Genomic DNA, 49,086 nt, shown 5'->3' with positions numbered 1-49,086 from the left:
CAACCCGCCTCGCCCGGACAGCCCCGTCGTCACCCTCGTCAAGCCCACCAAAACAGCCCCAACCCCACGGACGAAGCCCTAAAACACCGGTATTGTGGCTAGCCCAGGGAGTTCGGCATAGGTGCGCAGGTGGCGCAGTTGCTCGGTATAGACGTCTTGCCCTCCGATGGGAAAGCGGAGTACTGGTTCCCAGATCACGTAGCTGATGGTCGGAGGAACCTTGCGGTGAAGGATCTCTTGACGGTCCATACGGGCAGCGGTTTTGATCTCGACTTCGTCCGTGTCGAACGTTGGTACACGGTTACGGAAGACTTCCCGCGCGTACTCTTTGGTCTGGAGCAGGCCAGGCAGCACCTGGTTCGCGTACAAGGACAGGGCGATGGCCTCGCGTTCGTGGTCCAGAAATTGTTCGGCCCACAGAGGGAACCGGTCGATCTCGGGCAAGTGGGCGAGACCTACTGACAACGCCCCCTTGGTATCGAGTAGTTCGTCCAAGATCCCGGCCAGATCTTCCTTCAGCGATCGTCGTCCCTGTTCGATCGACGCGATGGTCTCCTCATCCGCAACGATGCGGTCGGCGAGCGAGCGCTGTGTGTATCCCGCCGCCCTGCGGAAAGCCGCCACCTGGGCGCCCAGCATCTTCATCGCGGAGGCGTTCTTCCTGTTGGGACGTTTCCTGCTGTTCATGCCGATCCAACTCCCCATGCCGGCCCGAGCTTGACCCACGTGATCCCGTACAAACGATCCGTACGAGCTTGCTTACTGTGCCAGGGTAGTCACGCTGGGCGACATTCGGTTCGTGAATGCGACAACTCGCCATTTTGTGATGAGGGAGCGGTTCTTCCGCCGTGACCGGCGGTCCATCCCCGCAGCCAGGAAGTTCACCCACTGGGCCTTGGTCGACTGGGGCCTGACCGAAGGGTTCCGCTTCGAGGACGTATTGCTCTGCGTGAGCGAACTTTCAACCAACGCCCTGTTGCACGGCGTTCCGCCCGGCCGGGGGTTCCGGCTCTTCCTGCGGTACGACGGCGACGTACTCCGTGCCGAGGTGCACGACAGCGGGTCGGGCGTGCCGGAGATCGTGGACGCGGGGGACGGAGAGGGCGGGCGCGGTCTGCTGCTCGTGGCGGCGTTTGCGGACCAGTGGGGGGTGAGTGACAGGAAGCCCGGAAAGGTGGTGTGGTGCGAGTTCGCTGTACGGCGGAAAGCGGAACGCGCAGCGGTCGATGAGGCGCCGCCTCCCGCGCTGCTGCCCTCGGACTGAGGGCGGTCGGCGTCCCGTGATCCGGTGCGGGTTCGGGCGGTGGCCTGTCGGGGTGGGCCGGGGGTGTGTGGTGGCGGGCGGTCCGCCCCCTCCCTGATCCGATGGTCGCGGTTCCGGGCCGGGCGTCAAGGGCGCTCCTACCGTCGCGTCGGCTTCGCCGATGTCGCTGCGCTCCACCCTTGACTCCCGTCCCTGCACCGCTGGAAAGGCAGGGGGGAGGGGGCGGGGGGAAGGGTCCACTGGGGAACTGCTCTGTTCCGCAGGTGGGTTGCAGGCCGCCGGGTCGGTTCGCCCTGCGGGGCACGCGGCAGTGGAGTGGGGTGGCCCGGCTTTCGTCAAGCGGCTCCCCACCGCATGTGCGCCGGGGCTCATGCCCCGCTGGTCACTCGCCGTGGGTGGAGGGGCCAGGTGACTTTGGGGCGGGTGTGGCATGTGGGGCGGGGGTGGTGCTCGGAGGGGGGTGCGTGGACCGAGAGTCCCGGATAGGGGAGCTTTCGGTCCAGAGCAAGGGAACAGCAGGCAAGCGAATGCCCACAAAAGGGGTGGATAGGGCGCAGGGCGTGCTCTGGGGAGGGGGTGCCCCTGGCCTCGGCCCCCGGACACCGCACCGCACCCTGCTCCGCCGAGTCGGGCCCGCCCAGACAGGCACCGCCCGAACCCGCAGCCAACACCGGACAGTGACCAGCGGGGCATGAGCCTCAACCAACATCCGGTGGGCAGACGCTTGACGAAAGCCGTCACCGCCCCACTCCACTGCCGCGTGCCCCGCAGGGCGAACCGACCCGGCAGACTGCAACCCACCGACGGAACAGAGCAGTTCCCCAGTGGACCCTTCCCCCCGCCCCCTCCCGAAAAAGCTCTCCCAGCGGCGCAAGGGTGCGGGTCAAGGGTGGAGCGCAGCGACATCGGCGAAGCCGACGCGACGCAGGAGCGCCCTTGACGCGCACCCTGGAGCCGCGATCATCGGATCAGGGAGGGGGCGGCCCGCCCGACACCACACACCCCCGGCCCACCCCGACAGGCCACCGCCCGAACCCGCACCCACCACCCGACAGTGACCAGCGGGGCATGAAGCCCAACCCCCATCCGGTCGGCGGACGCTTGACGAAACGCGTCACCACCCCACTCCACTGCCGCGCGCCCCGCAGGGCCAACCGGCCCGCCACCCCGGAACCGCGACCATCGGACCAGGGAGGGGGCGGCCCGCCCGACACCACGCACCCCCGGCCCACCCCGACAGCATGGTCGGGGGTGTCGAGCCAGAGGTGCTGTCCGGTGGGGGTGACGGCGAGGCAGTAGCGCGTGCGGGCCGGCGATCCGGCGCGTTGCCACCAGGCGTACGCCGCCTCCACCTCGCTCCACACCGCGCGGGGCCCGTGCTGCTGGAGGGGACGGGTGTCCGCGCCGGGGGCGTGGTCGACGCTTGCCCAGGAGCGGGTGGAGCGGTCGGCCAGCCAGAGTGTGAACTCGCCGCCCGGGCCGTGGCCGACGCTGTAGCGGCAGTGCGGGACGAGGAGACCGGCGGCGGACGTGGCGTCCTCGTCGCCGAAGACGGAGCGCTGGTCGAGGCCGGTGGTCGTCGGCGTGGCGTGCCTGGGCCGTGCCCGTACGGTGGCCATCACGCCGCGGTGGGGCGTCTCGCCCCTGTTCCACATGAAGGCGGAGTCACCGATGACCGGGCCGCTCGCGGTGGCGCGTGCCCGGCGCTCTTCAGGTTCGCCCGTGCCGCGTCCGCGATACGGGGGTCCACCTCCACGGAGAACCTCCACGGAGACCACCCTGCGGTCGCCGAGCCGGTCGCAGAGGAGCGGCGCGTTGTAGCCGGTGCCGGTGCCGGTGCCTGTGCCGATCTCCAGTACGGCCATGCCGTCCGAGACGTCGAGCGCGTCGAGCATGAGCGCCACGATGCGCGGCATGCTCGCCGAGCTGCACGGGACGCGCGCCGTCCCGCCGCCGTCCGTCCCGCTACCGTCCGTCTCGTCCGCGTCGGCCTGGGCGTGGACGTCCTCGACGTGGGTGACGAGGGCCTGGTCGTCGTCGCCCGGGTCGACCGTGCGCGGTTCCTCCCCGACCGCGTCTGGATCCGAAGGTGTCACGCCACGGGGGCGTGAGGTGCCCCGCTCCGGCCAACCGGTCGGCGGGGGCCGCCGGAGAGCCTTCTCCGCTCACCGCTTCGGCGTCTCCGGATGCTTCGCCCTGTCGGGTTTGCCGCCGCGGGAATCGGCCATCAGGCTTCTCCTTCACGCAGGGGCTCGCTACCGGCCAGCGGTCGCGCACGGTAGCGAAGAAGGGGCGCTACAGGCGCTCAGGGGCCTTGATGCCCAGGAGCGCCAGGCCCTGCTTGAGGGTGCGGGCCGTGATCGCGCAGAGGAAGAGGCGGTTCTCCACCAGGTCGCGCGGGTTGTCGTCGCTCAGGACGTGGCACTGGTCGTAGAACGTCGTGAAGAGCGACGAGAGCTGGTACAGGTACGCGGCCAGCTTGTGCGGCTCGTACGACGACGCCACCTCCGCCAGGACCTCGCCGAACTGGTCCACGTGCAGGCCGAGCGCGCGCTCCGCCGGGGCCAGGGAGAGTTCCGGGTGGGCCAGGGGGGACGTGTCGCCCGCCTTGCGGAGGATGGAGCGGATGCGGGCGTGCGCGTACTGGATGTAGACGGACGTGTCGCCGTTGAGCGAGACCATCTGGTCCAGGTCGAACTTGTAGTCCCGGGCAGCCGAGGTCGACAGGTCGGCGTACTTCACCGCGCCGATGCCGACCTGCTTGCCGTTCGTGACGATCTCGTCCTCCGAGAGGCCGATCTTCTCGGACTTCTCCCGGACGACCGCCGTCGCCCGCTCGACCGCCTCGCCCAGCAGGTCCACCAGCCGTACCGTCTCGCCCTCACGGGTCTTGAACGGCTTGCCGTCCTTGCCCAGGACCGTACCGAAGGCGAGCTGGACCGCCTTGACCTCGTCGTTCAGCCAGCCGGCCCGGCGGGCCGTCTCGAAGACCATCTTGAAGTGCAGCGACTGGCGTGCGTCCACCACGTACAGCAGGGTCGACGCGTTCAGGTTCCCCACCCGGTCGCGGATCGCGGAGAGGTCGGTGGCCGCGTAGCCGTAGCCGCCGTTCGTCTTCTTGACGATCAGGGGGACCTGGTTGCCGTCCGGGCCCTTCACGTCGTCGAAGAAGACGCACAGCGCGCCCTCCGAGCGGACCGCGACCCCGGACTCCTCCAGGAGCCGGCAGGTCTCCTCCAGCATGTCGTTGTAACCGGACTCGCCGACGATGTCGGGGTCCCGGATCTCCATGTCGAGCTGGTCGAAGACCGAGTAGAAGTAGATCTTCGACTCGTCGACGAAGCGCTGCCAGAGGGCCAGCGTCTCCTTGTCCCCGGCCTGAAGGTCCACCACCCGGTCCCTGGAGCGCGCCTTGAACTCCTCGTCGGAGTCGAAGAGCGCCCGCGACGCCTTGTAGAGGCGGTTCAGGTTGGTCATCGCCGTCTCGCCGTCCTCGACGGAGACGACGGAGGTGTCGGAGGTGTCGGAGGTGTCGGAGACGACGGAGGTGCTGGAGGTGCCGGCGGCGACGGAGGTGTCGGCGTTGTGGTCCAGCTCGTGCGGGTGCTCGATCAAGTACTGGATGAGCATGCCGAACTGGGTGCCCCAGTCACCGATGTGGTGGCGCCGTACCACCCGCTCGCCCGTGAACTCCAGGATCTCGACCATCGCCGCGCCGATCACCGCCGAGCGCAGATGCCCGACGTGCATCTCCTTCGCCACGTTCGGCTGCGCGTAGTCGACCACCGTCGTACCGGTCCGCTCCGCGTACGGGACGCCGAGCCGGTCGTCCGCCGCGCGGGCGGCCAGGGTCTCGATGATCGCCCGGTCCGCGACGGTGATGTTGAGGAAGCCGGGGCCCGAGACTTCGATCTCCTCGATCAGGCCGGGCGCCGTGAGCGCCGAGACGACCCGCGTCGCCAGCTCTCTGGGGTTGCCCTTGAGCTTCTTCGCGAGCGCCAGGATGCCGTTGGCCTGGTAGTCGGCCCGGTCGCTCCGTCGCAGCAACGGATCCGCGGAACCGGCCTCCGGCAGGGCAGCCGAGAGGGCGTCCGCGATGCGCTGATCGACGGTCGAGGCGAGGGAGGTGACCGGGGCCATGGGCTGGGTGCCGTTCCTGTCGGGGATCGGGGGAGGCGTGCTTTCCGTAAGAAAGTCCTCCCAGTATCCCATGGGGCAACAAGCCATTTTCGCTCTGTCGGTGGTACCTGGGAGAATGGCGAACGCCAGGTTAGTGGCCGACGCCGGGTTCGCCGGGCGTACGAGATCGTTCGAGCGTATGAGGAAAGAAGAAGGACGTGCCGATCGTGGCTCAGAGCACCGAGACCGACTGGGTCTCCCGTTTCGCGGATGATGTCATCGCCGAGGCGGAGCGACGTGCGCCGGGCACGAAACCGGTCGTGGTCGTCGCGTCCGGCCTCTCCCCCTCGGGCCCGATCCACCTGGGGAACCTCCGCGAGGTCATGACCCCGCACTTCGTCGCGGACGAGATCCGCCGGCGGGGGTACGAGGTCAGGCACCTGATCTCCTGGGACGACTACGACCGCTACCGCAAGGTTCCGGCGGGCGTTCCCGGTACGGACGCGTCCTGGGCCGAGCACATCGGCAAGCCCCTGACCTCGGTGCCCGCCCCGGCCGGGTCGGCGTATCCGAACTGGGCCGAGCACTTCAAGGCCGCGATGACCGACGCGCTGGCCGAGCTGGGGGTCGCGTACGACGGGATCAGCCAGACCGAGCAGTACACCTCCGGGGTGTACCGCGAGCAGATCCTGCACGCGATGAAGCACCGCGCGGACATCGACGCGATCCTCGACCGGTATCGGACGAAGGACAAGGCGAAGACGCCGGGCGGAGGCAAGAAGCAGGGGCAGAAGAAGGCCGAGGAGGCCGAGCTGGAGGCCGCCGAGGGCTCCGGCGCCGCCGCCGAGGACGACGGCAGCGGCGGCTCGGCCGGGTACTTCCCGTACAAGCCCTACTGCGGCGGCTGCGGCAAGGACCTGACGACCGTCACCGCGTACGACGACGCGACGACGGAGCTGACGTACACCTGCGCGGAGTGCGGCTTCTCCGAGACGGTCGCGCTCAGCGAGTTCAACCGCGGCAAGCTGGTCTGGAAGGTCGACTGGCCGATGCGCTGGGCGTACGAGGGCGTGGTCTTCGAGCCGTCCGGTGTCGACCACTCCTCGCCCGGGTCCTCGTTCGTCGTCGGCGGTCAGATCGTGCGCGAGATCTTCGACGGGGTGCAGCCGATCGGCCCGATGTACGCCTTCGTGGGCATCTCCGGGATGGCGAAGATGTCGTCCAGCAAGGGCGGCGTGCCCACCCCGGCCGACGCGCTGAAGATCATGGAGGCGCCGCTGCTGCGCTGGCTGTACGCGCGCCGCCGGCCGAACCAGTCGTTCAAGATCGCCTTCGACCAGGAGATCCAGCGGCTGTACGACGAGTGGGACGCGCTGGAGCGCAAGGTCGCCGACGGCTCCGTCCTGCCGGCCGACGCCGCCGCGTACACCCGGGCGACGACCACGGCCGCCGGTGAGCTGCCGCGCACGCCGCGCCCGCTGCCGTACCGGACGCTCGCCTCGGTCGTGGACATCACGGCCGGTGCCGAGGAGCAGACCCTGCGGATCCTGAGCGAGCTGGACCCGGAGCACCCGCTGTCCACGCTGGCGGAGGCGCGCCCGCGCCTCGACCGCGCGGAGAACTGGATCACGAGCCAGGTGCCCGCCGAGGCGCGCACGATCGTGCGCGCCGAGCCGGACGAGGAGCTGCTGGGCTCCCTCGACGAGGAGGGGCGCGAGTCGCTGCGGCGGCTGCTCGAAGGGCTGGACAGCCACTGGTCGCTGGACGGGCTGACGACGCTCGTCTACGGCGTGCCGAAGGTGATGGCGGGCCTGGAGCCGGACGCCAAGCCCACGCCCGAGCTGAAGGTCGCCCAGCGGTCGTTCTTCGCGCTGCTGTACCGGCTGCTGGTGAGCCGGGAGACCGGGCCGCGGCTGCCCACGCTGCTGCTTGCCGTGGGGGCGGACCGGGTACGGAAGCTGCTCGGCGCCTGAGCGAGAGGCGGGAAGCGAGAGGCGGGAAGCCGGAAGCGGGATACGCGTGAGGGGGGTCTGCCTGTCCGGGACGGGCAGACCCCCCTCACGGGGTGATCAGCGGGGTGATCAGGCGATGTACTCGTTGTTGTCCAGCTCCGACTGGTAGCGGGAGCCGAAGTCCTTGAGATAGGGCTTGAGGGAGTTCTCGCTCAGCGGGTTGCCGCCGCGTCCCGTGATGCCGTACAGGTCCATCAAGTAGATGCCGAACTGGCGGGCGTTGGGGAAGCCGCCGTACTCGTTGACGTACTTGCGGAAGGCGCTGAAGTAGGCCTCCTCGCGGGTGATGTCGTCGGGCAGACCGGAGACGGGCTGGTCCTCGGCCGCCTCCTCGGGCCTGGCCTGGCTCTGGTCCTGCGGCTGGGGCTCGGCGTACTGCGACTGCGACGCCTGGCCCGGAATGCCGCCCAGGGGACGGCGGTTGCGGCCGGGCGCGGGGGTGGGGCCGCCGTCGGGGGTGCCTTCGGGGCCTGAGGGGACCATCACCGGGGTCGGCTCAAGTCCCTCGACGTACGTGGGGTTGTACGCGCCCTCGTACGCGCCCTCCGGCACCTGCGGCGCCGCGAACCAGGGGCTCACCTGTGTGGGCTCGGGAGTCTGCCGCTGGGGCTGCTGGGGGTTTTGAACTTGCTGTGTCTGCTGTGTCTGCTGTGTCTGCTGCGGGAGTTGCTGCTGAGGCTGCTGGTCGTGCTGCCCCTGCTGCCCCTCCTGCTCCTGCTGCTCCTGCTGTTCCGTCTGCGGTTGCTTCTGGAGGCGCGCCGGTTCGGCCGCCGGTATCTCCCGCTGCTCCTGGTCCGGCTCGTGCGGCTGGCCCTGGCCCTGGCCCTGCGGGAGTTCGGCCAGTGCGGGCTTCGGCGCGGGCTCGGGGGTGGGCGCCGGTGGCAGCAGTACCGGTTCGATGCCGGCCGCGGCCAGCCCCGAGGGGGCCGTGTCGGCGAGCGGTACGCCGTACTTCGCGAGCCGCAGCGGCATCAGCGCCTCGATCGGCGCCTTGCGCTTCCAGTTGCGGCCGAACCGGGCCTGGAGGCGCGACTGGTAGATGAGCCGGTCCTGTTCGAGCTTGATGACCTGCTCGTACGAGCGCAGCTCCCACAGCTTCATCCGGCGCCACAGCATGAACGTGGGGACCGGCGAGAGCAGCCAGCGCGTCAGCCGTACGCCCTCCATGTGCTTGTCGGCGGTGATGTCCGCGATCCGGCCCACAGCGTGGCGCGCCGCCTCGACCGAGACGATGAAGAGCAGCGGGATGACCGCGTGCATCCCGACGCCGAGCGGGTCCGGCCAGGCCGCCGCGCCGTTGAAGGCGATGGTCGCGGCCGTCAGCAGCCAGGCCGACTGGCGCAGCAGCGGGAAGGGGATCCGCATCCAGGTCAGGAGCAGGTCGAGCGCGAGCAGGACGCAGATGCCCGCGTCGATACCGATCGGGAAGACCAGCGAGAAATTCCCGAAGCCCTTCAGCTCGGCGAGTTCGCGTACGGCGGCGTAGGAGCCCGCGAAACCGATCGCGGCGATGATCACCGCTCCCGTGACCACGACCCCGATGAGTATCCGGTGCGTACGTGTCAGCTCCATCGCGGCCACCCGCGATCCCCTCCCGTTTTCGGCATCAGGTACATCAGGTACATGACGTCCTGACGTCATCTGGCGGGCACAGCCTGGCACATGTGTGCGGATGACGTGGCGCGGGGAGCCGGGAGCGGCCCTCCGAAGAGGGCCGCGTTCCGGGCAAAGAGGAAGAAAAGGGGCGGTCCGTGACCGGGATCGCGTTTACTCGGACTTTGCCTTGGAGTCGGAGTCCACGGGCGCGCCGGACGACTCGGGCTTGCCGGGAGACTTGCTCGGTGAGGAGTCGGCGCCGCCGGTGCCACCGGAGCTGTCGGACCCGCCGGCGCCGCCGGAGACGGCCGCCACGGCCTCCTTCGCGGCGCTGACCGCGTCCTTCGACAGATCGGCGGGGCTGGGAGACTTGGCGCCCGCGTAGCCCGTGCCGTTGTAGGTGAGGGTGATGACGACGTTCTCCGTACGGGCCACGACGGTCACGTACGAGAAGGTGGCGTCGGACTTCTTCAGCGTGTACGTGATTGTGCTCGCCTCGTTACCGATGCCGGTTCCGGGAGCCGTCTTGACGTCCTTGGCGGTCTCGGTGCCCTGGGCGCCCGCGAGTTCCTTCGTGTAGTACTCGCCGGCCCGCTTGGCGCCGCTGCCGAGCGTCGTGTCGGAGTCGTACCGCATGAGGGAGATGTCGAGCCAGCGGTACTGGGACCCCTTGACGCCCTTGTCGTCCAGGCCGTTCCAGGAGCAGCTCCCGCGCGTGGCGATGTCGCTGGACTTGCCCTCCGTGCCGCCCTTGACCTTGGCCTTCGGGACCAACGAGTCGACCGTCTTGCCGCTGACCGTCTTGCACGCGTCGGGCAGCGCGCTGAACTTCGCGGGCGCGACGGTGGGGGACTGGGCGCGGGTGGGGGTGGTGGAGCCGTCCGCGTCGCTCTTGCCGTCGGAGTCGGACGAGCACCCGGCGACGGCGAGCATCACCGGAACGGCTGCGCAGGCGAGTATGCGGGTGAGTCGCGAGGCTGATCGGTGCATGGTTCCTTCAGGATTCCTTGAGTCGGTCGCGTGCGGTCTCGGTCGCGTGGGGTCTCGTGATGTCTCGTACGTTTTCGTGCGGCTTCGCCGGCCCGTCGTACGCGTACGCCACGGAGGGCACGTACGCCACGGAGGTCCGAGCGGCCACGGTAACCGGCGAGCCCGCCCCGCGGGGCCCGGAGCCAGACTCCGGCCACCGGGCGGCGGGGCCCCGTACGGTCGTGCCCGGGGGCCGAGGCGGCCCCTATTCGTTGAGCTGGTCGACGAGCGTACGGGCCAGCCCCCGCGCCTTGTCCTGGAGTTCCTTGCTGTCGGGGACCTCGGTGGAGAGGGCCGGCTGCTCGGTGTACCGGACGGTCACGATCACGTTCGATGTGCGGAACACCACGCTCACCGTGCGGTGCTGGGCGGCCGAACCGGAGCGCGCGAGGACGTCGTCGAGGAAGGCGGCGTCGCCGAGATCGTCGAGGACGCGGGGTTCGAGGCCCTCGGTCGAGGACACGGACGAGGAGGGCGCCCCCGAGGACGTCGCGGAGGGGGAGACCGTCTGGGGCCCGGGCGCCGCGGCGGAGTCGGACGCGCCGGGGGAGCCGGGTGATCCCGACGCGCCGGAGGAAGAAGAGGAAGAAGAGGAGGAAGAGGAGGAGCCGGAGGTGGAGGGGGCGAGGTGCGCGCCTGTCTCCTTCGTCGCGTAGACCTCCTGCGCACGGGTGTCGTCGCTCACAGCCGGGTCGTACGACACGACGCGCTCGAAGTCGATCACGAGCTGGTTCGAGGCGGCGGGCGAGTCGGCCTTCCAGCTACAGCCCACCCGGCGGTCCGTGTCGTATGTCACGGCTGCCGTGCCCTGGTACGCCTTCTCCTGCTGGTCCTCGGGGAGCGAGGCGGTGCCCGGCAGCAGGTCCTTGAGCGTGGCGCGTGGCACGGCGCCGCACGCCTCGCGCAGCGTCCGGTACTTGCCGGGCTGCGCCGCGGTCGCGGTGGTGGTCTCGCCGGGCTTGGAGTCGCCGGCCGAGGCGTCGTCGCCGCTGCCGGCCGTACAGCCGGCGACGGCCGCCACGAGGAGCGCCGCCAGGCCGGGTACGTACGCGCGTCGCGCCTTGAGCTGCACGGTCCCGGGCTCCCTTCTCGCCAAAACTGCTTGCCGCCGGATGACGGTCGATGGACACAATGTCTATCGCACGCGATGCCGTCGACGCTGGTCGGCCGTCCTCTATGGCTGCCTTGGCTCCGGTTTTTGCGTTATCCAGACTTTCGGGGGAATTGAGGAAACATGTCGTACGTAGAAGTGCCGGGCGCGAAGGTACCCATCCGGATGTGGGCCGATCCGGCGACGGTCGAGGACGGCGCGATGCAGCAGCTTCGCAATGTCGCCACCCTGCCCTGGATCAAGGGCCTCGCCGTGATGCCGGACGTGCATTACGGGAAGGGCGCCACGGTCGGCTCGGTGATCGCGATGCACGGCGCGGTCTGCCCGGCGGCGGTGGGTGTGGACATCGGCTGCGGTATGTCGGCGGTGAAGACGTCCCTGACGGCGAACGACCTGCCGGGCGATCTCTCCCGGCTGCGCTCCAAGATCGAACAGGCCATCCCGGTGGGCCGGGGGATGCACGACGACCCGGTGGACCCGGGGCGGCTGCACGGATTCCCGACGGCGGGGTGGGGGGACTTCTGGGAGCGGTTCGGGGGCGTCGCCGACGCGGTCAAGTTCCGTGAGGACCGTGCGGTGAAGCAGATGGGAACGCTCGGATCAGGTAATCATTTTATCGAGTTCTGTCTCGATGAGGTGGGCGCGGTCTGGCTGATGCTGCACTCCGGATCCCGGAACATCGGCAAGGAACTGGCCGACCACCACATCGGCACGGCACAGAAGTTGCCGCACAACCAGGGGCTGATCGACCGGGATCTCGCCGTCTTCATCGCGGACACCCCGCAGATGGCGGCGTACCGGAACGATCTCTTCTGGGCGCAGGAGTACGCGAAGTACAACCGGGCGATCATGATGGGGCTCTTCCAGGACGTGGTCCGCAAGGAGTTCAAGAAGGCCCGGGTGGCCTTCGACCCGGTGATCTCCTGCCACCACAACTACGTGGCGGAGGAGCGGTACGAGGGCATGGACCTGCTGGTCACCCGGAAGGGCGCGATCCGGGCGGGGAGCGGAGACTTCGGGATCATCCCGGGCTCCATGGGCACGGGTTCGTACATCGTGAAGGGGCTCGGGAACGCGGCGTCGTTCAACTCGGCCTCGCACGGGGCGGGCCGGCGGATGAGCCGTAACGCGGCGAAGCGGCGGTTCTCGACCCAGGACCTGGAGGAGCAGACACGGGGTGTGGAGTGCCGGAAGGACTCCGGTGTCGTGGACGAGATCCCGGCGGCGTACAAGCCGATCGAGCAGGTCATCGATCAGCAGCGGGATCTCGTGGAGGTCGTAGCGAAGCTGAAGCAGGTCGTGTGCGTCAAGGGTTGAGGGCGGTTTGAGGGCTTTGAGAGCGGTTTGAAAGCGGTTTGAAAGCGGCGGGGAGCGGGTGAGAGGACAGCGAGGGCTGTGCGGTGGCCGAACGTGGTGGGGGTCCTCCGGCCGGGTCCGTCGTCCCGGCCGGAGAAACCTTGATCACACCTCGCGGTGGACCTTCGTGTTGGACGCCTGGGCGCGCGGGCGCAGAAGCAGGAGGTCGACGTTGACATGGCTCGGGCGGGTGATCGCCCAGGTGATCGTGTCGGCCACGTCGTCGGCGGTGAGGGGTTCCGCGACACCCTCGTAGACCTTGGCCGCCTTCTCCTCGTCGCCGCGGAAGCGGGTGGAGGCGAACTCCTCGGTCCTGACCATGCCGGGGGCGATCTCGATCACGCGGACCGGGGTGCCGACGATCTCCAGGCGGAGCGTTTCGGCGAGGACATGGGCGCCGTGCTTGGCGGCGACGTAGCCCGCGCCGCCCTCGTATGTGCCGTGGCCGGCCGTGGAGGAGAGGACGACGACCGTGCCGTCGCCGCTCGCGGTGAGCGCGGGGAGCAGCGCCTGGGTGACGTGGAGGGTGCCGATGACGTTCGTCTCGTACATCTGCCGCCAGTCCGCCGGGTCGCCGGTGGCGACGGGATCGGCGCCGAGTGCCCCGCCCGCGTTGTTGACCAGGACGTTCACGGAGGGGAAGCGGTCCAGTTCGGCGGCGAAGGCGTCGACCGCCGCGCGGTCGGTGACGTCGAGGGCGTACGCGGTGGCCAGGTGGCCCGCGGCGGTCAGTTCCGCGGCGAGCGCCTCGATCCGGTCCTTGCGGCGGGCCGTGACGACGACGTGGTGGCCCGCGGCGGCGAGGTGCCGGGCGGTGGCGGCGCCGATGCCGCTGCTCGCTCCGGTGATGACGGCGATGGGGGTCCCCGTGGCGCTCATGACGTAACTCCTCGCGCGTGTGATCGACTCCGGTCCGGCCAGGATAGGCGGGGCGCGGCCGGAGGGGTCGGGGGCCCGGACGAAGCGGGCGGCGGAGTGGAGTACGGGCACGGGCACGCGGTCGTCCTGCCATGCGGGTGATGTGGGCGTGCCGGGCGGGCGCGTGGCCCGGAGGACAGTGTGATGATCACTATCTTCCGTGCATGGGTGTCCTGCGGAAAGTGGTGCTGGTACTGGTCTCGGCCGCCACGGCGGTGGTCATGGGCGCGGCTCCGGGTGCCGGAGCGAGCGCGCCGGAGCGGAGCGCGGAGGCCCCCGAGGCCGATCTCGCCCATCACGGGCATGTGTCGCTGTCGGGCGGACGCCTCGCGGTCCTCCTCGGCTCCGAGAACCACGGGCCGTCCGGGCTGGCCGACGCGACCGTGCGGCTCGACTTCTCGGCCCCGGTGACCGAGGGGCGGGCGCTGCCGCCCGCCTGTCTGTGGGGCGGCGACCGTACGGTCCTGTGCCGTACGGGGCGGCTCCGGCCGATCGGGCGGAGCGGCGAGCTGACGCTCGACCTGCGGACGTCCGGTACGCGGGACGAGATCGTCGTACGGATCGACACCGCGTGGAACGGCGGCGCGGACGATCTCAACCCCGAGAACCACCGGCATCGCGTCCTGGCGCCGGACACCGGGGACCGGTACGTCTTCTGAGCCGGCCGTCCGGCGTGGCGGCCGGCAGACGTGGCGGCCGGCAGACGTGGCGGCCCGGCCGGCGTTACGCCGCCGCGCCGCCGAACTCGCGCACCGCGTCGTCGACGATCGCGGCCAGGCGGGCGTGGTGGGCGCCGCGCCAGTAGACCCGGCCGCAGGCCGCGCAGCGGGCGAAGACGTCGTAGCCGCGCTGGGTGCCGTGCTGGAGCTGTTCCTGGACGGACTCCTTGTCCGCCGGGCCCAGTGCGCCGTTGCAGGCGGTGCAGCGGGTCCAGGGCGCGAGAGCGGGGGCGAAGCGCTGGAGCACGTCCCTGAGCTGGTCGTCCGGGCGGTCGCTGTAGATGTACGCGCCGGCCCAGATCTCGCGGCGGCGCAGCAGTCCGCGGTCGCGGGAGAGCATCACCCGGCGTTCGGCGGCGGAGAGCGTGGCCAGGGCCGGGTCGCCCAGGTCCTCGCTCTCGTACGCCGCGTCGACGCCCAGCAGCCGCAGCCGGCGCGCGAGGGTGCCGAGATGGACGTCGAGGAGGAAGCGCAGGGGCGCGCCGGGCACGGTCTGCGGCCGGGGCACGGAACGTACGTCCACGGACTCGCCCGCGGCCGGGATGTGCGAGAAGGGCACCTCGCGCCCGTCGACCAGGAGCGGCCCCGCCTCGGTGAGCGGGACGCCGAGGGATTCGACGGCATGGCCGAGGGTGGACGAGCCGTCGGTGCGCAGGGCGGTACGCCCCTCACGTCGCTCGGCCGGGACGAAGAGGCGCAGTTCGGGGGCGAAGGTGATGTGGATCTCCGGTCCGTTCACGCCGTCAGGATGTCACCGCACGGCCGGGCGGGCCAGGGATTTCCCGGGGCCCGGTGCGGGCGTACGCCGTGGGTGGGACGCCTACCGTCGCCGTGAAGTCCCGGACGGGATGGGCCTGGTCGCTGTAGCCGAGGTCGGCGGCGAGCGCGGGCCTCGTCGGTGGGGCGGGCGAGGGGCCGGATCGCGGGGTCCGTCCTGATCCGGTCGACGAGGGCATGGCGCGCAGGGCCGCGTGGGGCGCGCCGGGTGCCGAGGAGGGCACGTCGGGGGCGACGGGGCTGCCGGCCAGGACGGTCGGCTCGATGGTGCCGAGGGACCTGACGGTGCACGCGTGGGACCTGGCGCGGGCGACGGGCCAGCCGTACGAGCCGGAGGCGGCGCTCGTCGGGGTGCTGGTGGCGGAGTTCGGGGCGCTGGCGCCGACGGCCCGGCGGATGGGGATGTCCGGGGAGCCGGTGGCGGAGGGCGCCGCTCCGTTCGATGTGCTGCTGGCGCTGACGGGGCGCGGCCCGGGCTGGACGCCGCAGCGGTAGGCCTCGGCGGGCCTGGCCGGCCTGCGGGCCCCCGGTGGGGCGTGCGGGTCTTCAGGGCCTTGTGGGTGGCGGCAAGGATTCGGCGTCCGCAGGGCGGGCACACGGTCGGCGAGTACCACTTTCGACAGTAAGTGGGCGAAGAGGAGGGGACATGGAGATATCCGGCATTTTCGTTGCCGTCGTCGTCGGCATCGTCATCGGTGTGCTCGGCCGGCTCGTGGTGCCCGGGCGCCAGCGCATCGGGGTGCTGTGGACCATCGGCGTCGGTATCGTCGCGGCGCTCGTCGGTACGTTCATCGCGGCGGCGTTCGGCGTCGCGGACACCAAAGGCTTCGACTGGATCGAGCTGATCATCCAGGTCGGCCTGGCGGCCGTGGGGGTGGCCGCGCTGGACCGAGCCAAGGGCCGCGGCTGATTCTCAGATTTCCTCTCCGGTGCCTTCGCCGGCGAGCGGACGGCCGCTGAGCAGGTTCCAGCGGCCGTCCCGTCCGGTGAACTCGGTGGCGGTGAGCGGCCGTACGTCGAACCGCCAGAACGTTCCGGCGGCCGTGCCGAGCGCGTGGACGGTGGCGGCGCGGACGATGTCCGGCTCGGCCACGGCGACCACCCGGGGGGTGTTCTGCCCCAGCGCGTCGAGCCAGCGGCCGACGCGGGCCTGGAGCGCGAGCAGGGACTCACCGCCGTGCGGCGCGGCGGCGGGGTCGGCGAGCCAGGCGCTCACCGCCCGCGGTTCCGCGGCGGCGACCTCGTCGAGGGTCCTGCCCCGCCAGCGGCCCATCGCCCAGGGCGCGAGGTCGGGCAGCGGCCGCGCGTCCAGGCCGAGCAGGCGGGCGGTCGTACGGCAGCGGGGCGAGGGCGAGACGTACACGGCGGCGGTACGGGCGCCGCGGAGGAAGTCCTCCCGTACGGCCTCGGTCTGACGTACCCCGGCGGTGTCCACCGCGCTGTCCTGCCCGGCCCCGGGGTCGCCCACCGCGCCGGGGGCGTTCCCGGGGGTGTCCGCGGGGCCGTCGTACCCGGGGCCGTCCCCGGGCGCCTCGGGCCGCCGGACTTCCGGTGGTTCCTCGCCGAAGCGGGCCGCGCGCAGGGCCGGTCCCATGGCGGGTGAGATGAGCAGCACGCGGATCGTCATGGCAAGGGCCCCCTTGGCCCGTCTGCCGGTTCGCGGTACCTTCACGTCGATATCCACGACGGCGAGACGGAAGTCCGGTGAGATTCCGGCACGGTCGCGCCACTGTATGCCGGGTGCCGGCCGCGTGCCATGCGGCGGGGGCCCGGTGAGTCAGACCCGAAGGCCGTCGTTCGAGCTCCATGAAACGGGACGCGAGTTCCCCAAGGAGGATCTGCCATGGCTCAGTCCATAGCGTCTGCGAACGCGGCCGTCGCGCCCACCTCGTCCACCGTCGCCGTACCGGCTCCGCTTCCGCTGCGCGCCGTTCTGCCGTGGGCGGTCTTCGTCGGCACCCTGATGCTGGTGCTGCTCTACTTCGTCGGCGCCGAACAGGGCGCGACGTCGGTGATCTCCGGTTCCGGTGTGCACGAGTGGGTGCACGACGGCCGTCATCTGCTCGGTTTCCCCTGCCACTGACCTGACGGCGATCACGGAGCACGGAGATTACGGAGATATACGCGCATGCATGCCTCCACCGTCAGAATCATCCTGGTCCGCGGCATGGTCGCGGGCGTGCTGGCCGGGCTTCTCGCCTTCGCGCTGGCCTACTTCGCGGGTGAGCCGTCCGTACGGGACTCCATCGCCCAGGAGGAGGCCCGGTCCGCCCCGGCGCATCACCACGGCGCGGCACCGGACTCCGGCGCGGCCGGGGAGGAGGAAGAGGAACTGGTCAGCAGGCCCGTCCAGTCGACGTTCGGACTCGCCACCGGTGTACTGGTGTACGGGGTGGCCCTGGGCGGTATCGCCTCGCTGGTCTTCGCCGTGAGCCTGGGCAGGATCGGCCGGTTCGGTCCACGGGCGACCGCGGCGCTGGTCGCGGGCGCCGCCTTCACGACCGTCTGTCTGGTGCCGTTCCTGAAGTATCCGGCGGCGCCGCCCGCCGTCGGCAGCCCGGACACCATCGGCAGACGCACCACGCTGTTCTTCCTGATGATCCTGCTCAGCGTGTTGCTGGCGGTCATCGCCGTCATCGCGGGCCGACGGCTGGCGCCCCGGCTCGGCAACTGGAACGCGTCGCTCGCCGCCGGTGGCGGTTACGTGGCCGTGGTGGCCGTCGCCTGTCTGGTGCTGCCCGGCAACACCGACGCCGTTCCCGCGTCCTTCCCCGCCGCGCTGCTGTGGGAGTTCAGGCTCGCGTCGCTCGGTGTGCAGGCGCTGCTGTGGACGGCCTTCGGGCTGATCTTCGGCGTACTGGCCGAGCGCGCGCTCCGGCCGCGGGCGGCTGCCGTCCCCGCGCCGGCCGCCGGGACCGTGGGGACCTCGGGGACCGGGGCCTCGGGGGCCGGGACCATGGGGGAGGTCACTCGCTGACGCCCACCACGTGGCGTACCGTCTCCGGCGCCGCCATGAAGTCGAGCATGGCGCGGGCGACATCGGCGCGGGCGATGCGGTTGCCGGGCGGGCCCGCGTCGATCGCGTGCCGGTAGATGCCTCGGCCCGCGCCGTTCGTCAGCCGGGGCGGCCGTACCGACGTCCAGTCGAGGTCGCTGTCGGCCAGGGTCCGTTCCATCAGCTCCAGGTCCGTGTACACCTCCCTGAGGATCACCCACATCATGGGCGTGATCACCCGGTGTGCGAGCCATGTCTGCGCCACACCCGTACGGTTCAGCGGCGCCGCGCTCACCACGACGAGGCGCCGCACCCCGGCCGCCGACATCGCCGCGACCAGCGCCCGCGCCGAGGTGGACGCGGGCCTGAGCGGGTCGTGGCGGGCGGCGGGGCCCACACCGGAGAGCACCGTGTCGACGCCTTCGACGACGTCCCCCACCGAGCCCGCGTCGAGCGCGTCCGCGCGCAGGACCGTGAGGTGCGCGTCCGTCAGATCCAGCCGGGCCGGGTCCCGTACCCCGGCCTTCACTCTGTGACCGTCCGCCAGGGCGTGGAGGACGATCTGCCGTCCGACGCCGCCGGACGCACCGAGCACCGCGAGATTCATGACCTCTCCCTTCCTCGTCAGCCTTCTTCGATTCCCGCCTTATCCATCTTCGTGCCGTTTTGGCCTTCTTGTGGTGTGGGTGGACCCTTACCCCGGTAAGTGAACGCTCACTCACCGGATGAAATGACATCAGTACGATCCCCGCCGTGGACGAACGTGAACGAAGAGGCCGCGGCCCCTGGCGCGGGGGCACCCGTCGCGGGGCCGCGGGCGGGCGGACAGTAGAGTGCGGGGTCGGTCTTCTCCCAGTTCAGAGGTGTACGGCAGTGAGTGTCCCGCCCCCTGATAACCCACTGCCCCTGTCTCTGTCTCTGCCGGTGACCGTGGTCGGGATCGGCGCCGACGGCTGGGCCGGGCTCTCCGGCGCGGCGCGGGAGGCGCTGCGCTCCGCCGACGTGGTGATCGGCGGGGACCGGCAGCTCGGCCTGTTGCCCCGGGACGAGTGCCCGGGCGAGCGGGTGGCGTGGCCGTCGCCGCTGCGCCCCGCCGTGCCCGGCCTGCTCGCCGCGCACGCCGGGCGCCGGATCGCGGTGCTGGCCAGCGGGGATCCGATGTTCTACGGGATCGGGCGGGCGCTCGGCGAGGTCGTCGGCGCTGCCGCGCTGCGGGTGGTGCCGCATCCGTCGTCCGTCTCGTACGCCTGCGCCCGGCTCGGCTGGCCGGTGGAGGACACCGAGGTCGTCACGCTCGTCGGCCGTCCCGCCGACCGGCTCGCCGCCGCGCTGTACGACGGCCGCCGGGTGCTGGTGCTCAGCGCGGGAGCCGCGACACCCGCCGAGGTGGCGGCGCTGCTCCGCGCGCGCGGCTACGGGCCGAGCGGGATGCACGTACTCGAACAGCTCGGCTCGGACCGGGAGCACCACCTCACCGCGACCGCCGACGCGTGGGACGCGCCCGCCGGTGACCCGCTCAACGTCGTGGCGGTCGAGTGCCGCCGCGCGCCCGGCGCGCCGCACCTCGGCGCCGTACCCGGACTGCCGGACACCGCGTACGAGCACGACGGCCAGCTCACCAAGCGCCATGTGCGCGCCGCCACGCTGGGCGCGCTGGCCCCCGCGCCGGGGGAGCTGCTGTGGGACGTCGGCGGCGGGTCCGGCTCGATCGCGGTCGAGTGGCTGCGTACGCATCCGTCGTGCCGGGCGGTGTCGGTGGAACGCGATCCGGCGCGCGCCGAGCGCATCGGCCGTAACGCGCGGGCGCTCGGGGTCCCCGGGCTGCGCGTCACCGTCGGCGCGGCGCCCGCGGCGCTGGCCGGTCTGCCGGTACCCGACGCGGTGTTCATCGGCGGCGGGCTGACCGCGCCGGGGCTGCTCGACGCCTGCTGGGACGCGCTGCCCGTGGGCGGCCGGCTGGTCGCGAACACGGTGACGCTGGAGTCCGAGGCGGTGCTGGCCGACCGGTACCGGCGGTTCGGCGGGGAGCTGGTGCGGCTGGCGGTCGCGCACGCGGCGCCGGTCGGCGGCTTCACGGGGTGGCGGCAGGCGATGCCGGTCACGCAGTGGGCGGTCACGAAGACCGGGGAAGCGGCCTCCCCGGCCCCGGCCGAAGGATCAGGATCAGGATCAGGATCAGGAGAAGAACGATGACGGTGTACTTCATCGGCGCCGGCCCCGGCGCCGCCGACCTGATCACGGTGCGCGGCGCCCGCAGGCTGGCCGCGTGCCGGGTGTGTCTGTACGCGGGCAGCCTGGTCCCGCGCGAACTGCTGGCCGAGTGCCCGCCGGACGCGCGGCTGATCGACACCGCCAGGATGGACCTCGACGGCATCACCGCCGAGCTGGTCCGGGCGCACGGCGAGGGCCACGACGTGGCGCGGCTGCATTCGGGCGACCCGTCCGTCTTCAGCGCTGTCGCCGAGCAGATGCGCCGGCTGGACGCGGCGGGCGTGCCGTACGAAGTGGTCCCGGGCGTACCGGCGTTCGCGGCCGCGGCTGCCGCGCTCAAGCGGGAGCTGACCGTGCCGACGGTCGGCCAGACGGTGATCCTGACCCGGATCGCCCAGCGGGCCACCCCGATGCCCGCGGGCGAGGACCTGGCGACGCTGGGGCGCAGCGGCGCGCTGCTGGTGCTGCACCTGGCGGCGCGGTATGTGGACCGGGTGGTGGACGAACTGCTGCCGCATTACGGCGCCGACTGCCCGGCGGCGGTGGTGGCGATGGCCAGCCGCCCCGACGAACTGGTGCTGCGGGGCCCGCTGGACTCCATCGCCGCGCAGGTGAAGGCGGCGGGTGTGGTGCGTACGGCGGTGATCATGGTGGGCAGGACGCTGGGCGCGGAGCAGTTCAGGGACAGCCACCTGTACTCGGCGGACCGGGACCGGGGCGGGGACGGTGACGGGGGCGGTGACGCGGACGGTGGCGGTGACGCGCACCGGGCGTGCTCGACGGGCTGACCTGCCCTACGGGAGCGGCGGGACACGGAGCGCGCGTCCGTGTCCCGCCGTCACCGGCTTCCGCCGGGCCCCGCTTCTCGGGTCCTACTTCTTGGGCGGAGTCGTCTTCAGCCGCCGCGCGATCCGGTCGCGCATGCCGGGCATCCCGAACCCCTTCGGGTCGATCTTGTCGTTCGACCATTCGAGATGGCCGATGACGCTGAGCGCGCTCCACCCGTGCGCCCGGCAGATCGCCGCGCTCACCCGCTCGACCGCGTCGAGCTGGGCCTCCGGCCACGGGTCCCGCCCGTCACCGAGGTTGACGCACTCGAAGCCGTAGAACCGGGCGTTGCCGTCCTCGCCGCCGGTGTTGCCCCGGGTGGGCCTGGGCGGCCGGTCGCCGTAGTCCTCCGCGATCACGCGCGCGAGCACCTTCGGGTCGCCGCCCCCCGCGTGGTTGGTCCGGCCGTGGCCGACCAGGTGGACGACACCGGCCTTGTCGATCACGCCGTGGCACAGCGGCCCCGGCAGGGCGGTGTACCCGTCGCGGCAGATCCGTACGGACGCGTCGGTGCCGGAGGTGACGGTGTGGTGGACCATCACTCCGTTGACCGGGCCCCAGGGCCCCTTGTGATCGCGGTTGTGCGTACGCCAGTTGCCGACCTCTTCGACCTTCACGCCCTCGGCGCGCAGGGCCGCGAGGAAGGCCTGGGCGGACAGTGGTGCTGCCATGAGATCCCTTCCTTTCCGTCGTGGTGTACGTGGCCGTGCGGGGCCGTGTTCACCAGGACGGGTCGCGGTCGTTCCCGTAGCCGCCGTTCCTCTTGCGGTCCTCGAAGTGCAGGTGCGGGCCGGTCACGTTGCCGGTGGAGCCGACCTCGCCGAGCTTCTGCCCGGCCTTGACCTTGTCGCCCTTCGCGACGCTGCGCAGGGAGAGGTGGCAGTAGTAGTAGTCCCTGTCGTTGTCGGCGCGCAGCACGACCCAGCGTCCGTACGCGCCCCCGTTGTTGTCCGACACGGCGATGGTGCCGGCGCGTACCGCGACGACCGGGGTGCCGGTGGCCGCCGCGTAGTCGTCACCGGTGTGGTAGCCGGCGGCGTACGAGGAGTTCCGGACGCCGTAGGCGTAGGTGACGCGCTTTCCGGGCACGGGCGAGGCCACCTTGCTGCTCGAACCGGTCGGCTTGTGGCCGCCGTCCTTGAGCCCGAGGAGGGCGAACGTCCGCGGTCCCGGCAGTCCGTCGGCGTCGCCGCCGGTCCACCCCTGGGCCTTCTGGAACTTGACGCAGGCGGCCTTCGTCTGGTCGCCGTACTTTCCGGTGGCGCCGGCCGGGATCTTGTACCCCTTGGCGATGAGCGCCTTCTGGAAGCTGGTGACGCACGGGTCGGTCTTCCCGTACCTCACGTGATCGAATTCTATCGTGGCCATGTCAAATCCCCCTTGACGTGTTCACTGAGACGGCCTGCCGGGCAGCCATCTGTGCGTCATGGTGGCGAAGGCAAAGAAACGTTCATTAAATAGTCAATAAATGCCTAGGTCTTGACGGTCCACCCGCCCTTCGACGAGCCCGGCGCGGTCGATGGGCCGTGCGCCCTCACCGCTCGCTGCGCCCCACCACGGCCCCCGCCCGGTCGATGCAGATCACATCCACCGCCACCGGCGCCCCCCGCAGCACCGCCAGCGCCTCCGTCCTGGCCCGTACCGCCACCGCGTCGCCCAGTGCCACGCCCCGCGCCTCGCACAGGCGCAGCGCCTCCAGGCCCGTGTTGGCCTCCGCGACCCGGGCGGCCAGTGCCGCGTTCGCGCCGGCCGCCGTGGCCAGTTCCGCCAGGAACGCCTTGTTCACCTGGGAGCGGGCCGAGTGCAGGTCGAGATGGCCCGCCGCCAGTTTCGAGAGCTTCGCGAAACCGCCGCAGAGGGTGAGGCGGTCGACCGGGTGGCGGCGGATGTACTTGAGGACCGCCCCCGCGAAGTCGCCCATGTCCAGCAGCGCGTCCTCCGGCAGACCGTGGACGGCCAGGACCGTCTTCTCCGAGGTCGAGCCCGTACAGCCCGCCACATGCGTACGGCCCGCCGCGCGCGCCACGTCCACACCCCGCCGGATCGAGTCGATCCACGCCGAGCAGGAGTACGGGACGACCACCCCCGTCGTGCCGAGGATGGACAGGCCGCCCAGGATGCCCAGGCGCGGGTTCCACGTCGAGCGGGCGATCTCCTCGCCGTCGTCCACGGAGACCGTGATCTCCACGTCGCCCGTGCCGCCGTACCGCCCCGCCACCTCCGCCACATGCGCCCGCATGAGCTGACGCGGCACCGGGTTGATCGCCGGTTCGCCGACCTCCAGGGGCAGCCCGGGGCGCGTCACCGTACCCACGCCGGGGCCCGCCCGGAAGACGACGCCCGCGCCCGGCGGGAGCAGCCGCACCGTCGCGCGGACCAGGGCGCCGTGCGTGACGTCCGGGTCGTCGCCCGCGTCCTTGACCACACCCACCGTGGCCGCCCCGGCGGACCGTTCCTCCGTGGCCAGCGCGAACGCCGGGGTCTGGCCCTTCGGCAGCGTGATCGTCACCGGGTCGGGGAAATCGCCGGTCAGCAGGGCGGTGTACGCGGCCGTCGTCGCCGCTGTCGCGCAGGCGCCGGTCGTCCAGCCGGAGCGCAGACCGGTGTGCTTGAGTTGGGCGCTGCGCCCGCCCGCGCCCGCGCCCGTACCCGTGCCGTCTTCAGTCATGGAGAGAACCGTTGCCCTTGCATGTGCTGATCCTCGGGGGGACCACCGAGTCGCGGCGCCTCGCGGAACTGCTCCACCCCCGGGCGCGTGTGACGACGTCCCTCGCCGGGCGCGTCGCCCGGCCCGTACCGCCGCCGGGCGAGGTGCGCGTCGGCGGGTTCGGCGGGGCCGAGGGGCTGGCGCGCTGGCTGCGGGAGCACCGTGTGGACGCGCTCGTCGACGCCACCCACCCCTTCGCCGCGACCATCAGCCGGAACGCGGCCCGCGCCGCCGCCACCGCCCATATCCCGCTGCTGGCGCTGCGCCGCCCCTCCTGGGCGCCCGTGCCGGGCGACGACTGGCTTACGGCCGGTTCGCTGGAGGAGGCCGCCGAGGCGCTGCGCAGGCTCGGCGGGTCCCGCCGGGTCTTCCTCACCACCGGGCGGATGGGGCTCGCCGCCTTCGCGGGGCCGGAGCTCGACGGCCACTGGTTCCTCGTACGATCCGTGGACGCCCCGGAACCGCCGTACCCCGCCCGTACGGAGACCCTGCTCGACCGGGGCCCGTTCACGCTCGACGGGGAGCGGGACATTCTGCGCCGGCACCGGATCGACGTCGTCGTCACCAAGGACAGCGGCGGCGCGGCCACCGCGCCCAAGCTCACCGCCGCCCGGGAGGCGGGGATTCCGGTCGTGGTGGTGCGACGGCCGCCCGTCCCGGAGGGGGTGGCCGTCGCGGAGACCGTCGAGGACGCGGTGGCGTGGGTGGCTCACTTCGCGGCGGGGGATTCCGGGGAGGGTTCCGAAAGAGGTTCCGAAAGAGGCTTCGAGGGAGACTCCGAGGGGGCGGAAGGCTCCGGATAGCGTCTGGGCGTCCAGACGATCTCCTCTCCGCCGCCCTCGCCGGCTCCCCGCCGTACCGTCACCGTCTGCGAGGAGCCGACGATCAGGATCGTCCGCATGTCCACCTGTGCCGGGTCCAGCTCCGCCAGCCGTACGATCCGTACGCTCTCCGCCGACCCGCCCACATCGCGGCCCAGCACGACCGGGGTGTCCGGGGCGCGGTGCTCCAGCAGCAGTTCGCGGGCCTTGCCGACCTGCCAGTTGCGGACGGCGGAGCCCGGGTTGTAGAGCGCGAGCACCAGGTCCGCCGCCGCTGCCGCGCGCAGCCGTTCCGCGATGACCTCCCACGGCTTGAGGCGGTCGGAGAGCGAGAGCACGGCGTAGTCGTGGCCGAGGGGTGCGCCGGCGCGCGCGGCGGCGGCGTTGGCGGCGGTCACGCCCGGGAGCACCCGTACGGGTATCGCCCGGTACGGGTCGGCCGACGCGACCTCCAGAACGGCCGTGGCCATCGCGAAGACGCCCGGGTCGCCGCCCGAGACGACGGCCACACGGCGGCCCCGCCGCGCCAGGTCGAGGGCGAACTCGGCGCGCTCCGACTCCACCTTGTTGTCGGAGCCGTGGCGCCGCTGCCCCGGGCGGACCGGAACGCGGTCCAGATAGGTGGTGTAGCCGACCAGATCCTCGGCGGAGGCCAGCGCCCCGCGTGTCTCGGGCGTGAGCCACAGCGGGCCCGCCGGGCCCGTTCCCACGACCACCACCTCACCGGAGGAGGGGGTGTGGTCGGCCTGACCGGACGGCGCCTGGACGCGGCCCACCCGGCTCGGCAGCACCGCCACCGAGAAGTACGGCACCGACTCCGGGTCCATGTCCGCCAGCGTGCCCGTGCGCTCCCCGCTCATCGTCGCGCGCTCCACGTACCGCGCGTCCGCCAGCCGTCCCGCCCGCTCGATCGACCGCCGTACGGCCGGGAACGTCCTGCCCAGCTTCATCACGACCGCCGAGTCCGCCGAGGCCAGCCGCGCCGTCAGCTCCTCCTCGGGCAGGGTGCCCGGCAGCACCGTCAGCACCTCCTCGCCCTCGACGAGCGGGGCGCCGAGCCGGGCCGCGGCGGCGCTGACCGATGTCACCCCGGGGATCACCTCGGTCGGATAGCGGTCGGCCAGCCGCTTGTGCATGTGCATGTACGAGCCGTAGAAGAGCGGATCGCCCTCCGCGAGCACCGCGACCGTGCGCCCGGCGTCGAGATGGACGGCGAGCCGGGCGGCGGACTCCGCGTAGAACTCGTCCATCGCGCCCTGGTAGCCGCCCGGATGGTCGGTGGTGCCGGTGGTGACCGGGTAGACCAGCGGCTCCTCGATATGGTCGGCGCGCAGGTGCGCGGCGGCTATGGAGCGCGCGATGGAGCGGCCGTGGCGGGCGCTGTGGTACGCGATCACGTCCGCCTCGGCGATGACCTGCACCGCCCGTACGGTCATCAGGGACGGGTCGCCGGGGCCGAGGCCGACGCCGTACAGACGGCCCATGCGGAGGCTGGTGTTGTCGGTCATTCCACTTCGCTCGCGATCGCGTTGACGGCCGCGGCGGCGAGGGCGCTGCCGCCGCGCCGTCCCCGTACGACCAGGTGTTCAAGGGCCAAGGGGTGCTCGGCCAGCGCGTCCTTGGACTCCGCCGCGCCGATGAAGCCCACCGGGACGCCGATGACGGCCGCCGGGCGCGGCGCGCCCGCCTCGACCATCTCCAGCAGCCGGAAGAGCGCGGTCGGCGCGTTGCCGACGGCGACGACCGCGCCGTCCAGCCGGTCCCGCCACAGCTCCAGGGCGGCGGCGCTGCGCGTCGTCCCCAGCTCGGCGGCGAGGGCGGGCACGGCCGGGTCGGAGAGCGTGCAGACCACGTCGTTGCCGGCGGGCAGCCGCTTGCGCGTGACCCCGCTCGCGACCATCCGCACATCGCACAGGATCGGCGCGCCCGCGCGCAGCGCCTCGCGGGCGCGGGCCACCACGCCGGGGGTGAAGGCCAGGTCGCGCACGAGGTCGACCATGCCGCAGGCGTGGATCATCCGCACCGCGACCTGGGAGACATCGGCGGGCAGCCCGGCGAGGTCCGCCTCGGCACGGATCGTGGCGAACGACTGGCGGTATATCGCCGCGCCGTCCTTCTCATAGTCGAACACTGTGGTCTCGCTCATCTCGTCACGTCGTCACGACTGCGTTGTCTTCACGTTCTCGTCCCGTCCCGCGTGTGTACGGAGACGGTGTAGCGGCCCTCGCCGGTCGCGACCATGTCCACCCGTTCGCCCTGCGGATGACCGCAGCGCCGCGCGCACCCCGACCAGTACACGGGCAGCCCGGTCCGGTCGCTGTGCCGGTCACTGTCCTGATCCAGGTCCGCGGCGGGGGCGGTGGTCACGGACGCGGCGGCGTCCGCCCGTACGTCCGCGAGCGCCTTGGCGCACCCGGGCCGCCCGGTGCAGGCGCCGACACCGAGCCAGGGGGAGCCGGGCTCGGTGACCAGGCCGGCGGTACGGAGGCGCCCGAGGAGACCGGCGGCGTCGTCCGGGGCCAGGCCGGGAACGATCACCCCGCGCCAGGGAGTCAGCCGCAGGCCGCCGCCCCCGTACAGCAGATGCCGCCACTGCGCCACGCTCAGCCGCCCCAGCCGGGGGTACGCGGAGAGCGCGACCGTCCCGTCGGGGGAGGGGATCAGCCCGGGGACGGGCACCCGTGCGCCCTCCCGCGTCTCCTCCGCATCCCCCGTCAGGTCCCCCGCCGAGTCCCCCGTCGGGACTCCCGCCAAGTCCCCTGTCAGGACCGTGATCCCGGCCGCCGTCAGGCGCTCCGTCACCGCGGCGGGCAGCCCGCGGGCCACCACGGCGGGCAAGTCCCGTACGCGCCAGGCGCCCGTGCCGCTCGCCTCCGCCGCCGTGCGGAAGGTCTCCGCCGCCAGCAGGGCCGCGCGCGGGGCGTCGGCGGCCGGGACGCGTACCGCCCGTACCGGCTGGTCTCCGAACGGCGGGTGATTCATACCGATCTGTACCGTTGCCGTGCCGTCCCGCCGTGCGAGCAACGTCACATCCGCGCCCAGCGTCGCCACATCGCCCCGGCCGTCGTCCAGCGCGAACAGGAAGCGCCCGGAAAGCTCCGCCGCCGCCTCGCTCGCGCACAGCAGCCCGTCCAGCCGCCGGGCCCACGACGGCACGTCCCCGGCGCCGAGTCCGTCGAGTCCGGCCAGCGGTGAGGCGACGATGTTCCGGACCCGCTCGTGCTCCTCCGACGGCAGCAGATCCGCCTCGTGCAGCAGCGCCGCCAGCTCACCGCCGCAGCTCGCGCCGAGCCCCCGGAGCTGGACATTGCCCCGGGACGTGAGGTCCAGACGACCGTCGCCCAGACGCTCCGCCGCATCCGCCAGGGCGAGCGCCTGACGGTGCGTCAACAGCCCTGCGGGCAGCCGGAGTCTGGCCAGGAACCCGTCGTCGGCACGGTGCAGCCGCAGCGCGCCGGGGCAGGCGTCACCCCGTTCCCGTACGACATCGCGCACCGCGCCCCCGACCGGAGCGCGCGCGGCGGCTTCGTCCCGGTTCACGGGTGTTGGCGAGGTGGGCGGCATGGCCGCGAGCATACCCACGTGGCCCCCGCCCGCCCCCTCCTCGTCCGCCGCCCCGACGAGGCGCCCTCCCCCGCCCGTGACCTCAGCACTTACTATGCAGACGGCGGGCCCGTCAGGCCCGTCACACGCCAGTGACGGCGTCATGGGGAGGAAGCCCGGTGCGAACCCGGCGCGGTCCCGCCACTGTGAACCCGACAGCTCCGGCCGTCGGGTGAGCCAGGAACTCCCGCCGTCCTCCACACCCGCCCGGGGCGCGGACCCCGAGGAAGGCCAGACGCCGCATGCTTCTGCTCCTGTCGACGTCCGACACCGATCTGCTCAGCGCCCGCGCCGCCAACGCGGCGGACGGCCCGGTCCCGTACCGGTTCGCCAACCCGGCCCGGCTCGCGCTCGACGAACTGCCCGCGCTGCTGGAGGGCGCCGACCTCGTCGTCGTACGGCTCCTCGGCGGTCTGCGCGCCTGGCAGGACGGCATCGACGCCCTCCTCGCCCGGGACATCCCCGTCGTCGTCCTCACCGGCGAACAGGCGCCCGACGCACAGCTCATGGAGGCGTCCACCGTCCCCATCGGGATCGCCGCCGAGGCGCACGCCTATCTCGCCCACGGCGGGCCCGCCAACCTGGACCAGCTCGCGCGGTTCCTCTCCGACACCGTCCTGCTGACCGGCCACGGCTTCGAGCCGCCCGCCGCCGCGCCCACCTGGGGACGGCTGGAGCGCAAGGTCAGGCCGCCGCGCTTCGGCCGGCCAGGCCATTCCGTGGCCGAGGTGGCCCCGACCGTCGCGGTCCTCTACTACCGCGCGCACCACATGAGCGGCAACACCGCCTTCGTCGAGACGCTGTGCTCGGCGATCGAGGACGCCGGGGCCCGGCCCCTGCCGCTCTTCGTCTCGTCCCTGCGCGCCCCCGAGCCGGAGCTGCTGGCCGCCCTCGGCGAGGCGCATGCCATCGTCACCACCGTGCTCGCCGCCGGGGGCACCAAGCCCGCCCAGGCGTCGGCGGGCGGCGACGACGAGGCGTGGGACGCGGGCGCGCTCGCCGCACTCGACGTACCGATCCTCCAGGCCCTCTGCCTCACCAGCAGCCGCGCTGCCTGGGAGGAGAGCGACGAGGGGCTGACGCCGCTCGACGCGGCCTCGCAGGTCGCCGTACCGGAGTTCGACGGCCGGCTGATCACCGTCCCGTTCTCCTTCAAGGAGATCGACGAGGACGGACTGCCCGCCTACGTACCCGACCCCGAGCGGGCCGCGCGCGTCGCCGGGATCGCCGTACGCCACGCCTCGCTCGCCCACCGTACGAACGCCGAGAAGCGCGTCGCGCTGGTCCTCTCCGCGTACCCCACCAAGCACTCCCGCATCGGCAACGCCGTCGGCCTCGACACCCCCGCCAGCGCCGTCGCGCTGCTGCGCCGGCTGGTCGCCGAGGGATACGACTTCGGTACGGAGGCGGACGAGCCCGTGCCCGGTCTGGAGTCCGGCGACGGCGACGAGCTGATCCGCGCGCTCATCGACGCGGGCGGCCACGACCAGGAATGGCTCACCGAGGAGCAGCTCGCCCGCAACCCCGTCCGTATACCGGCGGCCGACTACCGGCGCTGGTACGAACTGCTCCCCGCCGGTCTGCGGGCCTCCGTCGAGCGGCACTGGGGGCCGCCGCCCGGCGAGATGTTCCTCGACCGCAGCCGCGTCGGCGCGGGCGGCGACCCGGACGGCGACATCGTGCTCGCCGCCCTGCGGCGCGGCAATCTGCTGATCCTCATCCAGCCGCCGCGCGGCTTCGGCGAGAATCCGATCGCGATCTACCACGACCCCGATCTGCCGCCCTCGCACCACTACCTGGCCGCGTACCGCTGGATCCAGGCGGCCGAGCACGACGGCGGTTTCGGCGCCGACGCCATGATCCACCTGGGCAAGCACGGCAACCTGGAGTGGCTGCCCGGCAAGAACGCCGGGATGTCCGCGTCCTGCGCGCCGGACGCCGCGCTCGGTGACCTGCCGCTGATCTACCCGTTCCTCGTCAACGACCCGGGCGAGGGCACACAGGCGAAGCGGCGCGTGCACGCCACGCTCGTGGACCACCTCGTACCGCCGATGGCGCGCGCCGAGTCGTACGGCGACATCGCGCGCCTGGAGCAACTGCTCGACGAGTACGCGGCGATCTCCTCCATGGACCCGGCCAAGCTGCCCGCGATCCGCGCCCAGATCTGGACGCTGATCCAGGCCGCCAAGCTCGACCACGACCTCGGGCTCGAAGCGCGCCCCGAAGACGACGGGTTCGACGACTTCCTGCTGCACGTCGACGGCTGGCTCTGCGAGGTCAAGGACGCGCAGATCCGCGACGGACTCCATGTCCTCGGCGGCGCCCCGGCCGGCGAGGCCCGCGTCAACCTCGTCCTCGCCATCCTCCGCGCCCGGCAGATCTGGGGCGGTACGTCGTCCCTGCCAGGACTGCGCGAAGCCCTCGGCCTCGACGAGTCGGCCGCCACCCGCACCGCCGCCGACGACGCGGAGGAGCGGGCCCGCGCGCTCGTCCAGGCGATGGAGGACGCGGACTGGGACCCGGCGGCGGTGTCCTCCGTGGCCGCCGGTCTTCCCGGCCCGGTGGCGGACATCCTCGCCTTCGCGGCCCGTGAGGTCGTCCCGCGCCTGGCCGGCACGGTCGACGAGATCGAGCATGTCGTCCACGCCCTGAGCGGCGGCTTCGTCCCTGCGGGCCCGTCCGGCTCCCCGCTGCGCGGCCTGGTCAACGTCCTGCCGACCGGCCGCAACTTCTACTCCGTCGACCCGAAGGCCGTACCGAGCCGCCTCGCCTGGGAGACCGGACAGGCGCTCGCGGACTCCCTCCTCACCCGCTACCGCACCGACAACGGCGACTGGCCGACCTCCGTCGGGCTCTCCCTCTGGGGTACGAGCGCGATGCGCACCTCGGGCGACGACATCGCGGAAGCCCTCGCGCTGCTGGGCGTCCGGCCCGTCTGGGACGACGCCTCACGCCGGGTCACGGGCCTGGAACCGGTGCCCCTGGCGGAACTCGCCCGCCCCCGTATCGATGTCACCCTGCGCATCAGCGGCTTCTTCCGGGACGCGATCCCGCACGCGATCGGGCTGCTGGACGACGCCGTACGGCTCGTCGCCGCGCTGGACGAGCCCGCCGAGTCCAACTTCGTCCGCGCCCACGCCCAGGCCGACCTGGCCGAACACGGCGACGAACGGCGCGCCACGACCCGTATCTTCGGCTCCCGGCCCGGCACGTACGGCGCGGGCATCCTCCAGCTCATCGACAGCCGCGACTGGCGTACGGACGCGGACCTCGCCGAGGTCTACACGGTGTGGGGCGGCTACGCGTACGGCCGCGAACTCGACGGGCGCCCGGCGCGCGGCGAGATGGAGACCGCGTACAAGCGCATCGCGGTGGCCGCGAAGAACACCGACACGCGCGAGCACGACATCGCGGACTCGGACGACTACTTCCAGTACCACGGCGGCATGGTCGCCACCGTACGCGCCCTGAAGGGCACGGCCCCCGAGGCGTACATCGGCGACTCGACCCGCCCGGAGACCGTCCGCACCCGCACCCTGGTCGAGGAGACGTCCCGCGTCTTCCGCGCCCGCGTGGTCAACCCGCGCTGGATCGAGGCGATGCGCCGCCATGGCTACAAGGGCGCGTTCGAACTGGCCGCGACGGTCGACTACCTCTTCGGGTACGACGCGACGACGGGCGTCGTCGCCGACTGGATGTACGACAAGCTGACCGAGACCTACGTCCTGGACCCGGAGAACCGCCAGTTCCTCCAGGAGGCCAACCCCTGGGCCCTGCACGGCATCGCGGAACGCCTGCTGGAGGCGGAGTCCCGCGGCATGTGGGAGAAGCCGGACCCGGGGGTGCTGGACGCGCTGCGGAAGGTGTTCCTGGAGACGGAGGGGGAGCTGGAGGGCGAGGAGGACTGAGGGGGCGCGTGCCTCGGCTCGGGGAGCCCGCCTCGGCCGGGGGCATGACCATCCGGCGGATCAGGAACGTCGTCCCCCGTCAAATCTCCGACAGTGGTTGCTGAAGGCTGCCGAGGCGGCCGGGTACGAGGAGCACCCGGCCGCCGCCTTCGTCCGTCCCTCCGTAACAGGCAGAAACGGATCACGTTCTCCGGTGGACGGGTCCGGGACGCGGGTGCGGCATGGCGTTCGGACGGCAGCAGCCCCAGGGGCAGCGCCCGTCGCGGTCGCGCGTCATACCGGACGCCCAGCGCCGGAGCGCAGCGAGAACCCGAAGTCGCCCTTCGGAGGGCCTACTTCGCCGGGCGTCCCCGGTCACCGGTCCGTGCGCGTCCGGCCGTGGTCCGCCGGTCGGAGGTCATGTGCCGCCCTGCCGCCCGCTCCACCGCCGGCCGGGCGGTGCGTATCCGGAAGGCGCAGCACCGCCCAGACCAGCTTCCCCACTCCGGCGCGCGCGTCGACGCCCCATTGATCGGCGAGCGCTTCAACCAGGTGCAGTCCCCGGCCGCAGGCCGCGTCAGGGGTGATCTGCCGTGACCGCGGCAGCGCGGAGGAGGCGTCGTGCACCTCAAGCCGCACGCCTTCAGTCTTTCTACCCCCGGGAGGAATCAGCAGGAACCGCGTTTCGATCTCCCGCCCCGGCGGCACGTGCGCGTGGCGTACGGAGTTGGCGACAAGCTCCGACAGGACCAGCGTCGCCGAGTCCTCCAGGGCACCCAGCGTCCAGCCGGCGAGCGTCTTACGCAACTCCAACCGTGCGAGCCCGACGCAACTGGGGTGACTTCCAGCGCAGCACGACGGTGCCGCTGTTTTGATCCTGGGTGTACGACATCAGCAGACCTCCGGGCGACGAGCGCCGCACGTACTCAGCCACCACGCCCTGCGCCGCAACCGCCGTCGATGCTGCCGGGCGCGTTCCCACCGCTCGAACTCGGTGCGGGTGTGGGGCTGCAGCAGTGCGAGGTGGTTGCCGTCCGGCCCGTGCAGGCAGCCCAGCACGAAGACCACCACCGAGCGGCAAGCCACGGGGTTGGGCATGCCCCGGGACGCCTACCGCCGTCGCCGGGGTTCCCTCTGCTCGCGCAACGCCGCGCCGTCTGCGCGGCGTTGCGCGAACGTGAGCACCGTACTGCCTTTCGCGAAAAGCGGCAATGTAAGCTCTGGGGGTGCCTGCGCGGCAACTCACCTACGGTGTACGGCAGTGAGGCCGTCACCGCGTCAACGGCACAGAAAGCAGGAGGACGTCATGAGCGCCGACGAGTGGGTGAGCACCTCGATGCCGTATCTGACACCGCCGGGCGCGGGCAGGCCCGACGCGTGGGGCGCGGAACTGGCCGCGCGGGGGCGTCGGGGCGGACAGCGGATCGTCGGAGCGGATGAGATCCCGGCGGCGGACGAGGTGGCCGGACTGCTCGGGCTCTCCGTGGGAGACGCTGTCGTGGTCCGGAGGCGGGTGATGTACCTGGAGAACCAGCCGTACGAGCTGACCGACACGTACTACCCCGCGTCCATCGCGCGCGGCACCCGTCTCGCCGGAACGGCGAAGATCCCCGGTGGGGCGGTCACTCTGCTCGCCGAGTTGGGCCACATCGGGATCCGCGTCCAGGAAGATGTGACTGCCCGGATGCCCGACCGCGAAGAGGGTGAAGCCCTCGGCATCGAGCAGGGCCAGCCCGTACTCTGCCTGACCCGGGTCACTTTCGACCGTGAGGACCGCCCCATCCAGGTGGACCGGATGACCATGCCCGCACACCGTCGACGGCTGCGCTATGAGATCAGGATCGGATGACCACCGTGGACCGGACCGAAGAGAGCACCTACGACCGCCGGTCCCTGCATGAACGGATCGCCGCGGACCTGCGGGACGAGATCATGGCCGGAGAACTCGCACCGGGAGCCGGCCTGCCGTCCACCGTGCGGCTGAAAGAGCGATTCGGCGCCTCGAACGCCACCGTGCAGAAGGCGCTGCAGCTCCTCAAGGGCGAACGGCTGGTCGTCGGCCGGCCGGGGGCGGCCGTGACCGTACGGGAGCATCGGCAGCGGACCGTCCGCCCCGCCACATCCCTCGCGGCGGCCGGGGCCGGGGAGCCGTTTCCGTGGCTCGCCGAGATCGCCGAACGTGGCGGACCCGGCGGAGAAGCCCGCAGCCAACTCCTCGACGTCGGCGAGGCCGTACCGCCCGCAGACGTGGCGGTGGCGCTCCGGCTCCCCGAGGACGGTACGGCGCTGGTCCGTCGCCAGGTGCTCGTTCTGGGCGAGGAGCCGGTGGAACTGGTCCACTCCTATTACCCGCTGAACATAGCCCGGGGCACCGCGCTGATGGAACGCCGCCGGATCCAGGGCGGCACGCCCACGCTCCTCACCGAACTCGGCCATCCACCCCGGCTCGCCGTCGACCATGTCTCCGCCCGGGTCCCCACGCGGGAGCAGTACGAGGTCCTCCGCCTGCCCGGTGACCTCCCGGTGCTGCGGACGCTGCGGGTGGTCTACGGCGACGACGAACGGGTGCTCGAAGCCACGGTGATGGTCAAGGCGGGACATCTGCACGAGCTGCGATACGAGTTCACTCCGGATCCGCTTACGGCTGCCGCGCGAGCCTCGGACCCCTCGGACGTCGGCCACCAGGGAGCGTCCGGGCCGGCTGGTGAGCAAGCCGGGCGCGCCCCGGCCGGCAGAGGGGCAGGGGCGGCATAATCCGGCCATGAGCCTCACCGCGCGACAGCTCGCCCTGGCCACCCTGGACCGTCAACTCCTGCTCGAACGCAGGCGCCTCGACGTGGCGGAGGCCGTCCGCCGGGTGTGCGCGATTCAGGCGCAGACGGCCGCGTCACCGTATCTGGCGCTGTGGAACCGCGTGCTGGATTTCGCGCCGGAGGATCTCGACGCGGCGTTCGCGGACCGCCGGATCGTGAAGGCGACCCTCCTGCGGATCACGCTGCACGCCGTCCACGCCGAGGACTACGCGCCCTACCACGCCGCCATGTTGGGCACGCTGCGGTCGGCGCGGCTCCACGACCGGCGCTTCACCTCGACGGAACTGACCCGTACCGACGCCGACGCGCTGCTCCCGCGGCTCTCCGCCTACTTGGCGCTGCCCCGCACGGGTGCCGAGGTGGAGAAGGACGTCACGGGGCGGTTCGGCGAGCACGCGCACCGGGTGTGGTGGGCGCTGCGCACGTACGCGCCGATACATCACGCGCCGACCGGCGGCCCCTGGTCGTTCACCCTGCCGAACGCCTACCTCGCCTCCACCACGGCGCCCGGGGCCACACCACCGGACGCGGCGGCGGGGGCGCGGCGGCTGCTGCTCGGCTACCTGCGGGCGTTCGGGCCCGCGTCGGCGCAGGACTTCGCCCGGTTCACCCTGCTCGGGCGCGCGGTGATCACCGAGGCGCTGCACGCGCTCGGCGACCAGGTGGTGCGGGTGGCCGGCCCGGGTCGTGCCGCCCTGTTCGACGTGGCGGGCGCGACCGTGCCCGCCGAGGACACCCCGGCGCCGCCGAGGCTGCTGCCGATGTGGGACAGCACGCTGCTGGCCCACGCCGTCCCCGGGCGGGTCCTGCCCCCGGCGTACCGGCCCCTGGTTGTCCGGCGCAACGGCGACATGCTGCCCTGCCTGCTCGTCGACGGACAGGTCGCCGGAGTGTGGCGCGCGGTCGCGGGCGGGGTGGAACTGACCGCCTTCCACCGGCTCGACCGGGCGGCGTGGCAGGGCCTGACCGAGGAGGCGGAGAAGCTGTCCGCGCTGCTCGCCGCCCGCGATCCGGCCGTCTACCGGCGCTACGGGCACTGGTGGGACAAGGGGCTTCCGGGCGTCGAGAGCGTGATCGTCAAGGGCTGACCGGGCTGACCGGGCTGACCGGGCTGCCCGGCTCCGTCACCGGGCCCGGCGTCGGACCGGTGGCGCCGGGACGAGGCGGACCGCCGTATTGACCAGATGGTCGATCGTGTCGCGCGAAGGCTTGTCGGTGAGGTCGGTGAGTAGCCTGGCCAGGGCCTTGAGCAGGAAAGGCGAGCCCAGGACATAGCGGTTGAGGACCGGTTGGAAGCCCGACCGGCTGAAGACGAGGTCGGCTGCGGTGTTGCCGAGGCGGTAGTAGCGCCCCCAGCGGCGGTTCATCTCCACGGGGTAATTGAGCAGGACACGTTCCCGCTTCGGCCCCTGGGGAAGGGCCAGGGCGAGCGCGGCGCTCCCGGCCGCGACCTCGCCGGCCTCCAGGGCCTGGGCAATGCCCTCGCCGTTCCAGGGGCTGATCATGCCCCCCGAGTCGCCCACCAGGAGGAGCCCCCGGGCGTACAGCGGATGGCGGTTGAAGCCCATGGGCAGCGCCGCGCTCCGCACGGGGCCCTCGGCGTTCTCCTCGCGCAGTCCCCATGCGTCAGGGGTACGGGCCAGCCACTGGTCCAGGGCGGTGCGCAGCTCGACCTTTCCGTACCGGCGGTGCGGCAGCGCGCCGAGCCCCACATTGACCCTGCCGTCGCCCATCGGGAAGATCCAGCCGTATCCGGGCAGATAGCGGTCCGTCCCGGGGAAGCGGAGGTCGGCCCACAGCTCCAGGTACTCCTCCCGGGAACGCTCCGGGCTGCGGTAGTAACGACGGGCGGCCGTCGCGATCTGCCGGTTCTTGTCCCGTTGCAGCCCCAGGGCGAGGGCGAGCCGGGCCGAGGCGCCGTCGGCGGCGATGACGATCGGCGCGCGGTAGACCGTCGGCTCTTCCGCTTCCTTCGGCCCTCCCGCTTCCTTCGGCTCCTTCGGCCCCTTCGTCCCGGCCGGCACGCCGACACCGCTGACACCGGTGACGCGGCCGGCGCGGTCGAGCACGGGATGGGTCACCTTCACACCGTTGCGCAGCCGTGCTCCGGCGGCTGCCGCGTGCTGGGCCAGGATGTCGTCGAAGTCGTGCCGACTGCGCGAGAGACCGAAATCGGGGTAACTCCCCAAGCTGGGCCACTCGATATGGACCTGGTAGCTCCCGGCCACCCAGCGCATACCGCGTGACCGCATCCACCCCGGGGCGTTGATGTCGATCCCCATCCGGATCAGCTGGTGCACCGCCCGGGGGGTCAGACCGTCTCCGCACACCTTCTCCCGGGGGAAGTGGGACTTCTCCAGAAGCAGCACATCGACGCCCGCCTTGGCCAGGTGAAAGGCGGCGGACGAGCCGGCCGGCCCCGCGCCCACCACGATTACCTCGGCCTCTGTCTTCCTCGACTCACTCACCAGGAACCCCCTCTTGGCCGGATCGCCGCCGCACACCGAGGCCGCCGCACCGGAGTCGTCACCCCTGCACGTCATCATGGGTCAGGATGAGCCGGTGCGGAACAAGGCCTCTTGGGCCGGCGGACTCGGCCCCGGAAGTCGCGACCGGGTCCATCGTCGCCGGAAGACGCGGCGCGGAACCCTCTTCACCAGGGTCACCCCGGCCGCCCGGCACGTGCTTCTTGCGTTTCGGGATGCGGAAGGTGTCGCAAAAGGGCTCCGCGAAAAGGGTTGTGGGCATGGCTTTACCCCCAGGCTGACGCATGGTTGATGTTGCGCTGTGTGGTTAGGGACAACGGTTCGTCGCCGAGGGTGGGGTGAGTCGAGCCATTTTCGCCACTCTTCATTTATGCGCAGGTGCACGATGACCTCTATCGTTTGACGGCTCACCAGCGGGCCCCGGAGGGACAGACTTGGGCGCGAGTGGAGGGGGAGGCGACAAGACGCCCGCAGGTGGAAAGCCGACCGTGCGCAGCGGGCGGTTCGGCCGCAAGATGCAGCGGCACAGGGTCGGCGCGGGGTTCGACCAGGCACAGGCGGCGGAGTTCATCCACGGATCGAGATCCAAGATCAGTCGAATGGAGGACGGGATCACCACGGCAAGGCCTGCGGAGGTCCTGCTCCTGCTGGACCGGTACGGGTGGTTACCGCGACCACATCTCACTGGAGGATGACGCGACGTTCATCCGTGAGTGGCAGACCGTACTGATCCCCCGCCCAGTGGGACACCTTCCTGGCGGCGGCCAAGGACTGGTGACTTGGGCCGTTGGCCTCGTCGCCTGTGGCGGCGTCGGCCAGGGCGCCTGCTACTCGGCACCGAGCTGTTGAGGGCACCGTGTGCCTGTCGGGGTGGGCCGGGGGTGTGTGGTGGCGGGCGGTCCGCCCCCTCCAGCTCTGATGGTCGCGGCTCCAGGGTGCGCGTCAAGGGCGCTCCTTCGTCGCGTCGGCTTCGCCGATGTCGCTGCGCTCCACCCTTGACCCGCACCCTTGCGCCGCTGGGAGAGCTTTTTCGGGAGGGGGCGGGGGGGAAGGGTCCACTGGGGAACTGCGCTGTGCCTTCGGTGGGTTGCAGGCTGGCGGGCCGGTTCGCCCTGCGGGGCGCGCGGTCGTGGAGTGGGGTGGTGACGGCTTTCGTCAAGCGTCCGTCGACCGGCCGTGTGCTGGGCTTCATGCCCCGCTGGTCATTCGCCGTGGGTGGGGCTCGGGGGTGAGTGATGGGGCCTGACCTGGCTGAGCCTGGCCGGGCCTGAGGGAGCTGGGTGTCTTGACGGAGCTGGGGCGGTGGGTGCCGGGAGTCCCGATCAGGCGCTTCCTCACCCGAAAAGCATGCACTATGCCCCGCTTTGCCCTATCTGGCAGGGGGTTGGGTGCCCGCTCTTCCACTCGTGCGGACCGAAAGCTCTGCTATGCGGGACTTTCGGTCCATGCACCCCCTCTGAGCACCACCCCCGCCCCACATGTCACACCCGCCCCGTGGTCACCTGGCCTCTCCACTCACGGCGGGTGACCAGCGGGGCATGAGCCCGGGCCGGCATCCGGTGGGCGGACGCTTGACGAAAGCCGGGCCACCCCACACCACTGCCGCGTGCCCCGCAGGGCGAACCGGCCCCGCAGTCTGCAACGGACCCCAGCGACACAGCAGCGCCGTTGACGCGCGCCCCCCGGAGCCGCGATCGACCGGATCAGGGAGGGGGCGGACCTGCGGCGCCCAAGAGGACCTCCGGGCACCCCCGGCGGCCTGCCGCTGCGGCCCGACCCGGCTGGGCCTGCCCGGCCCGACCCGGCCCGGCCGGGTCGTATCAGTCGAGGGTCAGCCGTTCGATCTCGCCGAGCGTGGCGTGTGCGGCGTACACCGGTGCGAGCTTCCGTACCCTGTCGCGCATGTCGGTGCCCTTGAGGGCCAGTTGGGCTGCGGCCGCCACCGCTTCCGGGGTGGGTGTGGCGGTCTCCAGGTTGATGCCGAGGCCGTGGTAGGCGACCCGCGCGGCGTTGGCGGGCTTGTCCTCGGTGAGACCCGCGACGATGACCGGTACGCCGGCCGCGATCGCCTGATGGGTGCCGCCGGAGCCGCCGTTCGTGATGTACAGGTCGGCCTTCGGCAGCAGCGCGTCGAACGGGATGAACTCGGCGACCCGGGCGTTGGGCGGGACCGGGATGGACAGGGCGTCGGTCTCGCGGCCGAGGGCGGCCACGACGGTGACGTCCAGGTCGGCCAGGCCGGTCAGGGTGGGTTCGACGAGCTGGGACAGGTCGCCGTTGGCGGGAGTTCCCTGGGTCACGACCACGACCGGGCGCGAACCGTCCAGCTCCGCCCACCAGGCCGGGGGCTCCCAGTCGGGGGCGCTGCGGGCGGGCAGGATGCCGACCAGGTGCAGTGAGTCCGGGGCGTCGCCGCGCTCGAACTCGAAGCCGGGCACGGTCAGTGCGGCGGTGACGTCAGGGGCGGTGAAAGTGGCGTCCACGAAGGGCGGGAACTGCTGCGTGACGTTCAGGGAGTTCAGGACCTCCGTGAGGCGGTCCTGGGCCGGCTGCATCATCATGGCGAACTGCTCGTTCGCGGCCCGGTTGGCGGCCTTCTGGTCGCCGCCTGGCTCGACCGGCACCGGGCCGAAGAAGGTCGTGTCGTCGCTGCTGAGGGCGAGCGGGACCGCCGTCACCGCGACCCAGCGGCGGGGCCGGAGACCGGGTGCGCCCAGCGCGGTGGGGAGCGCTCCGAGCCACAGGGCGTTGCTGATCAGGTACTGGTCGGGGTCCTGCTCCAGCAGGCGCTGAAGGACGGCGTACTGGTCGGGTATGGGGGCGACGAAGGCGTGCTTCCAGTCGTAGTTGAGCATCTCCGGCCCGGGGGTGAGCTTCAGGCGCTCGGGGTCACGGTCCAGGAGGCGGTCGTCGAAGTCGGCCGCCCCGGTGACCGGCGTGAAGGCGAGGCCGGCGTTCTCGGCGTCCGCGCGGAAGCGGCTGCCGGTGACCACCGTGATCTGGTGGCCGCGCCCGGCGAGCCCCCGGGCGAGTTGCAGGAGCGGTGCCAGTTCGCCGGTGATGGGCAGGGCCGCGACGATGATCTTTGCCATGGTCGGCCTTCTCTGATTCTTGGACAACTCCCGTGAGGAACAGGCCACCTGACGGTTCCTCAACTTCCTTGCCTGAACGGGCTGGTGTGGCTGTGAGTGTGGTGACCGCGCACGCCGGGCCACACCGGTTCCGGCCGCGCGCGGCAGGCGACGGACGGCCGCCTCGTCGAGTCCGTTGGCCATGCCGCCTGTTGGCGCCCATGGTCCGTGCCCGGCATTAAGGAAACATGAAGATTGCCGGGATCCGGCAATGCGTACCCATGTCTCCGCCGGTCAGAATGGGCACAGCGCAAGCGGGGGTCAGGCCCCGGTGCCGGGACACGGAAGTGTGTTGCGGTGTCGGGTGCTGACATGGCTACGGACACCTGGGGGGTGGGGACGGATGAACGAGTTCTACGGCGCCGCCCTCGGTTTTCCCGCCGTGCTCTTCGGCGCCGCCCTGCTCGTCGTCGTCGGTTTCTGGCTGCTGGTCATCGCCGGCGCGGCCGAGCACGACTCCTTCTCCGTACGGTTGACCACCGAAGCCGCCGGGCTCGGAGGAGTCCCGGTCGCCGTGCCCGTGTCGGTGCTGATCGCCACGGCCTGGTTCGCGAGCCTCGCCGGGTCGGTGCTGGTGCGCCGTTCCGTGGAGCCCGGCGCCGCCCGTACGCTCGGGTCGGGCGCCGTGCTCGTCGGGGCCGTGCTGATCGCCTGGGGTGTCACCCGGCTCCTCGTACGCCGATTGCGTGACCTCGTGCCTGAACAGGCGCCGCCGTCCCGGCTGGACTTCATCGGGCTGACCTGCACGATCCGTACCGGCTCCGTCTCCGCCGACTTCGGTCAGGCCGAGGTCGCCGCGGACGACGGTTCGACCGCGCTCGTCCAGGTCAGGCGGGCCGGCCCGGACGCGGACGCGGCGCTCGCCGCCGGGTCCACGGGACTGCTGTACGCGTTCGACGCCGAGGGCGAGTTCTTCTGGGTCGCCCCGTACGACCCGGCGCTCGACCCGCGTTCCCCCGCCTGACAGCCCCTCAACGTATCGGCAGCGCCCGTCCCCGCCGGCAGGCCCGGTCCCAGTCCGACACGCCCTGTTCTCCTGCCGGTCAGAGCCCTGCTGCTGCCCGACAGGCTCTGACCGCCACCGTCTTCCGGTCCGGGCGCCGTGCCCCCCCTCCGGCGCCCCGGGCCGCCACCGCCGCCACCACCGTCACCACGCTCGCACTCTTTCGAGGACTCCTCATGGATGCCATCTCCCTGGGCCTCGGCGTGCTCGTCGCCGTCGTCCTGCTCGTCGCCATCGCACTGTTCCTGGTGGTCAGCCGGCTCTTCCGCAAGGTGGAGCAGGGCCGCGCGCTGATCATCTCCAAGACCAAGAAGGTCGACGTGACCTTCACCGGCGCCGTCGTCCTGCCGGTGCTCCACAAGGCCGAGTACATGGACATCTCGGTGAAGATCATCGAGATCCGCAGAACCGGCCGCGAAGGCCTGATCTGCCAGGACAACATCCGCGCCGACATCCACATCTCGTTCTTCGTACGCGTCAACAAGACCGTCGAGGACGTCATCAAGGTCGCCCAGGCGATCGGTACGGAGCGGGCCAGCGACAAGGTCGCCGTCCAGGAGTTCTTCGCCGCGAAGTTCTCCGAGGCGCTGAAGACGGTCGGCAAGCAGCTCGACTTCGTCGACCTTTACACCAAGCGCGAGGAGTTCCGGGACCGGATCATCCGCGTCATCGGCACGGACCTCAACGGCTACCACCTCGACGACGCCGCCATCGACTTCCTTGAGCAGACCCCGATGACCCAGCTCGACGGGGCGAACATCCTCGACGCCCAGGGCATCCGCAAGATCACCGAGCTGACCGCCGTCGAGCACGTCCGTACCAACGAGTTCCAGCGTACGGAGCAGAAGGAGATCACCCGGCAGAACGTCGACGCCCGGGAGACCATCCTGGAGCTGGAACGCCGCCAGGCCGAGGCCGAGATCAAGCAGCACCGCGAGGTCGAGACGCTGCGCGCCCGCGAGGAGGCCGCGACGGCCAAGGTGCAGGAGGAGGAGCGGCTGGGCGCGCAGACCGCGTTTCTGCGTACGGAGGAACAGCTCGGCGTGCAGCGCGAGAACCAGGCGCGGGAGATCGCCGTGGCGCAGAAGAACCGCGAGCGGGTCATCGCCGTCGAGAACGAGCGCATCGAGAAGGACCGTGTCCTGGAGGTCATCGGACGCGAGCGGGAGACCGAGCTGAGCCGTATCTCCAAGGACAAGGAGGTCGAGGCGGAGCGCCGTGAGATGGCCGACGTCATCCGTGAGCGGATCGCCGTGGACCGTACGGTCGCCGAGCAGGAGGAGTCGATCAAGAAGCTCCGGATCGTCGAGGAGGCCGAGCGCACCCGCCAGTCGGTGATCATCGCCGCCGAGGCGGAGGCCCAGGAGAGGCTGGTCAAGGACATCAAGGCCGCCGAGGCGGCCGAGGTCGCCGCCCGCCACCACGCGGCCGAGCAGCTCACCCTCGCCGAGGCGCGGCTGAAGGCGGCCGATCTCGACTCGCAGGCCAAGCTGCGGCTCGCGGAGGGCGTCCAGGCCGAGACCGCGGCGCCCGGGCTCGCGGCGGTCCAGGTCCGCGACAAGGAGGCGGACGTCATCGAGAAGGCGGGCCTCGCGGAGGCCGGCGCCACCGAGGCACGGCTGCGCGCCGAGGCGGAGGGCACCCGGCTGAAGGCCCTCGCGGCGGCCGAGGGCGCGCGGGCGCAGGCCACGGCGGACGCCGCGATGATCGGCGAGAAGCTGAAGGCCGAGGCGGCGGGGCTCACGGAGAAGGCGGCGGCGATGGCCGCGCTGGACGACGCGTCCCGCAGCCACGAGGAGTACCGGCTGCGGCTGGCCGCCGACAAGGAGATCCGGCTCGCGGGCCTGGACGCCCAGCGGCAGGTCGCGGAGGCACAGGCCACGATCCTCGCCACCGGACTGGAGAACGCCGACATCAACATCGTCGGCGGTGACTCCGTCTTCTTCGACCGGCTCGTGTCGTCGATCTCGCTCGGCAAGAGCGTGGACGGCTTCGTCCAGCACTCGGAGACCGCGCAGGCGCTCGGCAAGCCCTGGCTGGACGGTACGGCCAGCTTCCCGGAGGACCTGACGCGGATCCTCGGCTCGGTCTCGACGGCCGATGTGCAGAACCTGACGGTGTCGGCGCTGCTGATGCAGCTGATGAAGTCCGGCGGCGGCGCACAGTCCGGACAGCTCGGCCGGCTGCTGGAGCAGGTCGAGCGGCTGGGCCTCTCCGACACTCCGCTCTCCGCGCTGAACGGCGCACCGAACGGTGCCCTGAACGGCGCGGTCACGGCCTGAGACCCCGGTCTCGGGAGCGCGCGGGTCCGGAGCTGCCGCACGGGGGTCGGTGGATCCGGATCCGCGCGCCGCAACGCGTGCGTACGGAAGAAGCATGAAGCGCGGGGAGAGTGAGAAGTGAGTCCGATGGAAACCGAGGCCAGGACCGACGCGGGCACGGGCACCGGCACGGGCACCGACGCCGGTACGGGCACGGGCGCGGACGCCGGTACCGCCACCGCGCACGCCGGGATGCGCGCCGCCGCGCACGCCGGAACTGACGGAGCGGGCTCCGGTACGCACGCCGTGGACGCCGGTACGTACGAGGTGCTGCGTGACCGGCTCGGTGCCCAGGCCCGGGAGCTGGCCCGCCGGGCCGAGGCGTTGAACTCCCGCCGCGTCGAGGCGTTCGGCTCCACGGAGCTGGCCCTCACCGGCACCGAGCACCTGCGCACCGAGCGGCCCAGCGTCCCCCGCGACCTTGTCGCCGTCGGCGGCGCGTTGCTCCTCGGCCACCACGGGCGGCCGGGCGGCGGCCCCGGGGTGCCGGTCGATGTCGAGGACGTCCTCGCGCTGTACGACCGCGAGCTGAACCGGCTGCCGCGCGACGCCGTCCCCGGGCTGCTCGACGACCCGCGCTTCGTACGGGAGTTCGCGGAGCTGTACCGCTACTTCCGGGACGCCCGGCTGCGCCGGCTGCGGTGCGCCGACGGCCGGCTGCTCGCCGTCTTCCAGACCGGCGAGAGCGCCGACGACATCCGCGTGCTGCGCTGGGCGCTCTCCGCCGAAGGCGCCGGCGCCGCCGTCGAGTTCCTCGACGCGCGCGGCGAGCGCGACCATGTCCGGCCGCCCGCCCATGACTTCACCTGGACGGCGACCACCCGCGAGGACCAGGTCCCCGGCCGCCACCCGTATGTCGCCGTCGACGGTGGCCGGTTGCATGTCTCGACCGTCGGCGGCGCCCTCACCGTCAGGGCCGGGGGCGACAGCGGGGCCGACAGCGGGTCCGACGAGACGCTGTACACCGAGCCGGTCACCGAACCGCTCCAGTCGCTCGCCGACGCCGAGATCGAGTACGCGCGGGCCGGCGCCCTGATCCTGCTGCGTGTCCGCCCGTACAAGGAGGAGGCCCGGCGCCATCTCGTCGTCCACCTCGCCACCCGGACGGCTCTGCGGCTCGACTCCCTCGGGCAGGCGTGCCGGCGGCTCCCCGAGGACCAGGGGATCATCTTCCCCGGCGGCCATGTGCTCGCCACCGGTGTCCACAAGACCTTCGAACTCGACACCGAGGGCATGGAGTTCGAGCGCGAGGTGCGCGCCCCGAACGGCGAGGACGTGCTGTACGCGTTCCACGACCGGGCACGGGGCCGCGGCCTGCTGCTCCCGTACAACCTGATACGTGAGGAGGTCGCCGCCCCGCTGCCCTGCCGCGGCCACGCGCTCTTCGAGGACGGCACCCTGGTCACCCTGCGCTCCGCCCCGGCGACGGCGGGGGAGAGCGAGGAGGCCGCGCGGGTCCACGCGGTCCAGGTCTGGCGCTCGCCGTTCGTCTCCGACACGTACGCCGCCGCGACCCCCGCAGGGGAGGGGCCGCTCGCGCGCATCGGCAACGCCGATCTGGTGCGCGGCCTCTCCGACTGCCTCTCGCTGGCCCGCTCCGCCGCCGACCCCCTCGCCACCACCGCCGAGGTGTACGGGGCGCTGCGCGCCGCCTGTGTGCGCGCCACCGACGCGTACCACTGGCTGGGCGACCCGGACGTGGGTGATCTGCGCGAGCCGCTGACCGGGGTGCGGGACACCGCCGGGCAGGTGCTGGCCGAGTTCGAGACCGTGACGACGCTGACCCGCCAGGCGGCCGAGGCGTTCGCGGAGTCCGCCGCCGGGAGCGCCGCGCTGGTGCGCCGGGCGCGCGGCGAAGTTCCGCGCACGGCCGCCGGATGGGTGGACCGGCTCACCGAACTCCGCGACGCCCACGGGCATGTGCTGACCCTCAAGGAGCGGCGGTACGCCGACACCGGGGCGGTGGACGCCCTCGCGGCGGAACTGGCCGGTGACGTCACGTCGTTCGCCCAGCGCGCGGTGGGGTTCCTGCGGGGCGCGGACGCCTTCGCCGGTTACCACGAGGACATCGGGCGGCTGACGGCCGAGGGCGACGCCCTCGCCACCGTCGCGGAGGCGGCGCCCCTCACCGCGCGCCTGGACGAACTGGCCGCCGGGCTGCGGACCGTCACCGAGGTCGTGGCCGGGCTGGAGATCGGCGACGCCACCGTCCGTACGTCCATCCTGGAGCGGATCGCCGGGGTGCTGGCCGGCGTCAACGCCGCCCGTGCCACGCTCGACGCGCGCCGCCGGGAACTGCTCGACCACGAGGGCCGGGCCGAATTCGCCGCCGAGAACGCCCTGTTGGGGCAGGCGGTCACCGGTGCGATGGCCGTGGCCGACACCCCCGACGCCTGCGACGAGCAGGTGGCGGCGCTGCTGCTGCGGCTGGAGGACCTGGAGGCGCGGTTCGCGGAGTCCGACGACTTCCTCACGGCGCTGGCCGCCCGGCGCACCGAGGTGTACGACGCCTTCGCGGCCCGCAAGCAGAGCCTCCAGGACGCGCGGGCCCGCCGGGCCGAGCGGCTGGCCGGCTCCGCGCACCGAGTGCTGGAGACCATCGCCCGCCGGGCCGCGACGCTCGGCTCGGCGGACGCGATCAGCAGGTACTTCGCCTCGGAACCGATGGCGGCGAAGGTCCGCCGTACGGCGGCGGAGCTGCGGGAACTCGGCGACAGCGTACGGGCGGGCGAGCTGGAGGGACGGCTCAAGGCCGCACGCCAGGAGGCGGCGCGCGCCCTGCGCGACCGGGCCGACCTGTACGCGGACGGCGGCGCCCTGATCCGTCTGGGGCGCCACCGCTTCGAGGTGAACACCCAGCCGCTGGAGCTGACCCTCGCACCGGACGGGCGGGACGGCGCGGGCCCTGAAGGCGCGGGGCCGGCCTTCGCCCTCACCGGGACCGACTACCGCGCGCCCGTCACCGACCCGGAGTTCGCGGCCACCCGCGCCTACTGGACGCAGGCCCTGCCCTCGGAGTCGGCGGACGTCTACCGGGGCGAGTACCTGGCGGCCCGGCTGCTGGCCGAGCACGGCCCGCAGGGGCTGCCGGAGGAGGACCAACTGGCGGCCTTCGTGCGGAAGGCGGCGGAAGCGGCGTACGACGAGGGGTACGAGCGGGGCGTCCACGACCACGACGCCACGCTGATCCTCGGCGCCCTGCTGCGGCTGCGCGCCGGGGCCGGACTGCTGCGCTTCCCGCCCGGGGCCCGCGCCGCGGCGCAGCTCTTCTGGGCGCACGGCACGACGAAGGAGGCGCGCGACGTCTGGACGCGGCGGGCGGTCTCGATGGCACGGGCCCGCGCGGCCTTCGGACTGGCGCCCGCGATCGCGGCGCTCCAGGCCGAACTGGCCGGAGTCATGGCCCCGTACGGCGGCGGCCCGCTGAGCGCCGCGTACCTCTTCGAGGAGCTGACCGGCGGCCCGGACGGCTTTGTCACCGGCGCGGGGGCCCGGGCGCTGCTCGCCACGTTCCACCGCGCGGCCGGGACGTCCGCGTACGCCGACGACCTCGACGGTCTGGGTGAGGAGGACCTTGACACGAGGCGCCAGATTGTCGAGAACTGGCTGACGGCGTACGTCGAGTCGAGCAGCGTCCCGGCAGGTCAGGAAGGCGAGACCCGGGGCGACCTGGCGGAGGCCGTTGCCGTGGAACTCTGCCCCGGCCTCTCCCGGTACGACTCGGCGGCGCCGCTCGGCGAGCGCGTCGACGGGCTGCTCGGCAGCCATCCGAGGATCGCGCGCCGCCGACTGACCGTCCGGCTCGACGAACTCCTCGCCCGTACCGCCGACTTCCGCGAGGGCGTGGCCCCCGGCTTCCGGGAGTACCAGCGCCGGCGCGGCGCCCTGGTCGCCGCCGAGCGGGCCCGGCTGCGGCTGGACGACCACCGGCCGCGCGTCATGTCGTCGTTCGTGCGCAACCGGCTCATCGACGAGGTCTATCTGCCGCTCATCGGGGACAGCCTCGCCAAGCAGCTCGGCACGGCGGGCGAGACGAAGCGGACCGACTCGCACGGCCTGCTGCTGCTCGTCTCCCCGCCCGGGTACGGCAAGACGACGCTGATGGAGTACGTCGCCGACCGGCTCGGCCTGGTTCTGGTGAAGATCAACGGTCCGGCGCTGGGGCACGCCGTCACCTCGCTCGACCCGGAGCAGGCGCCGAACGCGACCGCGCGCCGGGAGGTCGAGAAGATCAACTTCGCGCTGGAGTGCGGCAACAACACCCTCCTCCACCTGGACGACATCCAGCACACCTCGCCCGAACTCCTCCAGCAGTTCATCTCGTTGTGCGACGGTCAACGCCGGATCGAGGGCGTGCGGAACGGGCGGACACGGACGTACGACCTGCGCGGGAAGCGCTTCGCGGTGTGCATGGCGGGCAATCCGTACACCGAGTCGGGCCACCGTTTCCGGATCCCGGACATGCTCGCCAACCGCGCCGACGTCTGGAACCTGGGCGAGGTGCTGACGGGCAAGGAGGACGTCTTCGCGCTGAGCTTCGTGGAGAACGCCCTCACCGCCCACCCGGTCCTGGCCCCGCTGGCCGCCCGCGACCGGGCCGACCTCGACCTTTTCGTACGGCTGGCGGCGGGCGACCCGACGGCACGGGCCGACCGGCTGGTCCACCCGTACGCACCGGCCGAGTCGGACCGCGTCCTCGCCGTCCTGCGCCATGTGCTGACGGCGCGCGCCACGGTCCTCGCGGTCAACGCGGCGTACATCGCGTCGGCGGCGCGGTCGGAGGCGTCCCGTACGGAGCCGCCGTTCCTGCTCCAGGGCTCCTACCGGAACATGAACAAGATCGTGGCCCGGCTGGACGCGGTGATGAACGACGCCGAGGTGGCCGCCGTCATCACCGACCACTACGCGGGCGAGGCCCAGACCCTGACGACGGGCGCGGAGGCGAACCTCCTCAAACTCGGCGAGCTGCGCGGGACGTTGAACGCGGAACAGGCGGACCGGTGGGCGGCGGTCAAAGCGGCCTTCGTACGGTCGGCGGCGCTCGGCTCCCCGACGGACGACCCCCTCGCGCGAGCGGTCGCGGCGCTGGGGGTGCTCGCGGACCGGGTGGGCGCGGTGGAGTCCGCGATCACCCGGGAACGATCACGCGGGGCTACGCCCTGTTGACGGAGCGTGCGAGAAGGTTGACGCTTGGCAGCACGGTGTCATGTCGGATGAGCCGATGAGCGTATGGGGGAGTGCGGGGGGCGCGGGGGCACCGGGCCGGGGGAAGAGGGGGGATCGGGGGGCGGGGGGGGGGGGGGGCCGGGGGAACCCCCCCCCCCCACAAGTTTGGGCCCCCCACATACGACGAAACCCCCGGTTTGAGGGGTGTCGAGC

38 protein-coding genes, 1 pseudogene and 2 riboswitches are annotated in these 49,086 nt (G+C 72.2%); of the genes and pseudogenes, 19 read left to right on the top strand and 20 right to left on the bottom strand.

Features of this window, described 5'->3' with window-relative positions; translation table 11 throughout:
- Positions 1–78 precede the first annotated feature (78 nt).
- Positions 79–687 (bottom strand): Scr1 family TA system antitoxin-like transcriptional regulator, encoded by a 609-nt coding sequence (locus ACIQ7D_RS34395; protein WP_403944625.1) that lies wholly within the window; start codon positions 685–687, stop codon positions 79–81.
- 139 nt (positions 688–826) lie between these two features.
- Between ACIQ7D_RS34395 and ACIQ7D_RS34390 the strand changes: the two genes are divergently transcribed.
- The gene (locus ACIQ7D_RS34390) at positions 827–1,264 is read left to right on the top strand and encodes an ATP-binding protein (protein WP_403944632.1); all 438 of its coding nucleotides are present in this window, start codon (positions 827–829) and stop codon (positions 1,262–1,264) included.
- Between the two features lie 968 nt (positions 1,265–2,232).
- Here ACIQ7D_RS34390 and ACIQ7D_RS34385 read toward each other — a convergent pair.
- Entirely contained in the window at positions 2,233–3,360 is a 1,128-nt protein-coding gene (locus ACIQ7D_RS34385; RefSeq protein WP_403944623.1) for a hypothetical protein, read from the bottom strand.
- 199 nt (positions 3,361–3,559) lie between these two features.
- Positions 3,560–5,404, bottom strand: coding sequence for an arginine--tRNA ligase (gene argS, locus ACIQ7D_RS34380; protein ID WP_403944621.1), 1,845 nt, complete (start codon positions 5,402–5,404; stop codon positions 3,560–3,562).
- Between the two features lie 197 nt (positions 5,405–5,601).
- On the opposite strand from argS, the gene lysS reads away from it, so the two are divergent.
- The gene (gene lysS / locus ACIQ7D_RS34375; protein WP_403944619.1) at positions 5,602–7,356 is read left to right on the top strand and encodes a lysine--tRNA ligase; all 1,755 of its coding nucleotides are present in this window, start codon (positions 5,602–5,604) and stop codon (positions 7,354–7,356) included.
- A 108-nt stretch (positions 7,357–7,464) separates the two neighbouring features.
- On the opposite strand, the gene ACIQ7D_RS34370 is transcribed toward lysS, so the two are convergent.
- From ACIQ7D_RS34370 to ACIQ7D_RS34360, 3 genes are all read right to left on the bottom strand, one after another.
- Entirely contained in the window at positions 7,465–8,976 is a 1,512-nt protein-coding gene (locus ACIQ7D_RS34370; RefSeq protein ID WP_403944617.1) for a DUF2637 domain-containing protein, read from the bottom strand.
- Positions 8,977–9,162: 186 nt separating this feature from the next.
- Positions 9,163–9,981 (bottom strand): DUF3558 domain-containing protein, encoded by an 819-nt coding sequence (locus tag ACIQ7D_RS34365; protein ID WP_403944614.1) that lies wholly within the window; start codon positions 9,979–9,981, stop codon positions 9,163–9,165.
- A 244-nt stretch (positions 9,982–10,225) separates the two neighbouring features.
- Positions 10,226–11,092 (bottom strand): DUF3558 domain-containing protein, encoded by an 867-nt coding sequence (locus ACIQ7D_RS34360; protein ID WP_403944613.1) that lies wholly within the window; start codon positions 11,090–11,092, stop codon positions 10,226–10,228.
- 162 nt (positions 11,093–11,254) lie between these two features.
- On the opposite strand from ACIQ7D_RS34360, the gene ACIQ7D_RS34355 reads away from it, so the two are divergent.
- Positions 11,255–12,448 carry an RtcB family protein gene (locus tag ACIQ7D_RS34355; RefSeq protein WP_403944611.1) on the top strand — a complete coding sequence of 398 codons (1,194 nt, stop codon included), beginning with the start codon at positions 11,255–11,257 and terminating at the stop codon, positions 12,446–12,448.
- Between the two features lie 144 nt (positions 12,449–12,592).
- On the opposite strand, the gene ACIQ7D_RS34350 is transcribed toward ACIQ7D_RS34355, so the two are convergent.
- Entirely contained in the window at positions 12,593–13,366 is a 774-nt protein-coding gene (locus tag ACIQ7D_RS34350; RefSeq protein WP_403944609.1) for an SDR family NAD(P)-dependent oxidoreductase, read from the bottom strand.
- A 203-nt stretch (positions 13,367–13,569) separates the two neighbouring features.
- Between ACIQ7D_RS34350 and ACIQ7D_RS34345 the strand changes: the two genes are divergently transcribed.
- The gene (locus ACIQ7D_RS34345; protein ID WP_403944606.1) at positions 13,570–14,064 is read left to right on the top strand and encodes a hypothetical protein; all 495 of its coding nucleotides are present in this window, start codon (positions 13,570–13,572) and stop codon (positions 14,062–14,064) included.
- A 64-nt stretch (positions 14,065–14,128) separates the two neighbouring features.
- Here ACIQ7D_RS34345 and ACIQ7D_RS34340 read toward each other — a convergent pair whose 3' ends face one another.
- Entirely contained in the window at positions 14,129–14,863 is a 735-nt protein-coding gene (locus ACIQ7D_RS34340) for a Mut7-C RNAse domain-containing protein (protein ID WP_403944604.1), read from the bottom strand.
- Between the two features lie 215 nt (positions 14,864–15,078).
- Between ACIQ7D_RS34340 and ACIQ7D_RS34335 the strand changes: the two genes are divergently transcribed.
- Together ACIQ7D_RS34335 and ACIQ7D_RS34330 are read left to right on the top strand one after the other, a co-directional pair.
- Positions 15,079–15,396 (top strand): hypothetical protein, encoded by a 318-nt coding sequence (locus ACIQ7D_RS34335; protein WP_403944602.1) that lies wholly within the window; start codon positions 15,079–15,081, stop codon positions 15,394–15,396.
- Positions 15,397–15,547: 151 nt separating this feature from the next.
- Positions 15,548–15,811, top strand: coding sequence for a GlsB/YeaQ/YmgE family stress response membrane protein (locus tag ACIQ7D_RS34330; protein ID WP_403944601.1), 264 nt, complete (start codon positions 15,548–15,550; stop codon positions 15,809–15,811).
- 3 nt (positions 15,812–15,814) lie between these two features.
- Here the strand turns inward: ACIQ7D_RS34330 and ACIQ7D_RS34325 are convergent, their stop codons facing one another.
- On the bottom strand, positions 15,815–16,528 hold the full coding sequence (locus ACIQ7D_RS34325) for a histidine phosphatase family protein (protein ID WP_403944599.1): 714 nt from the start codon (positions 16,526–16,528) through the stop codon (positions 15,815–15,817).
- 22 nt (positions 16,529–16,550) lie between these two features.
- Positions 16,551–16,707: riboswitch (cobalamin riboswitch) on the top strand.
- A 37-nt stretch (positions 16,708–16,744) separates the two neighbouring features.
- On the opposite strand from ACIQ7D_RS34325, the gene ACIQ7D_RS34320 reads away from it, so the two are divergent.
- Both ACIQ7D_RS34320 and ACIQ7D_RS34315 read left to right on the top strand, forming a co-directional pair.
- The gene (locus ACIQ7D_RS34320; protein WP_403944596.1) at positions 16,745–16,984 is read left to right on the top strand and encodes a CbtB-domain containing protein; all 240 of its coding nucleotides are present in this window, start codon (positions 16,745–16,747) and stop codon (positions 16,982–16,984) included.
- A 45-nt stretch (positions 16,985–17,029) separates the two neighbouring features.
- Positions 17,030–17,878, top strand: a complete 849-nt coding sequence (locus ACIQ7D_RS34315) for a CbtA family protein (RefSeq protein ID WP_403944593.1) — start codon at positions 17,030–17,032, stop codon at positions 17,876–17,878.
- Here the strand turns inward: ACIQ7D_RS34315 and ACIQ7D_RS34310 are convergent.
- A complete protein-coding gene (locus tag ACIQ7D_RS34310) occupies positions 17,868–18,503 on the bottom strand; it encodes an NAD(P)-dependent oxidoreductase (protein ID WP_403944591.1) in 636 nt (211 codons plus the stop codon). The two genes, ACIQ7D_RS34315 and ACIQ7D_RS34310, sit on opposite strands and share 11 nt — an antisense overlap.
- 317 nt (positions 18,504–18,820) lie before the next feature.
- On the opposite strand from ACIQ7D_RS34310, the gene cbiE reads away from it, so the two are divergent.
- On the top strand, positions 18,821–20,089 hold the full coding sequence (gene cbiE / locus ACIQ7D_RS34305) for a precorrin-6y C5,15-methyltransferase (decarboxylating) subunit CbiE (protein ID WP_403944589.1): 1,269 nt from the start codon (positions 18,821–18,823) through the stop codon (positions 20,087–20,089).
- Entirely contained in the window at positions 20,086–20,895 is an 810-nt protein-coding gene (gene cobM, locus ACIQ7D_RS34300; RefSeq protein WP_403944587.1) for a precorrin-4 C(11)-methyltransferase, read from the top strand. The genes cbiE and cobM overlap by 4 nt, the downstream gene beginning before the upstream one ends.
- Positions 20,896–20,991: 96 nt before the next feature.
- Here the strand turns inward: cobM and ACIQ7D_RS34295 are convergent.
- The 3 genes and pseudogenes from ACIQ7D_RS34295 to ACIQ7D_RS34285 form a co-directional block, all read right to left on the bottom strand.
- Positions 20,992–21,606 (bottom strand): annotated as a pseudogene (locus tag ACIQ7D_RS34295) (N-acetylmuramoyl-L-alanine amidase); the annotation flags it as partial.
- 49 nt (positions 21,607–21,655) lie between these two features.
- Positions 21,656–22,303 (bottom strand): peptidoglycan DD-metalloendopeptidase family protein, encoded by a 648-nt coding sequence (locus ACIQ7D_RS34290; RefSeq protein WP_403944584.1) that lies wholly within the window; start codon positions 22,301–22,303, stop codon positions 21,656–21,658.
- A gap of 166 nt (positions 22,304–22,469) precedes the next feature.
- On the bottom strand, positions 22,470–23,603 hold the full coding sequence (locus ACIQ7D_RS34285) for a cobalt-precorrin-5B (C(1))-methyltransferase (protein ID WP_403944582.1): 1,134 nt from the start codon (positions 23,601–23,603) through the stop codon (positions 22,470–22,472).
- 17 nt (positions 23,604–23,620) lie between these two features.
- On the opposite strand from ACIQ7D_RS34285, the gene ACIQ7D_RS34280 reads away from it, so the two are divergent.
- Entirely contained in the window at positions 23,621–24,445 is an 825-nt protein-coding gene (locus ACIQ7D_RS34280; protein WP_403944630.1) for a cobalt-precorrin-6A reductase, read from the top strand.
- Here the strand turns inward: ACIQ7D_RS34280 and ACIQ7D_RS34275 are convergent.
- Genes ACIQ7D_RS34275 through cobG form a run of 3 tightly spaced genes read right to left on the bottom strand, consistent with a single transcriptional unit; the run spans position 24,352 to position 28,027 of the window.
- On the bottom strand, positions 24,352–25,971 hold the full coding sequence (locus ACIQ7D_RS34275; protein ID WP_403944579.1) for a precorrin-2 C(20)-methyltransferase: 1,620 nt from the start codon (positions 25,969–25,971) through the stop codon (positions 24,352–24,354). The genes ACIQ7D_RS34280 and ACIQ7D_RS34275 overlap by 94 nt on opposite strands.
- Complete coding sequence (locus ACIQ7D_RS34270; RefSeq protein ID WP_403944577.1) at positions 25,968–26,609, bottom strand: precorrin-8X methylmutase; 642 nt, start codon at positions 26,607–26,609, stop codon at positions 25,968–25,970. The genes ACIQ7D_RS34275 and ACIQ7D_RS34270 overlap by 4 nt, the downstream gene beginning before the upstream one ends.
- A gap of 29 nt (positions 26,610–26,638) precedes the next feature.
- Entirely contained in the window at positions 26,639–28,027 is a 1,389-nt protein-coding gene (cobG, locus tag ACIQ7D_RS34265) for a precorrin-3B synthase (protein WP_403944574.1), read from the bottom strand.
- Between the two features lie 86 nt (positions 28,028–28,113).
- A riboswitch (cobalamin riboswitch) is annotated at positions 28,114–28,274 on the top strand.
- A 34-nt stretch (positions 28,275–28,308) separates the two neighbouring features.
- Between cobG and cobN the strand changes: the two genes are divergently transcribed.
- Positions 28,309–31,974 carry a cobaltochelatase subunit CobN gene (gene cobN, locus ACIQ7D_RS34260; RefSeq protein WP_403944572.1) on the top strand — a complete coding sequence of 1,222 codons (3,666 nt, stop codon included), beginning with the start codon at positions 28,309–28,311 and terminating at the stop codon, positions 31,972–31,974.
- A gap of 354 nt (positions 31,975–32,328) precedes the next feature.
- On the opposite strand, the gene ACIQ7D_RS34255 is transcribed toward cobN, so the two are convergent.
- Positions 32,329–32,766, bottom strand: coding sequence for an ATP-binding protein (locus ACIQ7D_RS34255; protein ID WP_403944570.1), 438 nt, complete (start codon positions 32,764–32,766; stop codon positions 32,329–32,331).
- A 78-nt stretch (positions 32,767–32,844) separates the two neighbouring features.
- A complete protein-coding gene (locus ACIQ7D_RS34250; RefSeq protein ID WP_403944568.1) occupies positions 32,845–33,051 on the bottom strand; it encodes a hypothetical protein in 207 nt (68 codons plus the stop codon).
- 208 nt (positions 33,052–33,259) lie between these two features.
- Between ACIQ7D_RS34250 and ACIQ7D_RS34245 the strand changes: the two genes are divergently transcribed.
- The 3 genes from ACIQ7D_RS34245 to ACIQ7D_RS34235 are packed head-to-tail and all read left to right on the top strand — an operon-like array spanning position 33,260 to position 35,854.
- Positions 33,260–33,802, top strand: coding sequence for a GntR family transcriptional regulator (locus ACIQ7D_RS34245; RefSeq protein ID WP_403944565.1), 543 nt, complete (start codon positions 33,260–33,262; stop codon positions 33,800–33,802).
- Positions 33,799–34,707, top strand: coding sequence for a GntR family transcriptional regulator (locus ACIQ7D_RS34240; protein ID WP_403944562.1), 909 nt, complete (start codon positions 33,799–33,801; stop codon positions 34,705–34,707). Before ACIQ7D_RS34245 ends, ACIQ7D_RS34240 begins: the two co-directional genes overlap by 4 nt.
- A 7-nt stretch (positions 34,708–34,714) precedes the next feature.
- On the top strand, positions 34,715–35,854 hold the full coding sequence (locus ACIQ7D_RS34235) for a winged helix DNA-binding domain-containing protein (RefSeq protein WP_403944560.1): 1,140 nt from the start codon (positions 34,715–34,717) through the stop codon (positions 35,852–35,854).
- 36 nt (positions 35,855–35,890) lie between these two features.
- Here the strand turns inward: ACIQ7D_RS34235 and ACIQ7D_RS34230 are convergent, their stop codons facing one another.
- On the bottom strand, positions 35,891–37,234 hold the full coding sequence (locus ACIQ7D_RS34230) for a geranylgeranyl reductase family protein (protein ID WP_403944558.1): 1,344 nt from the start codon (positions 37,232–37,234) through the stop codon (positions 35,891–35,893).
- Positions 37,235–37,740: 506 nt separating this feature from the next.
- Between ACIQ7D_RS34230 and ACIQ7D_RS34225 the strand changes: the two genes are divergently transcribed.
- A complete protein-coding gene (locus tag ACIQ7D_RS34225; RefSeq protein ID WP_403944556.1) occupies positions 37,741–37,947 on the top strand; it encodes a helix-turn-helix domain-containing protein in 207 nt (68 codons plus the stop codon).
- Between the two features lie 1,125 nt (positions 37,948–39,072).
- Here the strand turns inward: ACIQ7D_RS34225 and ACIQ7D_RS34220 are convergent.
- Positions 39,073–40,344, bottom strand: a complete 1,272-nt coding sequence (locus tag ACIQ7D_RS34220) for a nucleotide disphospho-sugar-binding domain-containing protein (protein ID WP_403944554.1) — start codon at positions 40,342–40,344, stop codon at positions 39,073–39,075.
- A gap of 382 nt (positions 40,345–40,726) precedes the next feature.
- Between ACIQ7D_RS34220 and ACIQ7D_RS34215 the strand changes: the two genes are divergently transcribed.
- The 3 genes from ACIQ7D_RS34215 (at position 40,727) to ACIQ7D_RS34205 (ending at position 48,873) form a co-directional block, all read left to right on the top strand.
- Positions 40,727–41,347, top strand: a complete 621-nt coding sequence (locus tag ACIQ7D_RS34215; RefSeq protein ID WP_403944552.1) for a hypothetical protein — start codon at positions 40,727–40,729, stop codon at positions 41,345–41,347.
- A gap of 215 nt (positions 41,348–41,562) precedes the next feature.
- Positions 41,563–43,668 (top strand): flotillin family protein, encoded by a 2,106-nt coding sequence (locus tag ACIQ7D_RS34210; RefSeq protein WP_403944550.1) that lies wholly within the window; start codon positions 41,563–41,565, stop codon positions 43,666–43,668.
- Positions 43,669–43,899: 231 nt separating this feature from the next.
- A complete protein-coding gene (locus ACIQ7D_RS34205; protein ID WP_403944628.1) occupies positions 43,900–48,873 on the top strand; it encodes a DNA repair ATPase in 4,974 nt (1,657 codons plus the stop codon).
- Positions 48,874–49,086: the final 213 nt, after the last annotated feature.

This window comes from Streptomyces sp. NPDC096310, assembly GCF_044763125.1.
Classification (GTDB): domain Bacteria; phylum Actinomycetota; class Actinomycetes; order Streptomycetales; family Streptomycetaceae; genus Streptomyces.
This window is presented reverse-complemented; position numbering and strand designations above follow the sequence as displayed.

Bases quoted from the DNA above. Each gene is read 5' to 3' on its own strand.
- ACIQ7D_RS34275 (WP_403944579.1), bottom strand. From the start codon at position 25,971: ATGACCGACAACACCAGCCTCCGCATGGGCCGTCTGTACGGCGTCGGC.
- ACIQ7D_RS34395 (WP_403944625.1), bottom strand. From the start codon at position 687: ATGAACAGCAGGAAACGTCCCAACAGGAAGAACGCCTCCGCGATGAAG.
- ACIQ7D_RS34325 (WP_403944599.1), bottom strand. From the start codon at position 16,528: ATGACGATCCGCGTGCTGCTCATCTCACCCGCCATGGGACCGGCCCTG.
- ACIQ7D_RS34335 (WP_403944602.1), top strand. From the start codon at position 15,079: ATGGCGCGCAGGGCCGCGTGGGGCGCGCCGGGTGCCGAGGAGGGCACG.
- ACIQ7D_RS34285 (WP_403944582.1), bottom strand. From the start codon at position 23,603: ATGACTGAAGACGGCACGGGTACGGGCGCGGGCGCGGGCGGGCGCAGC.
- argS (WP_403944621.1), bottom strand. From the start codon at position 5,404: ATGGCCCCGGTCACCTCCCTCGCCTCGACCGTCGATCAGCGCATCGCG.
- ACIQ7D_RS34345 (WP_403944606.1), top strand. From the start codon at position 13,570: ATGGGTGTCCTGCGGAAAGTGGTGCTGGTACTGGTCTCGGCCGCCACG.
- cobM (WP_403944587.1), top strand. From the start codon at position 20,086: ATGACGGTGTACTTCATCGGCGCCGGCCCCGGCGCCGCCGACCTGATC.
- ACIQ7D_RS34205 (WP_403944628.1), top strand. From the start codon at position 43,900: ATGCGCGCCGCCGCGCACGCCGGAACTGACGGAGCGGGCTCCGGTACG.
- ACIQ7D_RS34245 (WP_403944565.1), top strand. From the start codon at position 33,260: ATGAGCGCCGACGAGTGGGTGAGCACCTCGATGCCGTATCTGACACCG.
- ACIQ7D_RS34320 (WP_403944596.1), top strand. From the start codon at position 16,745: ATGGCTCAGTCCATAGCGTCTGCGAACGCGGCCGTCGCGCCCACCTCG.
- ACIQ7D_RS34235 (WP_403944560.1), top strand. From the start codon at position 34,715: ATGAGCCTCACCGCGCGACAGCTCGCCCTGGCCACCCTGGACCGTCAA.
- ACIQ7D_RS34365 (WP_403944614.1), bottom strand. From the start codon at position 9,981: ATGCACCGATCAGCCTCGCGACTCACCCGCATACTCGCCTGCGCAGCC.
- ACIQ7D_RS34310 (WP_403944591.1), bottom strand. From the start codon at position 18,503: ATGAATCTCGCGGTGCTCGGTGCGTCCGGCGGCGTCGGACGGCAGATC.
- ACIQ7D_RS34250 (WP_403944568.1), bottom strand. From the start codon at position 33,051: ATGCCCAACCCCGTGGCTTGCCGCTCGGTGGTGGTCTTCGTGCTGGGC.
- ACIQ7D_RS34220 (WP_403944554.1), bottom strand. From the start codon at position 40,344: ATGGCAAAGATCATCGTCGCGGCCCTGCCCATCACCGGCGAACTGGCA.
- cobG (WP_403944574.1), bottom strand. From the start codon at position 28,027: ATGCCGCCCACCTCGCCAACACCCGTGAACCGGGACGAAGCCGCCGCG.
- ACIQ7D_RS34350 (WP_403944609.1), bottom strand. From the start codon at position 13,366: ATGAGCGCCACGGGGACCCCCATCGCCGTCATCACCGGAGCGAGCAGC.
- ACIQ7D_RS34315 (WP_403944593.1), top strand. From the start codon at position 17,030: ATGCATGCCTCCACCGTCAGAATCATCCTGGTCCGCGGCATGGTCGCG.
- ACIQ7D_RS34215 (WP_403944552.1), top strand. From the start codon at position 40,727: ATGAACGAGTTCTACGGCGCCGCCCTCGGTTTTCCCGCCGTGCTCTTC.
- ACIQ7D_RS34330 (WP_403944601.1), top strand. From the start codon at position 15,548: ATGGAGATATCCGGCATTTTCGTTGCCGTCGTCGTCGGCATCGTCATC.
- cobN (WP_403944572.1), top strand. From the start codon at position 28,309: ATGCTTCTGCTCCTGTCGACGTCCGACACCGATCTGCTCAGCGCCCGC.
- ACIQ7D_RS34240 (WP_403944562.1), top strand. From the start codon at position 33,799: ATGACCACCGTGGACCGGACCGAAGAGAGCACCTACGACCGCCGGTCC.
- ACIQ7D_RS34290 (WP_403944584.1), bottom strand. From the start codon at position 22,303: ATGGCCACGATAGAATTCGATCACGTGAGGTACGGGAAGACCGACCCG.
- ACIQ7D_RS34210 (WP_403944550.1), top strand. From the start codon at position 41,563: ATGGATGCCATCTCCCTGGGCCTCGGCGTGCTCGTCGCCGTCGTCCTG.
- ACIQ7D_RS34390 (WP_403944632.1), top strand. From the start codon at position 827: ATGAGGGAGCGGTTCTTCCGCCGTGACCGGCGGTCCATCCCCGCAGCC.
- ACIQ7D_RS34355 (WP_403944611.1), top strand. From the start codon at position 11,255: ATGTCGTACGTAGAAGTGCCGGGCGCGAAGGTACCCATCCGGATGTGG.
- ACIQ7D_RS34270 (WP_403944577.1), bottom strand. From the start codon at position 26,609: ATGAGCGAGACCACAGTGTTCGACTATGAGAAGGACGGCGCGGCGATA.